The 50,028-nt window shown below is 56.6% G+C and carries 59 protein-coding genes and 4 tRNA genes (1 of these 63 cut by a window edge); 9 read left to right on the top strand and 54 right to left on the bottom strand.

The features are described 5' to 3' along the window. Positions 1-292, top strand: partial view of a cardiolipin synthase ClsB gene (gene clsB, locus M0814_RS24380; RefSeq protein WP_103483875.1) — the 3' portion only. Its footprint begins 983 nt before the window's first position; 292 of the gene's 1,275 nt are visible here — the last part of the coding sequence; the start codon falls outside the window, past its left edge; the stop codon is at positions 290-292. After that, entirely contained in the window at positions 289-1,263 is a 975-nt protein-coding gene (locus tag M0814_RS24385; RefSeq protein WP_003228693.1) for a lysylphosphatidylglycerol synthase domain-containing protein, read from the top strand. The genes clsB and M0814_RS24385 overlap by 4 nt, the downstream gene beginning before the upstream one ends. A 115-nt stretch (positions 1,264-1,378) precedes the next feature. Here the strand turns inward: M0814_RS24385 and M0814_RS24390 are convergent, their stop codons facing one another. Both M0814_RS24390 and M0814_RS24395 read right to left on the bottom strand, forming a co-directional pair. Next, a complete protein-coding gene (locus M0814_RS24390; protein WP_103483876.1) occupies positions 1,379-2,137 on the bottom strand; it encodes an alpha/beta fold hydrolase in 759 nt (252 codons plus the stop codon). After that, the gene (locus M0814_RS24395; RefSeq protein WP_103483877.1) at positions 2,127-3,236 is read right to left on the bottom strand and encodes a DUF3182 family protein; all 1,110 of its coding nucleotides are present in this window, start codon (positions 3,234-3,236) and stop codon (positions 2,127-2,129) included. Before M0814_RS24395 ends, M0814_RS24390 begins: the two co-directional genes overlap by 11 nt. A gap of 482 nt (positions 3,237-3,718) precedes the next feature. On the opposite strand from M0814_RS24395, the gene M0814_RS24400 reads away from it, so the two are divergent. The 6 genes from M0814_RS24400 (at position 3,719) to M0814_RS24425 (ending at position 8,181) form a co-directional block, all read left to right on the top strand. Further along, the gene (locus M0814_RS24400) at positions 3,719-4,300 is read left to right on the top strand and encodes a YjfI family protein (protein ID WP_247868529.1); all 582 of its coding nucleotides are present in this window, start codon (positions 3,719-3,721) and stop codon (positions 4,298-4,300) included. Between the two features lie 17 nt (positions 4,301-4,317). Next, a complete protein-coding gene (locus M0814_RS24405; protein ID WP_103483879.1) occupies positions 4,318-5,016 on the top strand; it encodes a PspA/IM30 family protein in 699 nt (232 codons plus the stop codon). A 209-nt stretch (positions 5,017-5,225) separates the two neighbouring features. Continuing rightward, positions 5,226-5,876, top strand: a complete 651-nt coding sequence (locus tag M0814_RS24410; protein WP_103483880.1) for a DUF2491 family protein — start codon at positions 5,226-5,228, stop codon at positions 5,874-5,876. 15 nt (positions 5,877-5,891) lie between these two features. After that, on the top strand, positions 5,892-6,317 hold the full coding sequence (locus tag M0814_RS24415) for a DUF350 domain-containing protein (RefSeq protein WP_003228704.1): 426 nt from the start codon (positions 5,892-5,894) through the stop codon (positions 6,315-6,317). Between the two features lie 17 nt (positions 6,318-6,334). Then, positions 6,335-7,021: a DUF1190 domain-containing protein gene (locus tag M0814_RS24420; RefSeq protein ID WP_103483881.1), complete on the top strand. Its 687-nt coding sequence runs from the start codon at positions 6,335-6,337 to the stop codon at positions 7,019-7,021. 2 nt (positions 7,022-7,023) lie between these two features. Continuing rightward, a complete protein-coding gene (locus M0814_RS24425) occupies positions 7,024-8,181 on the top strand; it encodes a glutathionylspermidine synthase family protein (RefSeq protein WP_103483882.1) in 1,158 nt (385 codons plus the stop codon). A gap of 199 nt (positions 8,182-8,380) precedes the next feature. On the opposite strand, the gene M0814_RS24430 is transcribed toward M0814_RS24425, so the two are convergent. Both M0814_RS24430 and M0814_RS24435 read right to left on the bottom strand, forming a co-directional pair. After that, positions 8,381-8,899 carry a single-stranded DNA-binding protein gene (locus M0814_RS24430; RefSeq protein WP_003228709.1) on the bottom strand — a complete coding sequence of 173 codons (519 nt, stop codon included), beginning with the start codon at positions 8,897-8,899 and terminating at the stop codon, positions 8,381-8,383. Positions 8,900-8,908: 9 nt separating this feature from the next. Next, positions 8,909-10,306, bottom strand: a complete 1,398-nt coding sequence (locus M0814_RS24435; RefSeq protein ID WP_003228711.1) for an MFS transporter — start codon at positions 10,304-10,306, stop codon at positions 8,909-8,911. Positions 10,307-10,497: 191 nt separating this feature from the next. Here M0814_RS24435 and uvrA point away from each other — a divergent pair, with 191 nt between their 5' ends. After that, the gene (uvrA, locus tag M0814_RS24440) at positions 10,498-13,332 is read left to right on the top strand and encodes an excinuclease ABC subunit UvrA (protein ID WP_003228713.1); all 2,835 of its coding nucleotides are present in this window, start codon (positions 10,498-10,500) and stop codon (positions 13,330-13,332) included. A 62-nt stretch (positions 13,333-13,394) separates the two neighbouring features. Here the strand turns inward: uvrA and bfr are convergent, their stop codons facing one another. The 50 genes from bfr to birA form a co-directional block, all read right to left on the bottom strand. Then, complete coding sequence (gene bfr / locus M0814_RS24445; protein ID WP_003228714.1) at positions 13,395-13,859, bottom strand: bacterioferritin; 465 nt, start codon at positions 13,857-13,859, stop codon at positions 13,395-13,397. A gap of 150 nt (positions 13,860-14,009) precedes the next feature. Then, positions 14,010-15,464 (bottom strand): catalase, encoded by a 1,455-nt coding sequence (locus M0814_RS24450; protein WP_103483883.1) that lies wholly within the window; start codon positions 15,462-15,464, stop codon positions 14,010-14,012. A gap of 240 nt (positions 15,465-15,704) precedes the next feature. Beyond that, positions 15,705-16,091: a 50S ribosomal protein L17 gene (gene rplQ, locus M0814_RS24455; protein WP_003176402.1), complete on the bottom strand. Its 387-nt coding sequence runs from the start codon at positions 16,089-16,091 to the stop codon at positions 15,705-15,707. Between the two features lie 42 nt (positions 16,092-16,133). Next, positions 16,134-17,135: a DNA-directed RNA polymerase subunit alpha gene (gene rpoA / locus M0814_RS24460; protein ID WP_003186012.1), complete on the bottom strand. Its 1,002-nt coding sequence runs from the start codon at positions 17,133-17,135 to the stop codon at positions 16,134-16,136. A 22-nt stretch (positions 17,136-17,157) separates the two neighbouring features. Then, positions 17,158-17,778, bottom strand: coding sequence for a 30S ribosomal protein S4 (gene rpsD, locus M0814_RS24465; protein WP_003176404.1), 621 nt, complete (start codon positions 17,776-17,778; stop codon positions 17,158-17,160). Between the two features lie 18 nt (positions 17,779-17,796). Further along, positions 17,797-18,186: a 30S ribosomal protein S11 gene (gene rpsK, locus M0814_RS24470; protein ID WP_002555466.1), complete on the bottom strand. Its 390-nt coding sequence runs from the start codon at positions 18,184-18,186 to the stop codon at positions 17,797-17,799. Between the two features lie 30 nt (positions 18,187-18,216). Then, positions 18,217-18,573, bottom strand: coding sequence for a 30S ribosomal protein S13 (gene rpsM, locus M0814_RS24475; protein WP_008374135.1), 357 nt, complete (start codon positions 18,571-18,573; stop codon positions 18,217-18,219). Positions 18,574-18,703: 130 nt separating this feature from the next. Continuing rightward, positions 18,704-18,820 carry a 50S ribosomal protein L36 gene (rpmJ, locus tag M0814_RS24480; RefSeq protein WP_002555468.1) on the bottom strand — a complete coding sequence of 39 codons (117 nt, stop codon included), beginning with the start codon at positions 18,818-18,820 and terminating at the stop codon, positions 18,704-18,706. 27 nt (positions 18,821-18,847) lie between these two features. Then, positions 18,848-20,176 carry a preprotein translocase subunit SecY gene (gene secY, locus M0814_RS24485; protein ID WP_003228718.1) on the bottom strand — a complete coding sequence of 443 codons (1,329 nt, stop codon included), beginning with the start codon at positions 20,174-20,176 and terminating at the stop codon, positions 18,848-18,850. Then, on the bottom strand, positions 20,177-20,614 hold the full coding sequence (rplO, locus tag M0814_RS24490; RefSeq protein WP_003228720.1) for a 50S ribosomal protein L15: 438 nt from the start codon (positions 20,612-20,614) through the stop codon (positions 20,177-20,179). Positions 20,615-20,617: 3 nt separating this feature from the next. Continuing rightward, the gene (gene rpmD, locus M0814_RS24495; RefSeq protein WP_003176408.1) at positions 20,618-20,794 is read right to left on the bottom strand and encodes a 50S ribosomal protein L30; all 177 of its coding nucleotides are present in this window, start codon (positions 20,792-20,794) and stop codon (positions 20,618-20,620) included. Between the two features lie 2 nt (positions 20,795-20,796). Further along, positions 20,797-21,297 (bottom strand): 30S ribosomal protein S5, encoded by a 501-nt coding sequence (gene rpsE, locus M0814_RS24500; protein ID WP_003176409.1) that lies wholly within the window; start codon positions 21,295-21,297, stop codon positions 20,797-20,799. A gap of 3 nt (positions 21,298-21,300) precedes the next feature. After that, a complete protein-coding gene (rplR, locus tag M0814_RS24505; RefSeq protein ID WP_003186037.1) occupies positions 21,301-21,651 on the bottom strand; it encodes a 50S ribosomal protein L18 in 351 nt (116 codons plus the stop codon). Between the two features lie 10 nt (positions 21,652-21,661). Continuing rightward, complete coding sequence (gene rplF / locus M0814_RS24510) at positions 21,662-22,195, bottom strand: 50S ribosomal protein L6 (RefSeq protein WP_003228722.1); 534 nt, start codon at positions 22,193-22,195, stop codon at positions 21,662-21,664. A gap of 12 nt (positions 22,196-22,207) precedes the next feature. After that, the gene (rpsH, locus tag M0814_RS24515; RefSeq protein WP_003228724.1) at positions 22,208-22,600 is read right to left on the bottom strand and encodes a 30S ribosomal protein S8; all 393 of its coding nucleotides are present in this window, start codon (positions 22,598-22,600) and stop codon (positions 22,208-22,210) included. A gap of 209 nt (positions 22,601-22,809) precedes the next feature. Further along, positions 22,810-23,115 (bottom strand): 30S ribosomal protein S14, encoded by a 306-nt coding sequence (gene rpsN / locus M0814_RS24520; RefSeq protein ID WP_003228726.1) that lies wholly within the window; start codon positions 23,113-23,115, stop codon positions 22,810-22,812. 13 nt (positions 23,116-23,128) lie between these two features. Beyond that, positions 23,129-23,668 carry a 50S ribosomal protein L5 gene (gene rplE, locus M0814_RS24525; RefSeq protein ID WP_003210069.1) on the bottom strand — a complete coding sequence of 180 codons (540 nt, stop codon included), beginning with the start codon at positions 23,666-23,668 and terminating at the stop codon, positions 23,129-23,131. 20 nt (positions 23,669-23,688) lie between these two features. Beyond that, a complete protein-coding gene (gene rplX, locus M0814_RS24530) occupies positions 23,689-24,003 on the bottom strand; it encodes a 50S ribosomal protein L24 (RefSeq protein ID WP_003186046.1) in 315 nt (104 codons plus the stop codon). A gap of 11 nt (positions 24,004-24,014) precedes the next feature. Next, positions 24,015-24,383, bottom strand: a complete 369-nt coding sequence (gene rplN / locus M0814_RS24535) for a 50S ribosomal protein L14 (protein WP_002555479.1) — start codon at positions 24,381-24,383, stop codon at positions 24,015-24,017. Positions 24,384-24,406: 23 nt separating this feature from the next. Further along, on the bottom strand, positions 24,407-24,673 hold the full coding sequence (gene rpsQ, locus M0814_RS24540; RefSeq protein ID WP_003194644.1) for a 30S ribosomal protein S17: 267 nt from the start codon (positions 24,671-24,673) through the stop codon (positions 24,407-24,409). Between the two features lie 2 nt (positions 24,674-24,675). Beyond that, positions 24,676-24,867: a 50S ribosomal protein L29 gene (gene rpmC / locus M0814_RS24545; protein WP_002555481.1), complete on the bottom strand. Its 192-nt coding sequence runs from the start codon at positions 24,865-24,867 to the stop codon at positions 24,676-24,678. Beyond that, complete coding sequence (rplP, locus tag M0814_RS24550) at positions 24,867-25,280, bottom strand: 50S ribosomal protein L16 (protein ID WP_003228729.1); 414 nt, start codon at positions 25,278-25,280, stop codon at positions 24,867-24,869. Before rplP ends, rpmC begins: the two co-directional genes overlap by 1 nt. Positions 25,281-25,292: 12 nt before the next feature. After that, complete coding sequence (gene rpsC, locus M0814_RS24555) at positions 25,293-25,979, bottom strand: 30S ribosomal protein S3 (protein ID WP_003176422.1); 687 nt, start codon at positions 25,977-25,979, stop codon at positions 25,293-25,295. Between the two features lie 13 nt (positions 25,980-25,992). Continuing rightward, on the bottom strand, positions 25,993-26,325 hold the full coding sequence (gene rplV, locus M0814_RS24560; RefSeq protein WP_003103908.1) for a 50S ribosomal protein L22: 333 nt from the start codon (positions 26,323-26,325) through the stop codon (positions 25,993-25,995). An 11-nt stretch (positions 26,326-26,336) separates the two neighbouring features. After that, complete coding sequence (gene rpsS / locus M0814_RS24565; RefSeq protein WP_003228731.1) at positions 26,337-26,612, bottom strand: 30S ribosomal protein S19; 276 nt, start codon at positions 26,610-26,612, stop codon at positions 26,337-26,339. A gap of 16 nt (positions 26,613-26,628) precedes the next feature. Continuing rightward, a complete protein-coding gene (rplB, locus tag M0814_RS24570; protein WP_003228734.1) occupies positions 26,629-27,453 on the bottom strand; it encodes a 50S ribosomal protein L2 in 825 nt (274 codons plus the stop codon). A 14-nt stretch (positions 27,454-27,467) separates the two neighbouring features. Further along, positions 27,468-27,767: a 50S ribosomal protein L23 gene (rplW, locus tag M0814_RS24575; RefSeq protein ID WP_002555488.1), complete on the bottom strand. Its 300-nt coding sequence runs from the start codon at positions 27,765-27,767 to the stop codon at positions 27,468-27,470. Then, a complete protein-coding gene (gene rplD, locus M0814_RS24580) occupies positions 27,764-28,366 on the bottom strand; it encodes a 50S ribosomal protein L4 (RefSeq protein ID WP_003228735.1) in 603 nt (200 codons plus the stop codon). The genes rplW and rplD overlap by 4 nt, the downstream gene beginning before the upstream one ends. Before the next feature lie 12 nt (positions 28,367-28,378). Continuing rightward, positions 28,379-29,014: a 50S ribosomal protein L3 gene (gene rplC, locus M0814_RS24585; protein ID WP_003228738.1), complete on the bottom strand. Its 636-nt coding sequence runs from the start codon at positions 29,012-29,014 to the stop codon at positions 28,379-28,381. Between the two features lie 80 nt (positions 29,015-29,094). Then, the gene (gene rpsJ, locus M0814_RS24590; protein ID WP_003186070.1) at positions 29,095-29,406 is read right to left on the bottom strand and encodes a 30S ribosomal protein S10; all 312 of its coding nucleotides are present in this window, start codon (positions 29,404-29,406) and stop codon (positions 29,095-29,097) included. A 157-nt stretch (positions 29,407-29,563) separates the two neighbouring features. Continuing rightward, entirely contained in the window at positions 29,564-30,757 is a 1,194-nt protein-coding gene (gene tuf, locus M0814_RS24595) for an elongation factor Tu (RefSeq protein ID WP_024164425.1), read from the bottom strand. Between the two features lie 31 nt (positions 30,758-30,788). Continuing rightward, positions 30,789-32,894: an elongation factor G gene (gene fusA / locus M0814_RS24600; protein WP_003228743.1), complete on the bottom strand. Its 2,106-nt coding sequence runs from the start codon at positions 32,892-32,894 to the stop codon at positions 30,789-30,791. Between the two features lie 30 nt (positions 32,895-32,924). Next, a complete protein-coding gene (rpsG, locus tag M0814_RS24605; RefSeq protein ID WP_003228745.1) occupies positions 32,925-33,398 on the bottom strand; it encodes a 30S ribosomal protein S7 in 474 nt (157 codons plus the stop codon). Positions 33,399-33,505: 107 nt separating this feature from the next. Then, complete coding sequence (rpsL, locus tag M0814_RS24610; protein ID WP_003186084.1) at positions 33,506-33,877, bottom strand: 30S ribosomal protein S12; 372 nt, start codon at positions 33,875-33,877, stop codon at positions 33,506-33,508. Positions 33,878-34,092: 215 nt separating this feature from the next. Then, complete coding sequence (gene rpoC, locus M0814_RS24615; RefSeq protein WP_003228747.1) at positions 34,093-38,292, bottom strand: DNA-directed RNA polymerase subunit beta'; 4,200 nt, start codon at positions 38,290-38,292, stop codon at positions 34,093-34,095. A gap of 63 nt (positions 38,293-38,355) precedes the next feature. Then, complete coding sequence (gene rpoB, locus M0814_RS24620; protein ID WP_003228748.1) at positions 38,356-42,429, bottom strand: DNA-directed RNA polymerase subunit beta; 4,074 nt, start codon at positions 42,427-42,429, stop codon at positions 38,356-38,358. A gap of 221 nt (positions 42,430-42,650) precedes the next feature. Next, on the bottom strand, positions 42,651-43,016 hold the full coding sequence (rplL, locus tag M0814_RS24625) for a 50S ribosomal protein L7/L12 (protein ID WP_003228750.1): 366 nt from the start codon (positions 43,014-43,016) through the stop codon (positions 42,651-42,653). A gap of 74 nt (positions 43,017-43,090) precedes the next feature. After that, on the bottom strand, positions 43,091-43,591 hold the full coding sequence (rplJ, locus tag M0814_RS24630; RefSeq protein ID WP_003228752.1) for a 50S ribosomal protein L10: 501 nt from the start codon (positions 43,589-43,591) through the stop codon (positions 43,091-43,093). 198 nt (positions 43,592-43,789) lie between these two features. Continuing rightward, positions 43,790-44,485 (bottom strand): 50S ribosomal protein L1, encoded by a 696-nt coding sequence (gene rplA, locus M0814_RS24635; RefSeq protein ID WP_003228754.1) that lies wholly within the window; start codon positions 44,483-44,485, stop codon positions 43,790-43,792. Further along, positions 44,485-44,916 (bottom strand): 50S ribosomal protein L11, encoded by a 432-nt coding sequence (gene rplK, locus M0814_RS24640; protein WP_003228756.1) that lies wholly within the window; start codon positions 44,914-44,916, stop codon positions 44,485-44,487. Before rplK ends, rplA begins: the two co-directional genes overlap by 1 nt. Before the next feature lie 117 nt (positions 44,917-45,033). Continuing rightward, positions 45,034-45,567 carry a transcription termination/antitermination protein NusG gene (gene nusG / locus M0814_RS24645; RefSeq protein ID WP_025113545.1) on the bottom strand — a complete coding sequence of 178 codons (534 nt, stop codon included), beginning with the start codon at positions 45,565-45,567 and terminating at the stop codon, positions 45,034-45,036. A 9-nt stretch (positions 45,568-45,576) separates the two neighbouring features. Beyond that, on the bottom strand, positions 45,577-45,945 hold the full coding sequence (gene secE, locus M0814_RS24650) for a preprotein translocase subunit SecE (protein ID WP_003228759.1): 369 nt from the start codon (positions 45,943-45,945) through the stop codon (positions 45,577-45,579). A gap of 45 nt (positions 45,946-45,990) precedes the next feature. After that, positions 45,991-46,066, bottom strand: a tRNA-Trp gene (locus M0814_RS24655). Between the two features lie 53 nt (positions 46,067-46,119). Continuing rightward, a complete protein-coding gene (gene tuf / locus M0814_RS24660) occupies positions 46,120-47,313 on the bottom strand; it encodes an elongation factor Tu (RefSeq protein ID WP_024164425.1) in 1,194 nt (397 codons plus the stop codon). 84 nt (positions 47,314-47,397) lie between these two features. Next, positions 47,398-47,473 (bottom strand) — tRNA-Thr (locus tag M0814_RS24665). Between the two features lie 26 nt (positions 47,474-47,499). After that, a tRNA-Gly gene (locus tag M0814_RS24670) sits at positions 47,500-47,573 on the bottom strand. A gap of 24 nt (positions 47,574-47,597) precedes the next feature. Beyond that, positions 47,598-47,682, bottom strand: a tRNA-Tyr gene (locus M0814_RS24675). A 142-nt stretch (positions 47,683-47,824) separates the two neighbouring features. Further along, positions 47,825-48,262 carry a hypothetical protein gene (locus M0814_RS24680; protein ID WP_003228761.1) on the bottom strand — a complete coding sequence of 146 codons (438 nt, stop codon included), beginning with the start codon at positions 48,260-48,262 and terminating at the stop codon, positions 47,825-47,827. 7 nt (positions 48,263-48,269) lie between these two features. Beyond that, a complete protein-coding gene (locus M0814_RS24685) occupies positions 48,270-49,019 on the bottom strand; it encodes a pantothenate kinase (RefSeq protein WP_003228764.1) in 750 nt (249 codons plus the stop codon). Then, entirely contained in the window at positions 49,009-49,962 is a 954-nt protein-coding gene (gene birA, locus M0814_RS24690; RefSeq protein ID WP_103486691.1) for a bifunctional biotin--[acetyl-CoA-carboxylase] ligase/biotin operon repressor BirA, read from the bottom strand. Before birA ends, M0814_RS24685 begins: the two co-directional genes overlap by 11 nt. Positions 49,963-50,028: the final 66 nt, after the last annotated feature.

Here is a 50,028-nt window from a genome sequence, read left to right on the forward strand (position 1 = left end):
ATGGAGCACGGTCGGCTCGAGCAATCTCGACCCGCTGAGCCTGTCGCTCAACCTCGAAGCCAACGTGCTGATCCGCGACCGCGCGTTCAATCAGCATTTGTTCCAGCGCCTCGAAGACCTGAGCCAGAACCACTGCAAGGCCATGGACGCCGACATGGCCCCACGCGGGCGGATCTGGCACATGACCGTGGGATTTCTGGTGTTTCACTTCCTGCGGCATTTCCCGTCGATGGCCGGTTGGTTGCCGGCGCACAAACCGCGGCTCAAGCCGTTTCGGGGAGATATCCCATGAGCCATTCCCATGCGCAATCGGCGCCTGCCGTGCATTCTCGCTGGAGTCGCTGGAAACGCCCGCTGACCCTGCTGTTCTTCCTCGCGCTGATCGTGTTGCTGACGATGTTCGCCAGCCGCATCGAATGGGCGGAAGTCCTGCAAACCCTGGCTGACTTCAAGGTCCGCACGCTGATCATCGCCGCCAGCCTGACCCTGCTGAGCTTTCTCACCTACGCCAGTTTCGACCTGATCGGCCGCACCTACATCCGCCAGGACCTGACCTGGAAGCAGATCCTGCCGGTGGGGATCATCAGCTATGCGTTCAACCTCAATCTCAGTGCCTGGGTCGGCGGGATCGCCATGCGCTATCGGCTGTATTCGCGCCTGGGTGTGAGCAAAGGCAACATCGCCAAAATCCTCGGCCTGAGCCTGGCGACCAACTGGTTCGGCTACATGACGATTGCCGGCGCGGTGTTCAGCAGCGGTCTGGTGAGTATGCCGCCGGGCTGGAAAATCAGCAGCGATGCGTTGCAGGGCATCGGCGTGCTGTTACTGCTGCTGAGTGCCGGTTACCTCGCCGCGTGCCAGTTCTCGAAGCGCCGCGAGTGGTCGATTCGCGGGGTGGAAATCAACCTGCCGTCACTGCGCATGGCCGTGCTGCAGTTGCTGCTCGGCGCATTGAACTGGTCGCTGATGGCGGCGGTGATTTTCACTCTGCTGCCGAGCAAACTGGATTATCCGTTGGTGCTCGGCGTATTGCTGATCAGTGCGATAGCCGGGGTCATCACGCACATTCCGGCGGGACTCGGGGTGCTGGAAGCGGTGTTCGTCGCGCTGCTGCAGCACGAAGCTTCGCGGGGCAGTCTGGTGGCGGGGTTGCTGGCGTATCGGGCGATTTATTTTCTGCTGCCGTTGCTGATTACGGTGGTGATGTATTTGCTGGTGGAAGCCAAGGCCAAGGCGTTGCGGATCGAGAAGAAACCGTCCTGATTTTGTGGCTATGGCTGATGGCCCCTTCGCGAGCAGGCTCACTCCTACAGGGGGAGCGCATTTCAAATTGTAGGAGTGAGCCTGCTCGCGATGGCGTCCGAAAGGGCACCAAAGATCATGTGGACTGGATGATGCTCAACCGCTCACCGACCACCATCTCGGTAATCCAGTCCACCAGAATCGAGGTATAGGCCTGCTGCGAAACCGGCTCGCTCAAGGCATGGTCGGCGCCGTCGATAATCCGGTGCGTCAGCGAATGCGTCTGCTGACAGGCCGCGCGGTAACTCATGATCGTCGCGTGGGGCACGTAGTCATCGGTTTCCGATTCCACCAGCAACACATCCCCGGTGAATTGCGAACAGGCGTGCAGCGCACGATTACTGTCAGCACGGACCAACGTCGCCCGATAGTCGCGCAGGTCAGCCTTGTCCAGATCACGCTTGGGCGTGTGCCATTGCTCGTCGCGATACAGCGCCGGCACTCGCAGCGCCAGCCAGCGCACCGGGCGCAATGAGGTGAGGATCGAAGCCAGGTAACCGCCATAACTGGTGCCAACCACCGCAATCGCCGAGGTATCGAGCGCCGGATGCGCCAGCAGGCGGTCGTAGGCTGCGAGCAGGTCACGCAGGTTGTCTTCGCGCGTGACCCGGGTCAGCGGAATGCCAGTGCCGCCGGTGTGGCCGCGCAGGTCGAAGGTCAGGCAGACACAGCCAAGCCCGGCGATGCCCTTCGCGCGCTCCAGATCGCGCTCCTGGCTACCGCCCCAACCGTGAACAAACAACACGCCGGGGACTTTCGATTTGGGACTGAGAAACGTCCCGCTCATCTGCTCGTCATCAATGTCGATCTGAATGCTTTCGCTTCTAGCCGTCATAGGATTTGACCGTTACGTATTTGAGAAGGAAGTCGCTGTTCTCCGCCGGCCCGCGATAGATTTCGATGGCGTCGGCCGGCAGGGTCTGATCGTTGTAGGTCTCCACCGTCGACACGCGGATCGCCGGCATATCTGGATCGTTGACAAAGCTTTGCAGCGCGGCCAGTTCAGCGCTGCTGGCACCGCCCATGCGCCAGGACTGTTCGAGTACCCCGCTACGAGGTTTGCCATCGTGGTCCAGGCCCTGGGCGACGTCATAGTTGCGCCGTGAGGCATAGAAACCCGGGTAGGCCTCGTCTGCCGCCCGGTCAAAAATCTGCGCCTGCTCGATGGCCAGGCGCACATCGTCCGGCAAGTCCAGCGCCAGCAGATCGGCGTAACCGCCCTGCACGACCAGCAGATTCGAACCGCCGTAGACGTCTTCACCCTGCGTATCCTTGGTCAAGTATTGATCACCGCAGTAGCTCAGCACTTTGTCGCCGATGAATGACTGGCCGACGCTGTGGGTGAAGACCTTGCTCAAGTCCTGTTCCAGCACCACGCCATCGCGGAACAGCTCGCCGACCTCCGCTCGGGCGAGCACTTCATCGAATGCGTCGAGGCTGTTGATAACTTCCTGGCCGCGACCGGCGCAGGCGTGAATCGGCTTCAGACGGATCGGCCCGCTGTACAGCAGATGCTCGGCAGCGGGTCGCGCATCTTCCACGGCAAACACGGTCAAGCCATCGAGCACCACGTCGCGCACACGCTCGGAGAACAGCGGCGCCCAGCCTCGCGGGGCGTAGGCCAGATGACTGCGCAGGCCGTGGCTGATGGCTTTGGTGCAGATGAAATCGTGTTCGACGAATCCGCCCCACAAGTCCTGTGCGCCTTTGATGCCCAGTGCCTGCGCCTGTCTGGCGCCGACAATGGTTTGCGTGGGTAGCCAGTACAGATCGCGACCGCGGTGTTTTTCCGGGTCGTAGCTGCCAGCAAATTTGAGCCCGAGAATTTGCGCCAGCCAACGGGCCAGCGCCTTGTTGGTCTGCACTTCGTGTTGTGGCGCGCCAGCGCGCACCGAGTGTGCGACGACGATTTTTCTGCCTGGCGTCGGGGTCATGCGTCCCCCTTGCAGCGGTTCGGTGAATGTAGCGGTGAAGGGTGCAGAGATCAGGCCAAAGACCGGCCTGTGGAAAACTCTGGCCGATCAAAGGCTTGCTAAAACGGTGATGGCACCACGCCCGTTTCAATCTGCACGAAACAGCGCAAATTCGCGGCAATTTGCACGACCGCTGCTTGCACAGAACCCTGCAGGATTGAGCCTGCTCGCGATAGCGTTGGAACAGTCACCTGATTTCCGGCTGACAGATTGCAATCGCGAGCAGGCTCACTCCTACATTAGATATTCGCCGCTTTTTCGCCTGTCATAAAAATCTCACGCGTGAGCCATTGATGGCACTTTGAATTGCTTGTAGTGTGGCTCACGCGTGAGATGTTCATAACGGAGTCATTGCCATGAAAAGCCGCTCCCCCACTGTTGCGTCAGAGAGCCCACAGGGAGAGCGCTCGAAACCGTCCGCGAAAAAGCCGTCGAGCTTCTACATGAAGCAGATGCGTGCGGGCCTGGCTGCCGCCGGTTATGTGAAACACGAAACTTGGGTACTTCCGGAAAACCGAAGCTTGCTCAAGCAGATGGAGCAACAGCTACGCCAACCGATTCTGGCTGGCTCATTCATGTCGGAGAATTACATGAGCGCAGGCAACAACTGGAACATCGATAGCCTCTTCAACGCCCTCAAGGCACTGGACGAGGTGGCTTCGCACGAGATCATGCTGTCTCTGATCCAGAGCTCCGAACCCAGCATCAAGCTGGAAATGAACGAATTCGGCGGTCTGCCGATTCACATCGCCGTGGCCGGCCAGCAGATCATCGTCGACACCGTGCTGGTGGACATCGACTCGATCACTGACGTGCGCGCCTTCAACGACGCCGTGTTGCGCAGCCGGGAAATGTTCCCGCTGTCGTCGATCGGTATCGAGTCGATGCCTAACGGCCAGACCGTTTACAACATGTTTGGCGCCCTCAGCGCCGACTCGAGCCTGACCAACGTCGTCACCGAGGTGAAAACCCTGGTCGACAACGTGCAGCGCGCGAGCGAAGCCTTCGAACACTTCTTCAAGTAATCAACAGGGAATATCCAATGACTCAGTCCATCTGGAGCAAGTTGTTCACCGCGCTGCGCGGTGGCGCCAATGAAGTCGGCGAAGCGATCGTCGACCAACAGGCTCTGCGCATCCTCGACCAGGAAATCCGCGACGCCGACACCGCGCTGTCCAACGCCCGCCGCGAGCTGGTCACCATCATGGCCAAGCACAAGCTGGCCGCCGACCGCGTGAGCGAGTACGACGCGAAGATCAAGGATCTGGAAGCCAAGGCTGTTTCCGCGCTGAACGCCGGCCGCGAAGACCTGGCGATGGAAGTGGCCGAAGCGATTTCGACCCTGACCAACGACCTGACCGCCGAGAAAGCCCAGAGCGACGAGTTCGGCACCTACGCCGAAAACATGCGCAAGGACATCAGCAAGGCCGAGTCGCGAATCAAGAGCCTGCGCCAGCAGGTGGACATGGCCAAGGCCCGTGAAAGCGTGCAGAAGGCGCAGGTCAGCGCATCCATCGCCAGCGGTGGCGCCAACGGCAAACTGGAAACCGCGGTCGGCACCCTGAACCGTCTGCAGGCCAAGCAACAGCAACGCGCCGCCGAGCTGAGCGCCGCCGATGAGCTGGCTGACGCTTCGACCGGCAACGACCTGGAACGCAAACTGCGCGACGCCGGCATCACGCCGAACGAAGGCAGCGCCAATGCGATTCTTGAACGTCTGAAGCAGAAGTCCACGCAGTAACAACGCGATAAAAAACCTGTGGGAGCGGGCTTGCTCGCGAATACGCTGTGTCAGTGAACAATTTGCTAGCTGACACACCGTATTCGCGAGCAAGCCCGCTCCCACATGGTTTGTGCTGTGCAAATGACTCTGCTCGTTCGTCGCCCGGCCCGGTACACTAGCGGCGCTTTTTACGACGAACACCTCCACCCGCCTCAAGGAATGTACCCATGGGATGGTTCAAAGATTTGCTGGGCACCAGCAACTGGCAGTCCGCTGCGCCAACGCCAGCCGTTGCCAGTGGCCCACTCGGGATGGCGCAAGGCAAGGCTGTCAGATTCGATTCGACCCTCGCCCTGCTGCTCGACGGCTCGACGTCAGTGCGAGTGCCATTCGATCAGGCAATCTGGAGCGCCGGCTGGGTCGACCTCGGCCAATCCAACAAACTGCACCGCTATTACATGAATGACGAGGATTTCTGGCTACAGATCCACGTCACCGGTGACGACCAGATCGAGTCGGTCACCCTGTTCAACTACCTCAGTTACGTGACCGTCAACAGTGACGCCGAACTGCAGCGCCTGGCCGGCCCCGCAAGCCCGATCGGCCTGCCGACTTACACCCACGACGGCGTCCAGTACAGCCGCGAATGGGGCACCGAGCAGGGCCAGACCGAACTGGTGCCGCTGACCGAACACGTGATCAACCCGGATGAGTCCTACACCATCGAGCACCACTCGATGCTCTACGCCCGCGAGACCGGCCTGACCGATCGCCGCGAGCTACTGCTGTTCTCCGTCGAACAGGACGAGGAAGGCACTGTCAGCCTGAGCACCTCGCTGGGCATTTCGCTGTACACGACTGATTTGAGCACCATTTAAAAAAGGAAGTTTTCCATGCTGGAAGTGCTGGCCGTTTCCCTGAACAAGACCGCGCTGGTCGGTTTCGTCGTCTACCTGCTCGGCGCCGTGCTGTTGTTCATGCTGTTTCAGTTCGTCTACACCCGCATCACGCCACACAAAGAGTTCGAGCTGATTCGCTCTGGCAACATCGCCGCCGCCATTGCCCTCGCGGGGGCGATCATCGGTTTCGCGATTCCGGCCAGCAATGTGATCGCGTTTTCGGTCAACGTCCTCGATTTCGTGCTGTGGGCAGTGATTGCGGCCGTGGTGCAACTGCTGGCCTTCCTCGCCACAGGGCTGGTGCTCAAAGGCACGTCCCAGCGCATCGCCAACGGTGAAATCGCTTCCGGCATCTACGTGGCCGCGGTGGCCATCAGCGTCGGCATGCTCAACGCCGCGTGCATGACCCCGTCCAACTGATCGGCAGGAAGCCTTCGATGAAACGCAGCAAGTACGTTCAACTGTCTCTCGCCGCTTCGGTGGCGCTGGCGATTTCCGGCGAGGTTGCCGCGCAGGATCAGCAACGCTTTCAAACTGTAGAGGAGTGCGTCGGCGCCGAAGTGGCCGCCGATGTCTGCTCGAACGCCTATGTCGCGGCATTGACCGAGCACCGACGCATTGCACCGGCCTACGACGACAAAGCCAAGTGCGATGCGGATTTTGCGGCCGACTGGTGCCAGAAGAATTCCAACGGTCGCTTCGTGCCGAAGCTCGGCGGTTTCAAGGTGCCACAGAGCGGTGAGGCGCCGCAGGACCTGAATGCGATTGCCAATGCGCAGATGCCTGCCGGTGAAGCCGCCGCTGCGCAGAATGCGCAAAGCACTTCCCACTCTTCCGGTTCCGGTGGCGCAGGTAACGGCTGGCTCACAGGCTGGTTGATCGGCAATGCGATGAGCAATAACGCCAACCGCACGGTCTATCGCGACCGCGATACCCGCCAGACCTACAACACCTCGGCGCAGTACCGCAAAATCGAATCGGCGCCGGCAACTCGCACCGACACCCGCTACGACAACTCCCGAAGCAAACCGGTCAACGTCGCTTCGTCGACGTCCCGCGGCGGTTTCGGCAGCCAGTCTTCCGCCCGCAGCGGTTGGGGCGGCTGGGGCAGTTCGAGCAGCTGACCATGAAGAAGATCCACTGCGCCGAGCGCCCCGACTGGAAACAGACGGCCGAAAGCCTCGGCTTTCTGTTCCACACCATCGATGACGAACCGTACTGGGACGAAAGCGCCTACTACCAGTTCACGCTCGCGCAGATTGAAAACGATCTGGAGGATCCGACCACCGAACTGCACGAGATGTGCATGGACCTGGTCGATCGCGTGGTGCATAGCGAAGAGTTGCTGGATCGCCTGAGCATCCCGGCGCCGTACTACGACATGATCCGCACGTCCTGGCTGGAAGGTCATCCGCATCTGTACGGGCGCATGGACTTTTCATACAGCGGCAACGGCCCGGCGAAGCTGCTGGAGCTCAACTACGACACGCCGACCAGCCTCTATGAGGCGGCGGCGTTTCAGTGGGGCTGGCTGGAACAGTGCATCGAGCGCGGGATGCTGCCGCGTCACGCCGACCAGTTCAACAGCATCGATACCAAGTTGCATCAGGCCTTCGCCGAATTGCAGCTCAAGCGGCCGTTCTACTTTGCCTCGATGAAAGACTCGGTCGAAGACAAGGGCACCACCGATTACCTGCGCCTGATCGCGGAAAAAGTCGGCATCGAATCCCGGCATATCGACATCGAAGACATCGGTCTGACCGCCGAGGGACGCTTCGTCGATCTGCAAGATCGCTGGATCCCGCACCTGTTCAAACTGCACGCCTGGGAATTCATCTTCCACGAGCCGTTCGGTGCTGCAATTGCCGAGAGCGATACGCAGTTCTTTGAGCCGGCGTGGAAATCGATCCTGTCGAACAAAGGCGCACTGCCTTTGCTGTGGGAGCTGCACAAGGGGCATCCGAATCTGCTTGCGGCGCACCTTGATACGAATCCGACCCGTGCGGTGCCCAAGGGCTGGGTACGCAAACCGTACTTCTCCCGCGAAGGTGCCAACATCGAACTGCAAACGGCGGAAGGTCTGATCGTCAAAGAGGACGGGCCCTACACCGATGCGCCGTTCATCCTGCAGGAATTTGCCCCTTTGCCGAAGTTCGACGACAGCTACACGCTGATCGGCTCGTGGGTAATCGGTGATCAGGCAGCGGGGATTGGTGTGCGCGAAGACAACAGTCTGATCACCAAGGATTCGAGCCGGTTTCTGCCGCATCTGATCCTCGACTGAGGCATACATCCGCACCTGTGGGAGCGGGCTTGCTCGCGAAAGCGGACTGCCATTCAACAAATGCTTTGACTGACCCGACGCCTTCGCGAGCAAGCCCGCTCCCACAGGAGATCAGCGCTAATCGCGGACCTTGCGCCACAAAAAAGGCCCGTCGTGTTGAACGACGGGCCTTTTTATTCAGCGCGGATGCAGCATCGAATCAGAACGGAATGTCGTCATCGAAGCTGTCGAAATCCGGAGCCGGTTGTGGTGCAGCCTGCTGTGGAGCCGGGGCTGAACGCTGTTGCGGAGCCGACTGCTGCGGGCGTGGAGCCTGTTGACGTGGCGCCTGCTGCTGGTAGTTGTTGCCACCGCCTTGTTGATCGCCCTGTTGAGGACGGCCGCCGAGCAGTTGCATGGTGCCTTGCATGTCGACCACGATTTCGGTGGTGTAACGCTTGATACCGTCTTTTTCCCACTCGCGGGTCTGCAGCTTGCCTTCGATGTAAACCTGCGAACCTTTACGCAGGTATTCGCCGGCGATTTCGGCAACCTTGCCGAACATCGAAACACGGTGCCACTCGGTCTTTTCGACCTTCTGACCGGTTTGCTTGTCGGTCCATTGTTCGCTGGTTGCCAGACTCAGGTTGGTCACGGCGTTACCGTTAGGCAGGTAGCGAACTTCGGGATCCTGGCCGCAAGTGCCGACCAATATGACTTTGTTAACCCCACGGGCCATAACGTTCTCCTAGGCTTCGCAAGCAGCCTCGGCCGGGTTGTTCACCAGGCGTTCGAGGGTGTCGCGATCCACTAATTCTTTGTCCAGTTTGATGTAAACAGCCGCTTCATCAGCAACTATCACTGCATCTGTTACCCCTACGAGGGCCTTGAGGCGCTCGACCAGTCCCGCTTCGCGGATCGCCTCGGGCGACAACGGCAAGCGCAGGCTCGTCACGTAGGGAGGTTCGCGCATGGTAACAGCAAAGGCCAGCCAGATGGCAGCCAGACCGGCACATCCAAGGAACACAACCGACAGACCGCCATGCTGAAACAGCCAGCCGCCGAGTATCCCGCCGAGTGCCGAACCGAGGAACTGGCTGGTGGAATACACGCCCATGGCCGTGCCCTTCCCGCCTGCCGGTGAAACCTTGCTGATCAGCGACGGCAACGAAGCTTCCAGCAGATTGAACGCGGTGAAGAACACCACCGTGCCGATCACCAGGGCCCGCAAGCTGTCACCGAACTGCCAGAAGAATAGCTCAGTGAGCATCAACGTCAGGACGGCGCCGAGCAAAATTCGTTTCATTTTGCGTTTCTTCTCGCCGTAGATGATGAACGGGATCATGGCGAAGAAAGAAATCAACAGCGCGGTCAGGTAAACCCACCAGTGCTGCTCCTTGGGCAAACCGGCCTTTTCCACCAGCGCCAGCGGCAGCGCGACGAAGCTCGACATCAGCATCGCGTGCAATACAAAAATGCCCAAGTCCAGACGCAGCAGATCGGGATGTTTGAGCGTCGGCATCAAGGCCTGACGCGCCACGCCGGATTCACGATGGCTCAGCGGCCCGGTGGATTTCGGCACCATGAACATCACGATGACGATCCCGAACAGGGCCATGCCGCCCGTCGCGAGGAACAGCCCGGACAGGCCGAATGCACGGGTCAGCAGCGGCCCGACCACCATGGCCACGGCGAACGACAGGCCGATGGTCATGCCGATCATCGCCATGGCTTTGGTGCGGTGTTGTTCGCGGGTCAGGTCGGAGAGCAGGGCCATCACCGCGGCAGAAATCGCCCCGGCGCCCTGCAGGATACGTCCGGCAATCACGCCCCAGATCGAATCGGCCTGGGCCGCCAGCACACTGCCCAAGGCGAACACCACCAGCCCGAGGAAAATCACCGGACGCCGGCCGATGCGGTCGGAAATGATCCCGAAGGGAATCTGGAAAATCGCCTGGGTCAGGCCGTAAGCGCCAATCGCCAGCCCGATCAGGGCCGGGGTCGCTCCCGCCAGGTCCATGCCGTAGGTCGCCAGTACCGGCAACACCATGAACATGCCAAGCATACGGAAGGCGAACACCAGGGCCAGACCGCTCGCTGCGCGGGTCTCGCTGCCACTCATGCGTTCGCTGTGGGGATCGTGCATGGAAAAACCTCGTGTGAACCGGCGGCGATTCTACCAGTCCCATCGAAAGACGGGGTATATCGCGACGCTATGACGCGTATAGATGAAACTCTCTTCATGCAAGGTAAAAAACCCTTCGTTTGATAGTGTGCATCCATCCAGTATTTGCCCGTATACTCCTACGTTTTCGACGCCCGCCGAGCGAGGCCACTTTGGACAAGATCCTGATACGTGGGGCCCGTACCCACAACCTGAAGAACATCGACCTGACCCTGCCACGGGACAAGCTGATCGTCATCACCGGCCTGTCCGGATCCGGCAAGTCGTCCCTGGCCTTCGACACGCTATACGCCGAAGGTCAGCGCCGCTATGTCGAATCCCTGTCGGCCTACGCCCGACAGTTCCTGTCGATGATGGAAAAGCCCGATGTCGACACCATTGAAGGTTTGTCGCCGGCCATCTCCATCGAACAGAAGTCGACCTCGCACAACCCGCGCTCCACGGTCGGCACCATCACCGAAATCTACGACTACCTGCGTCTGCTCTATGCACGCGTAGGTACGCCGCGCTGCCCCGATCACGACATTCCGCTGGAAGCGCAGACCGTCAGCCAGATGGTCGACCTGGTGCTGGCCCAGCCGGAAGGCAGCAAACTGATGTTGCTGGCCCCGGTGATCCGCGAGCGCAAGGGCGAACACTTGTCGGTGTTCGAAGAACTGCGCGCCCAAGGCTTCGTCCGCGCCCGGGTCAACGGCCGGATCTGCGAGCTCGACGAATTGCCGAAACTGGACAAGCAGAAGAAGCACTCGATCGATGTGATCGTCGACCGTTTCAAGGTCCGCGCCGACCTGCAGCAGCGTCTGGCCGAATCGTTCGAAACCGCACTGAAGCTGGCGGACGGCATTGCCCTAGTGGCGCCGATGGACGATGAGCCGGGCGAAGAGATGATCTTCTCCGCGCGCTTCGCCTGTCCGATCTGCGGGCATGCCATCAGCGAGCTGGAGCCGAAGCTGTTCTCCTTCAACAACCCGGCCGGCGCCTGCCCGACCTGCGATGGTCTGGGCGTGAAGCAGTTCTTCGACATCAAGCGCCTGGTCAATGGTGAACTGACTCTCGCCGAGGGCGCGATTCGCGGTTGGGACAGGCGCAACGTCTATTACTTCCAGATGCTCGGCTCGCTGGCTTCGCATTACAAGTTCAGCCTGGAGAAGCCGTTCAACGAGCTGACCGCCGAACAGCAGAAACACATTCTGCATGGTAGCGGCTCACAGAATGTCGACTTCAAATATCTGAACGATCGCGGCGACATCGTCAAACGTTCGCACCCGTTCGAAGGCATCGTGCCGAACCTTGAGCGTCGCTACCGCGAAACCGAATCGGCCAGCGTGCGTGAAGAACTGGCCAAGTTCCTCAGCACCCAGGCCTGCCCGGATTGCCGCGGCACTCGTCTGCGCCGTGAAGCGCGGCACGTGTGGGTTGGCGAGAAAACCCTGCCGGCAGTGACCAACCTGCCGATTGGCGATGCCTGCGAATACTTCGGCGAGCTGAAGATGACCGGCCGTCGCGGCGAAATCGCCGACAAGATCCTCAAGGAAATCCGCGAGCGTCTGCAGTTCCTGGTCAACGTCGGCCTCGACTATCTGTCGCTGGATCGCAGTGCCGACACCCTGTCCGGTGGCGAGGCGCAGCGCATTCGTCTGGCGAGCCAGATCGGCGCCGGCCTGGTCGGGGTGCTGTACATCCTCGACGAACCGTCCATTGGTCTGCACCAGCGCGATAACGACCGTTTGCTCGGCACCCTCAAGCACCTGCGCGACATCGGCAACACGGTGATCGTGGTCGAGCACGACGAAGACGCGATTCGTCTGGCTGACTATGTGGTGGATATCGGCCCGGGCGCCGGGGTGCACGGCGGGCAGATCGTGGCTGAAGGTACGCCGGCCGAAGTCATGGCGCACCCGGATTCCCTGACCGGTAAATACCTGTCGGGGCGGGTGAAGATCGAAGTGCCGGCCAAACGCACGCCGCGTAACAAGAAGCTGACGCTGTCGCTCAAGGGCGCGCGCGGCAACAACCTGCGCAATGTCGACCTGGAAATCCCGATCGGTCTGCTGACCTGCGTGACCGGCGTTTCCGGCTCGGGCAAATCGACGCTGATCAACAACACGCTGTTCCCATTGAGCGCTACTGCACTTAATGGTGCGACCACGCTGGAAGCGGCCGCGCACGACAGCATCAAAGGCCTGGAACATCTCGACAAAGTCGTCGACATTGACCAAAGCCCGATCGGCCGTACGCCGCGCTCCAATCCGGCCACCTACACCGGGCTGTTCACGCCGATCCGCGAACTGTTCGCCGGCGTGCCCGAGTCACGCTCCCGAGGTTACGGCCCGGGGCGTTTCTCGTTCAACGTCAAGGGCGGTCGCTGCGAGGCGTGCCAGGGCGACGGCCTGATCAAAGTAGAAATGCACTTCCTGCCGGACATCTATGTGCCCTGCGATGTGTGCAAGAGCAAGCGCTACAACCGCGAAACCCTTGAGATCAAATACAAGGGCAAGAGCATCCACGAAACCCTCGAGATGACCATCGAGGAAGCCCGGGAGTTCTTCGACGCGGTACCGGCGCTGGCGCGCAAGCTGCAGACGTTGATGGATGTGGGCCTGTCGTACATCAAACTCGGGCAGTCGGCGACCACGCTGTCCGGTGGTGAAGCGCAGCGGGTCAAGCTGTCACGCGAGCTGTCCAAGCGCGACACCGGCAAGACCCTGTACATCCTTGATGAGCCGACCACCGGTCTGCACTTCGCGGATATCCAGCAATTGCTCGACGTGCTGCATCGCCTGCGCGACCACGGCAATACCGTGGTGGTGATCGAACACAACCTGGACGTCATCAAGACTGCCGACTGGTTGGTGGACCTAGGGCCGGAGGGCGGCTCCAAGGGTGGGCAGATCATCGCCACCGGCACGCCTGAGGAAGTGGCCGAGATGAAGCAGTCTCACACAGGTCATTACCTCAAGCCGTTATTGATTCGCGACCGGGCTTAAAAGCCAGGAACGAAAAAGCCCCTGTCACTTCAACAGTGACAGGGGCTTTTTTGTGTCTGCAATCAGGTGTGGGATTGCAGGTAATTCTCGAGACCGATGAGTTTGATCAGGCCCAACTGCTTTTCCAGCCAGTAGGTGTGATCTTCTTCGGTGTCGTTGAGCTGAACACGCAGAATCTCGCGACTGACGTAATCCTTGTGCTGCTCGCACAGTTCAATGCCTTTGCACAGTGCGGCGCGAACTTTGTATTCAAGACGCAGATCGGCTTCAAGCATTTCCGGGACAGTGGTACCGACGTCGAGATCGTCCGGGCGCATGCGCGGGGTGCCTTCGAGCATCAGGATCCGGCGCATCAATGCGTCTGCGTGACCTGCTTCTTCTTCCATCTCGTGGTTGATTCGTTCGTAGAGCTTGGTGAAACCCCAGTCCTCATACATCCGCGAGTGCACAAAATATTGGTCACGCGCGGCCAGTTCGCCGGTCAGCAACGTGTTGAGGTAATCGATAACGTCTGGGTGGCCTTGCATCGCCCTACATCTCCCTGCTTGAAAGTCTGTAGTTTGAACCAAGCTGACCGGAAGGTCACCCCGTATCGCGCAATAAAAGCGAAGATATTCTGAGAAAATCAGCCTAAATAACGCAAAAACCGCCCTAATGAGGGCGGTTCTGCTTCTCGTTTAGACTTCGTTAAGCTGTACGTTGAGCAGCTTTGCGACTGCTTCTCCATACGCCGGGTCAGCTTTGAAGAAATGTTGCAGCTGACGGTCAACCACATCAGGCGAAACACCGCTCATGGCGCCGGCAATATTGCTGACCAGCAAGGCCTTCTGCTCGTCATTCATCAGGCGGAACAGCGCACCGGCGTGGCTGTAGTAGTCCGTATCTTCGCGATGATCGTAACGATCAGCAGCACCGCTCAAGGCCAGCGCGGGTTCGGCGTAGTGCGGGGCTTGTTTCGGTGATTCGATGTAGCTGTTCGGTTCGTAGTTAGGCGCTGCACCACCGTTGCTGCCGAACGCCATCGAACCGTCGCGCTGATAAGTGTTCACCGGGCTGCGCGGCGCGTTTACCGGCAATTGTTGATGATTGGTACCCACGCGGTAACGGTGCGCATCGGCGTAAGCGAACACGCGTCCTTGCAGCATGCGATCCGGCGACAGACCGACACCGGGCACCATGTTGCTAGGGCCAAATGCAGCTTGCTCAACCTCGGCGAAGTAGTTCAGCGGATTGCGGTTCAGCTCCAGCTCACCGACCTCGATCAGCGGGAATTCCTTCTGCGACCAGGTCTTGGTCACGTCGAACGGGTTCTCGTAATGCGCCGCAGCCTGAGCTTCGGTCATGATCTGAATGCACACACGCCATTTCGGAAAGTCGCCACGCTCGATGGCTTCGAACAGGTCACGCTGCGCGTAATCCGGATCGGTACCGGCCAGACGAGCAGCTTCAGCCGGCGCGAGATTCTTGATCCCTTGCTGGGTCTTGTAGTGCCATTTCACCCAGTGACGCTCGCCTCTTGCGTTGATCAGGCTGTAGGTGTGGCTGCCAAAACCGTGCATATGACGGTAGCCGTCGGGGATGCCGCGATCCGAGAACAGGATGGTCACCTGGTGCAGCGCTTCAGGCGAATGCGACCAGAAGTCCCACATCATTTGCGCGCTTTTCAGGTTGCTCTGCGGCAGACGCTTCTGGGTGTGGATAAAGTCGGGAAACTTCAGCGGGTCACGAATGAAGAACACCGGAGTATTGTTGCCAACGATGTCCCAGTTGCCTTCCTCGGTGTAAAACTTCAGGGCAAAACCGCGCGGATCACGCTCGGTGTCAGCCGAACCACGCTCACCGCCAACGGTAGAGAAACGCAGGAATGTCGGGGTTTGTTTGCCTACAGATTCGAACAGCTTGGCGCTGGTGTACTCGGTAATGTCGCGGGTAACAGTAAAAGTACCGTAAGCACCCGAGCCTTTGGCGTGTACGCGGCGCTCAGGAATATTTTCACGGTTGAAATGGGCAAGCTTCTCGATCAGGTGAAAATCGTCGAGCAGCAACGGGCCACGAGGGCCGGCGGAGCGAGAATTCTGGTTATCAGCGACAGGTGCGCCACTGGCGGTCGTAAGCGTTTTGATCTGGCTCATACGGTCTTCTTCCTCTGTCAGTCTTGAAACTGCCGGCTAATCGGCTTGCTGGGAAGTATTGATCATCGATGTAACACCTACAAATTCATTAGCTTGTGGTCATCGATAGATAATTACTAATTAAGTTTCCCAATACATAGTGACAACAGAACAATGTCAGAAGCTTGTACGAACAGCGCATTTTCTTGCGGACACAAAAAACCGGGCACTAGGCCCGGTTTTTCGTTTCAGACTGACGTCTTACTCGGCGGATACAGCTTCGCCAGCAGTAGCACGATCAACCAACTCGACGTACGCCATAGGCGCGTTGTCGCCAGCGCGGAAACCGCACTTGAGGATGCGCAGGTAGCCACCCTCACGGGTAGCGTAACGCTTGCCCAGGTCGTTGAAGAGCTTACCAACGATAGCTTTCGAACGAGTACGGTCGAAAGCCAGACGGCGGTTAGCCAGGCTGTCTGTCTTGGCCAGAGTGATCAGCGGCTCGGCAACGCGGCGCAGTTCTTTGGCTTTTGGCAGAGTAGTCTTGATCAGCTCGTGCTCGAACAACGACACCGCCATGTTTTGGAACATGGCCTTGCGGTGCGAGCTGGTGCGGCTCAGGTGACGCCCACTTTTACGATGACGCATGGTTCATTCCTTACCAAACACTACGTTCGGTGATTACGACGATCAGGCAGTCGCCTTGTCGTCCTTCTTAAGACTTGCAGGCGGCCAGTTGTCGAGGCGCATGCCGAGGGACAGACCGCGGGAGGCCAGAACGTCCTTGATTTCAGTCAAGGATTTCTTGCCCAGGTTCGGAGTCTTCAACAGCTCTACTTCGGTACGCTGAATCAGGTCACCGATGTAGTAGATGTTTTCCGCCTTAAGGCAGTTAGCCGAACGTACAGTCAGTTCCAGATCGTCAACCGGGCGAAGCAGGATCGGATCGATCTCGTCTTCCTGCTCGACAACCACTGGCTCACTGTCACCTTTGAGGTCGACGAACGCAGCCAACTGCTGTTGCAGGATGGTTGCAGCGCGGCGGATAGCCTCTTCAGGATCCAGAGTACCGTTGGTTTCCAGATCAATAACCAGCTTGTCCAGGTTGGTACGCTGCTCGACACGGGCGTTTTCCACCACGTATGCGATACGGCGAACCGGGCTGAACGAAGAGTCAAGCTGCAAGCGACCAATGCTGCGGCTTTCATCTTCATCGCTCTGACGCGAGTCGGCTGGTTCATAACCACGACCACGAGCTACGGTGAGCTTCATGTTCAGGGCGCCGTTAGACGCCAGGTTAGCGATTACGTGATCGGGGTTAACGATCTCGACATCATGATCCAGCTGAATATCGGCAGCGGTAACCACCCCCGAACCCTTCTTCGACAAGGTCAGCGTAACTTCGTCACGACCGTGCAGCTTGATGGCCAGACCTTTAAGGTTCAACAGGATTTCAATTACGTCTTCCTGTACACCTTCGATGGCGCTGTACTCGTGGAGCACACCGTCAATCTCGGCCTCGACTACTGCGCAGCCGGGCATTGAGGACAACAGGATGCGGCGCAGCGCGTTGCCCAGGGTGTGGCCAAAACCACGCTCGAGAGGCTCGAGAGTGATCTTGGCGCGGGTTGGACTGACAACCTGCACATCAATGTGGCGGGGTGTCAGGAACTCATTTACCGAAATCTGCATGGATGCACCTATTTTCTAGCCCTTACTTGGAGTAGAGCTCGACAATCAGGCTTTCGTTGATGTCGGCGGACAGATCACTGCGAGCAGGAACGTTCTTGAAAACGCCCGACTTCTTCTCAGTGTCTACTTCTACCCATTCTACGCGGCCACGTTGGGCACACAGATCGAGAGCTTGGACAATGCGAAGTTGGTTTTTTGCTTTCTCGCGAACTGCGACCACGTCACCAGCACGAACCTGATACGACGGAACGTTTACGGTCTGACCGTTAACGCTGATCGACTTGTGCGATACCAGCTGACGGGATTCGGCACGAGTCGAACCAAAGCCCATACGGTATACAACGTTGTCCAGACGGCATTCGAGCAGTTGCAGCAGGTTTTCACCGGTTGCACCTTTCTTGCCAGCAGCTTCTTTGTAGTAGCCGCTGAACTGACGCTCGAGAACGCCGTAAATACGACGGACCTTCTGCTTTTCACGCAGTTGGGTGCCGTAGTCGGACTGGCGACCGCGGCGTTGGCCGTGGATACCAGGTGCTGCTTCAATGTTGCACTTCGATTCGATCGCGCGCACGCCGCTCTTCAAGAAGAGATCGGTGCCTTCGCGACGAGCGAGTTTGCATTTTGGACCAATGTAACGAGCCATTCTTTACAATCTCCTGGATTACACGCGGCGCTTCTTCGGCGGACGGCACCCGTTGTGCGGGATTGGCGTCACGTCGGTGATGCTGGCGATCTTGTAGCCACAGCCGTTCAAAGCGCGGACTGCGGATTCACGACCTGGACCTGGACCCTTGACGTTAACGTCGAGGTTTTTCAGGCCGTATTCCAGCGCAGCTTGACCAGCACGCTCAGCAGCTACTTGAGCAGCGAACGGGGTGGACTTGCGGGAACCGCGGAAACCCGAACCACCGGAGGTAGCCCAGGAAAGAGCGTTACCTTGACGGTCGGTAATGGTCACGATGGTGTTGTTAAAAGAAGCATGGATGTGGGCGATGCCATCAACCACTGTCTTTTTAACTTTTTTACGAGGACGAGCAGCAGGTTTTGCCATGATTAAATTCCTGTCGATTCGCTGGGGCGATTACTTGCGGATCGGCTTACGCGGACCTTTACGGGTACGCGCGTTGGTCTTGGTACGCTGACCGCGTACTGGAAGACCGCGACGATGACGCAGACCGCGATAGCAACCGAGGTCCATCAAGCGCTTGATTTTCATGTTGATTTCGCGACGCAGGTCACCTTCAGTGGTGAACTTCGCCACTTCGCCACGCAGCTGTTCAATTTGCTCGTCGCTCAGATCTTTGATCTTTGCTGCTGGGTTTACCCCAGTGTCTGCACAGATTTTCTGCGCAGTAGTGCGACCAACACCATAGATGTAGGTCAGCGAGATAACAGTATGCTTGTTATCTGGAATGTTAACGCCTGCAATACGGGCCATTCAGTGGGACTCCAATTGACAGCTACCTACGCCCCGGAAGCCAAGAAATAGGGCGCGAGATAATATCGCTGTAATAACAAATAATCAACCCGGCAGCGCACTAGCTGCCGGGCTTGAAGCACAATCACACTCAGCCTTGGCGCTGTTTGTGACGCGGTTCCGCGCTGCAAATTACTCGAACAACACCTTCGCGGCGAATAATCTTGCAGTTACGGCACAGCTTTTTCACCGATGCACGAACTTTCATCACCAACTCCTCGAACCTTATGGGTACTCAGCGCAACATGCCGCTGCCGTAACCCTTCAGGTTGGCTTTCTTCATCAGGGATTCGTACTGGTGCGAAACGAGGTGCGATTGTACTTGGGACATGAAGTCCATCACAACCACGACCACGATCAGCAACGAGGTCCCGCCAAGGTAGAACGGAACGTTTGCTGCAACCACCAGGAACTGGGGCAACAGGCACACGGCCGTCATGTAAAGAGCACCGAACATGGTCAAGCGAGTCAGTACGCCATCAATGTAGCGCGCAGACTGCTCACCTGGACGGATGCCCGGAATAAAGGCACCGGACTTCTTCAGGTTTTCCGCTACGTCTTTCGGATTGAACATCAACGCCGTATAGAAGAAGCAGAAGAAAATAATCCCTGCACTAAACAGCAGAATATTCAACGGCTGACCAGGAGCGATCGACTGCGAGATGTCCTGCAACCAGCCCATACCTTCAGACTGACCAAACCAGGCACCCAACGAAGCCGGGAACAGCAAAATGCTGCTCGCGAAAATAGCCGGAATAACGCCGGCCATGTTCACCTTCAGCGGCAAGTGGCTTGTCTGCGCAGCAAAAACCTTGCGGCCCTGCTGACGCTTGGCGTAGTGAACAGCGATACGACGCTGACCACGCTCAATGAACACCACGAAACCGATAATCGCTACTGCCAGCAAACCGATGGCAACCAAGGCGAAGATATTGATATCACCCTGACGCGCAGACTCGAAAGACTGCCCGATTGCTCTCGGAAGACCGGCGACGATACCCGAAAAAATCAACATCGAGATACCGTTGCCTACACCACGCTCAGTAATCTGCTCACCCAGCCACATCATGAACATCGCACCAGCCACAAAAGTGGATACCGCGACGAAATGGAAGCCAAAGTCACCAGTGAACGCAACGCCCTGCCCCGCCAGACCAATGGACATGCCAATAGCCTGAACGAGAGCGAGGACGACGGTGCCGTAGCGGGTGTACTGGCTGATCTTGCGACGGCCAGCTTCACCTTCCTTCTTCAACTGCTCCAGCTGCGGGCTGACGGCTGTCATCAGTTGCATGATGATCGATGCCGAAATGTACGGCATGATCCCCAGTGCAAAGATGCTCATCCGTTCCAGCGCGCCGCCGGAGAACATGTTGAACAAGCTAAGAATGGTCCCCTCATTCTGTCGAAACAGGTCTGCGAGTCGGTCAGGGTTGATACCTGGAACCGGGATGTGTGCGCCTATTCGGTAGACGATAATCGCCAGGAACAGAAAACGCAGACGAGCCCAGAGTTCAGACATACCGCCTTTGCCGAGCGCAGAGAGAGCACCTTGCTTAGCCATTTATTCCTCGAACTTGCCGCCAGCTGCTTCGATAGCCGCACGCGCACCTTTGGTGGCGCCGATTCCCTTGCCGATAGTGACAGCGCGAGTCACTTCACCGGACAGCATGATTTTCACACGCTGTACGTTGACGTTGATCACGTTGGCATCTTTCAGGGACTGCACGGTGACGATGTCGCCTTCCACTTTAGCCAGCTCGGACAGACGCACTTCTGCGCGGTCCATGGCTTTCAGGGAAACGAAACCGAACTTCGGCAGGCGACGATGCAGCGGCTGTTGACCGCCTTCAAAGCCTGGAGCAATGGTGCCACCGGAGCGGGAGGTCTGACCTTTGTGGCCGCGGCCACCAGTCTTACCCAAACCGCTACCGATACCACGGCCCGGACGATGCTTTTCGCGACGGGAACCCGGCGCTGGACTCAGATCATTGAGTTTCATCGATTAACCCTCGACACGCAGCATGTAGTAGGCCTTGTTGATCATCCCGCGATTCTCGGGAGTATCCTGGACTTCTACAGTGTGACCGATGCGACGCAGACCCAGACCCTTAACGCACAGTTTGTGGTTAGGGATGCGGCCGGTCATGCTTTTGATCAGCGTTACTTTAACGGTAGCCATGATCAGAAGATCTCCTTGACAGTCAAGCCACGCTTGGCAGCGATGGACTCAGGAGATTGCATGGCTTTCAGACCCTTGAAAGTGGCGTGAACCACGTTTACCGGGTTAGTCGAGCCGTAGCACTTGGCCAGAACGTTCTGAACGCCAGCAACTTCGAGGACAGCACGCATAGCGCCGCCAGCGATGATACCGGTACCTTCAGAAGCAGGCTGCATGTACACCTTCGAAGCGCCGTGAGCGGACTTCATTGCGTACTGCAGGGTAGTGCCGTTCAGGTCAACTTGGATCATGTTGCGGCGAGCAGCTTCCATTGCCTTCTGGATCGCAGCAGGCACTTCACGCGACTTGCCACGGCCGAAGCCAACACGCCCTTTACCATCACCAACCACGGTCAACGCGGTGAAAGTGAAGATACGGCCGCCTTTAACGGTTTTGGCTACGCGGTTAACTTGAACCAGCTTCTCGATGTAGCCTTCGTCGCGCTTTTGGTCGTTATTTGACATAACTTAGAACTCCAGCCCAGCTTCACGAGCAGCATCAGCCAGCGCTTTAACGCGGCCGTGGTACTTGAAGCCAGAGCGGTCGAAAGCCACCTGCGAGACGCCAGCGGCCTTAGCACGCGTAGCGACCAGCTGGCCAACCTTAGTGGCCGCGTCGATGTTGCCAGTGGCGCCATCACGCAGTTCTTTATCCAAAGTCGAGGCGCTTGCCAGGACTTTGTTGCCGTCGGCCGAAATGACCTGGGCGTAGATGTGCTGCGAAGAGCGGAACACGCAGAGACGCACGACTTCGAGTTCGTGCATTTTCAGGCGTGCTTTGCGAGCGCGACGCAGTCGAGTAACTTTTTTGTCGGTCATTTGCTATGCCCTACTTCTTCTTGGCTTCTTTACGACGGACGACTTCGTCCGCGTAGCGCACACCTTTGCCTTTGTACGGCTCTGGTGGACGGAAGTCGCGGATCTCGGCGGCCACTTGACCTACCAGCTGCTTGTCGATGCCCTTGATCAGGATATCGGTCTGGCTAGGAGTCTCAGCGGTGATGCCTTCCGGCAGTTCGTAATCCACTGGGTGCGAGAAGCCAAGAGCCAGGTTCAGCACCTGACCTTTTGCTTGCGCCTTGTAACCAACACCGACCAGCTGGAGCTTGCGCTCGAAGCCTTGGCTTACGCCTTGGACCATGTTGTTTACCAACGCACGCGTGGTACCGGCCATTGCGCGAGTCTGTTGATCGCCATTGCGAGCAGCGAAACGCAGCTCACCAGCTTCTTCAACGATCTCAACGGACGAATGGATGTTCAGTTCAAGAGTACCCTTGGCACCCTTCACCGAAAGCTGTTGGCCTGCGAATTTTACTTCGACACCGGCTGGCAGCTTAACGGGGTTCTTAGCGACGCGAGACATGCTTATCCCCCCTTAGAACACAGTGCAAAGAACTTCGCCGCCGACACCGGCAGCGCGCGCAGCACGATCAGTCATCACACCCTTGTTGGTGGAGACGATAGACACACCGAGACCGCCACGTACTTTAGGCAGATCTTCGACGGACTTGTACTGACGCAGGCCTGGACGGCTAACGCGCTTGACTTCTTCGATAACCGGACGGCCTTCGAAATATTTCAGCTCGATAGACAGCAGTGGTTTGGTTTCGCTGCTGATCTGATAACCCGCGATGTAACCTTCGTCCTTCAGGACTTTAGCTACAGCCACCTTCAACGTGGAAGAAGGCATGCTTACGACGGACTTTTCAGCCATCTGGGCATTACGGATTCGAGTTAGCATGTCCGCTAACGGGTCCTGCATACTCATGGGCTAGACGCTCCTAATACAGAAAAATTAGCCTTGCGGCTACTACTTGTCGCCGAGAAACTCCGGGCATGAAAAACACGGGCTCAGGCGAGCCGGTCATTCTAGACACACCCCAGAAATGAATCAAGCCCCAAAAGGGGCTTGATTCAGATTCAAGGCCACCGATGGTCAGGTTCTTGCGACCCCGACCATCAAGGCTTTGACAGCGATTACCAGCTGGCTTTAACCAGACCTGGAACGTCACCACGCATTGCCGCTTCACGCAGTTTGTTACGGCCCAGGCCGAACTTGCGGTAAACGCCGTGCGGACGACCAGTCAGGCGGCAACGGTTACGCATGCGCGAAGCGCTTGCGTCACGTGGTTGCTTCTGCAGAGCTACGGTAGCTTCCCAACGCGCTTCTGGACTTGCGTTCAGATCGACGATGATAGCTTTCAGCGCTGCACGCTTGGTGGCGTACTTGGCAACAGTGAGCTGACGCTTCAGCTCACGGTTTTTCATGCTCTTCTTGGCCATTTTCCTACTCCAATCAGTTGCGGAACGGGAATTTGAAAGCACGCAGCAGAGCGCGGCCTTCATCATCGTTCTTGGCAGTGGTGGTCAGGGTAATGTCCAGACCGCGGAGAGCATCGATCTTGTCGTAGTCGATTTCCGGGAAAATGATCTGCTCTTTCACGCCCATGCTGTAGTTGCCACGACCATCGAAGGACTTGGCATTCAGGCCGCGGAAGTCGCGAACCCGAGGCAGGGAGATCGACAGCAGACGATCCAGGAACTCGTACATACGCTCACGGCGCAGAGTCACCTTGACGCCGATCGGCCATCCTTCACGGACTTTAAAGCCAGCGATGGATTTACGAGCGTAGGTCACAACGACTTTTTGGCCGGTGATCTTTTCCAGGTCAGCAACAGCGTGTTCGATGACTTTTTTGTCGCCGATCGCTTCGCCCAGACCCATGTTCAGGGTGATTTTGGTAACGCGCGGAACTTCCATCACGTTCGAAAGCTTAAGTTCTTCCTTAAGTTTCGGAGCGATTTCCTTCCGGTAAATCTCTTTTAGTCGTGCCATGGTCTTCTACCTAGCAGTGTTCAAGCATCAACCGCTTTTTGGGTCGACTTGAAGACACGAATTTTCTTACCGTCTTCTACTTTGAAACCAACGCGGTCAGCCTTGTTGGTTTCGCCGTTGAAGATGGCGACGTTGGAAGCGTGCAGTGGCGCTTCTTTCTCGACGATACCGCCCTGTACGCCCGACATCGGGTTAGGCTTGGTATGACGCTTGACCAGGTTCAGACCACCAACAACCAGACGGTTGTCAGCAAGAACCTTCAGCACCTTACCGCGCTTACCTTTGTCTTTGCCGGCGATCACGATGATCTCGTCGTCACGACGAATCTTTTGCATGTCGGATCTCCTTACAGCACTTCTGGGGCGAGCGAGACGATCTTCATGAACTTCTCAGTACGAAGTTCACGGGTCACTGGCCCAAAGATACGGGTGCCGATCGGCTCTTGCTTGTTGTTCAGAAGAACAGCAGCGTTGCCATCAAAGCGGATAATGGAGCCATCAGCACGACGTACGCCGTGACGAGTGCGGACTACAACAGCAGTCATCACTTGGCCTTTTTTCACCTTACCGCGAGGAATTGCTTCCTTCACGGTAACTTTGATGATGTCACCGATACCAGCGTAACGACGATGGGAGCCACCCAGCACCTTGATGCACATAACGCGGCGAGCGCCGCTGTTATCGGCCACATCGAGCATGGATTGAGTCTGAATCATATAATTTCTCCGACCCCTAGCCCTTAGACTTCCACAGCGCGTTCGAGAACATCAACCAGCGCCCAAGACTTGGTCTTGGCCATCGGACGAGTTTCACGAATAGTGACTTTGTCGCCGATGTGGCACTGATTGGTTTCGTCGTGCGCGTGCAGCTTAGTCGAACGCTTAACGTATTTACCGTAGATCGGGTGCTTAACGCGACGCTCGATCAGAACGGTGATGGTTTTGTCCATCTTGTCGCTGACAACACGGCCAGTCAGCGTACGGACAGTTTTTTCGGCTTCAGCCATGATCACTTACCTGCCTGCTGGTTGAGCACAGTCTTCACGCGAGCGATGTCACGCTTAACTTGCGAGAGCAGATGAGACTGCCCCAACTGGCCAGTTGCTTTCTGCATGCGCAGATTGAACTGGTCGCGCAGCAAGCCGAGCAGTTGCTCGTTCAGCTGCTGTGCGGATTTTTCACGAAGTTCATTCGCTTTCATCACATCACCGTCCGTTTAACAAAGGAGGTGGCGAGCGGCAGCTTTGCAGCAGCCAGGGCGAAAGCCTCACGCGCCAGCTCTTCAGAAACACCCTCGATCTCATACAGGACTTTACCCGGCTGAATCTGGGCAACCCAGTACTCCACGTTACCCTTACCTTTACCCATACGAACCTCGAGAGGTTTTTTGGAGATCGGCTTGTCCGGGAATACACGGATCCAGATCTTGCCGCCACGTTTTACGTGACGGGTCAGAGCACGACGCGCTGACTCGATCTGACGAGCGGTGAGACGACCACGAGCAACAGACTTCAGCGCGAACTCGCCGAAGCTGACTTTGCTACCGCGCAGTGCCAGACCACGGTTGTGGCCGGTCATCTGCTTGCGGAACTTCGTACGCTTTGGTTGCAACATTTGGCGTACCCCTTACTTAGCAGCTTTTTTACGAGGCGCTGGTGCTTGTGGCTTCAGCTCTTCTTGGCGACCACCAATTACTTCGCCTTTGAAGATCCAAACCTTTACACCGATCACACCATAAGTGGTGTGAGCTTCGTAGTTGGCATAGTCGATGTCGGCACGCAGGGTGTGCAGTGGCACACGACCTTCGCGATACCATTCAGTACGTGCGATTTCAGCACCGCCGAGACGACCGCTCACTTGGATTTTGATGCCTTTGGCACCAATGCGCATGGCGTTCTGTACTGCGCGCTTCATAGCGCGACGGAACATTACGCGACGCTCCAGCTGCTGAGCTACGCTCTGCGCAACCAGCATACCGTCGAGTTCCGGCTTGCGGATCTCTTCGATATTGATGTGCACAGGCACACCCATTTGCTTGGTCAGGTCCTGACGCAGTTTCTCAACATCTTCACCTTTCTTCCCGATAACGATACCTGGACGAGCGGTGTGGATGGTGATACGTGCAGTTTGGGCCGGACGATGGATATCGATACGGCTTACGGACGCGCTTTTTAGTTTGTCTTGGAGATACTCACGCACCTTCAGATCAGCGAACAAGTAGTCCGCATAAGTCCGACCGTCTGCGTACCAGACGGAGGTGTGCTCCTTGACGATTCCCAGGCGAATGCCAATGGGATGTACTTTCTGACCCATCTCTTCGACTCCGTTACTTGTCAGCAACCTTGACAGTGATATGGCAAGACCGCTTGACGATGCGATCAGCACGGCCTTTGGCACGTGGCATGATGCGCTTCAGCGAACGCCCTTCGTTGACGAAAACGGTGCTGACCTTCAGGTCATCAACGTCTGCGCCTTCGTTATGCTCGGCGTTGGCTACGGCCGACTCCAGCACTTTTTTCATGATCTCGGCGGCTTTCTTACTGCTGAAAGCCAACAGGTTGAGCGCTTCGCCCACCTTCTTCCCGCGGATCTGGTCGGCGACCAAGCGGGCTTTCTGGGCGGAGATTCGAGCGCCCGACAACTTAGCGGCTACTTCCATTTCCTTACCCCTTAACGCTTGGCTTTCTTGTCAGCCACGTGCCCACGATAAGTGCGGGTACCGGCGAACTCGCCCAGTTTATGGCCAACCATGTCTTCGTTCACGAGAACTGGGACGTGCTGACGGCCGTTGTGTACTGCGATGGTCAGACCGACCATTTGTGGCAGGATCATCGAACGACGCGACCAGGTTTTAATTGGTTTGCGATCGTTCTTTTCCGCCGCCACTTCGATCTTCTTCAGTAGGTGAAGATCAATAAAAGGACCTTTTTTCAGAGAACGTGGCACTGTCGTATCCCTCTATTTACTTGCGACGACGGACGATCATTTTGTCGGTACGCTTATTACCACGAGTCTTCGCGCCCTTAGTCGGGAAGCCCCATGGCGATACCGGATGACGACCACCAGAGGTACGACCTTCACCACCACCATGTGGGTGGTCAACCGGGTTCATGGCAACACCACGAACGGTTGGGCGAACGCCACGCCAGCGTTTGGCACCAGCTTTACCCAGCGAACGCAGGCTGTGCTCGGAGTTCGAGACTTCGCCCAGGGTCGCACGGCATTCAGCCAGGACTTTACGCATTTCACCGGAACGCAGACGCAGGGTAACGTACACGCCTTCACGAGCGATCAACTGAGCCGAAGCACCAGCGGAACGAGCGATCTGTGCGCCTTTACCTGGCTTCAGTTCGATGCCGTGTACGGTAGAACCGACTGGAATGTTGCGCAGTTGCAGAGCGTTGCCTGGCTTGATTGGAGCCAGAGCGCCTGCGATCAGCTGGTCGCCAGCACTCACGCCTTTAGGGGCGATGATGTAGCGGCGCTCGCCGTCTGCGTAGCAGAGCAGTGCGATGTGAGCAGTACGGTTTGGATCGTATTCGATACGCTCGACAGTGGCGACGATGCCATCTTTGTCGTTGCGACGGAAATCGACCATACGGTAATGCTGCTTATGACCACCACCGATGTGACGAGTGGTAATACGGCCATTGTTGTTACGACCACCAGTCTTCGATTTTTTCTCGAGCAGCGGTGCGTGAGGAGCGCCTTTATGCAGCTCCTGGTTGACCACCTTGACCACAAAACGGCGGCCAGGGGAAGTCGGTTTGCATTTAACGATTGCCATGATGCACCCCTTCCTTACTCAGCACTGCTGCTGAAATCGAGATCTTGGCCTGGCTGAAGGGAGATAACTGCCTTCTTCCAGTCATTACGCTTGCCCAGACCGCGAGCAGTGCGCTTGCTCTTACCCAGAACGTTCAGGGTAGTGACGCGCTCTACTTTCACGCTGAACAGGCTTTCGACGGCCTTCTTGATTTCCAGCTTGGTTGCATCAGTAGCAACCTTGAAAACGAACTGGCCTTTCTTGTCTGCCAGAACCGTAGCCTTCTCGGAAACGTGCGGGCCAAGCAGAACTTTAAATACGCGTTCCTGGTTCATCCCAGCAGCTCCTCGAATTTCTTCACGGCCGACACGGTGATCAACACCTTGTCGTATGCGATCAGACTAACTGGATCGGAACCTTGCACGTCACGTACATCTACGTGTGGCAGGTTACGAGCAGCCAGGTACAGGTTCTGATCAACAGCGTCCGACACGATGAGAACATCGGTCAGGCTCATGTTGTTCAGCTTGCCCAGCAGATCTTTGGTTTTCGGAGTTTCAACAGCGAAATCCTGAACCACGACCAGACGATCAGTACGCACCAGCTCAGCAAGGATGGAACGCATTGCTGCGCGATACATCTTCTTGTTCAGCTTCTGGGAGTGATCCTGTGGACGAGCTGCGAAAGTGGTACCGCCGCCACGCCAGATTGGGCTACGGATAGTACCGGCACGAGCACGGCCAGTACCTTTCTGACGCCATGGGCGCTTGCCGCCACCACGAACGTCGGAACGGGTCTTTTGCTGCTTGCTACCTTGACGGCCGCCGGCCATGTAGGCCACGACTGCTTGGTGAACCAGCGTCTCGTTGAATTCGCCGCCAAATGTCAGTTCGGAAACTTCGATCGCTTGAGCGTCATTTACATTTAATTGCATGTCAGCTTCCCCTTAACCGCGAGCCTTGGCTGCTGGACGTACAACCAGGTTGCCGCCAGTAGCGCCAGGAACAGCGCCCTTGACCAACAACAGATTGCGTTCAGCGTCCACGCGCACTACTTCCAGGGACTGCACGGTCACGCGCTCAGCGCCCATATGACCGGACATTTTTTTGCCCTTGAATACACGACCAGGAGTCTGGCACTGGCCGATAGAGCCTGGGACGCGGTGGGATACGGAGTTACCGTGGGTGTTATCTTGCCCGCGGAAATTCCAACGCTTGATCGTACCCTGGAAGCCTTTACCTTTGGACTGACCGGTTACATCAACCAGTTGACCAGCGGCGAAGATTTCAGCGTTGATCAGATCGCCAGCCTGGTACTCGCCTTCTTCAAGACGGAATTCCATGGTAGTGCGACCAGCGGCAACGTTCGCTTTAGCGAAGTGGCCAGCCTGAGCTGCTGTTACACGCGAAGCACGACGCTCGCCGACAGTGACTTGCACTGCACGATAGCCATCGGTCTCTTCAGTTTTGAACTGGGTGACGCGATTCGGCTCGATCTCAATGACCGTGACCGGAATGGAGACACCTTCTTCGGTGAAAATACGGGTCATACCGCATTTACGACCGACTACACCAATAGTCATGTTGTAAACCTCATGAGTGTACGGGGCTTTCACCCGCTATGGCCGCCCATTTCAGAGCGTTACACGACCAAGACCGAGTCTTAGCCGAGGCTGATCTGCACTTCCACACCGGCCGCAAGATCAAGCTTCATAAGAGCATCAACGGTTTTATCCGTTGGCTGGACGATGTCCAGAACGCGCTTATGAGTGCGGATTTCGTACTGGTCACGCGCGTCTTTGTTGACGTGCGGGGAAACCAGAACGGTGAACCGCTCTTTACGGGTAGGCAGTGGAATTGGACCACGCACTTGAGCACCAGTACGTTTCGCGGTTTCCACGATTTCCTGGGTTGATTGGTCGATCAGGCGATGGTCAAAAGCCTTCAACCTGATACGGATTTGCTGATTTTGCATTGGATTTCAGACTCCGGCTGCTATTCCCACCGGGCGCAATACGCCCGTTAAAAGGAGGCGCAATTCTATAGACGCCCCAGATAGGTGTCAACCCAATAAAAAGCCCCCGCTGAGCGGGGGCTTTTTCAATTCATCAAGCAGACTCTATAAAAGAGAATTACTCGATGATTTTGGCTACGACGCCAGCGCCGACGGTACGACCGCCTTCACGGATAGCGAAACGCAGACCGTCTTCCATCGCGATGGTTTTGATCAGGGTAACAGTCATCTGAATGTTGTCACCTGGCATTACCATTTCAACGCCTTCTGGCAGCTCGCAGTTACCAGTCACGTCAGTAGTACGGAAGTAGAACTGTGGACGGTAGCCTTTGAAGAACGGAGTGTGACGACCGCCTTCTTCCTTGCTCAGAACGTAAACTTCTGCGGTGAACTTGGTGTGCGGCTTAACCGAACCTGGCTTGACCAGAACCTGACCACGCTCAACGTCGTCACGCTTGGTACCACGCAGCAGAACGCCGCAGTTCTCGCCAGCACGACCTTCGTCGAGCAGTTTGCGGAACATTTCAACACCGGTGCAGGTGGTGGTGGTGGTGTCGCGCAGACCAACGATTTCCAGTGCATCTTGAACGCGAACGATACCGCGCTCGATACGACCAGTCACAACAGTACCACGACCCGAGATCGAGAATACGTCTTCGATTGGCATCAGGAATGGCTTGTCGATCATACGAACTGGTTCTGGGATGTAGCTGTCCAGAGTCTCAACCAGTTTCTTGACGGCAGTGGTGCCCATCTCGTTGTCGTCTTTGCCTTCCAGCGCCATACGAGCCGAACCGATGATGATTGGAGTGTCATCGCCCGGGAAGTCGTAGGTGGACAGCAGGTCGCGAACTTCCATCTCAACCAGTTCCAGCAGCTCAGCGTCGTCTACCAGGTCAGCCTTGTTCAGGAAAACCACGATGTACGGAACGCCTACCTGACGGGACAGCAGGATGTGCTCACGGGTTTGTGGCATCGGACCATCAGCGGCCGAGCAAACCAGGATAGCGCCGTCCATTTGAGCAGCACCGGTGATCATGTTCTTCACATAGTCAGCGTGACCTGGGCAGTCAACGTGAGCGTAGTGACGGATCAGCGAGTTGTACTCAACGTGTGCGGTGTTGATGGTGATACCGCGAGCTTTTTCTTCTGGAGCGCTGTCGATCTTGTCGAATTCAACTACGGCCGAACCGAAAACTTCGGAGCAGACGCGAGTCAGAGCAGCGGTCAGAGTGGTTTTACCGTGGTCAACGTGACCGATGGTGCCAACGTTGACGTGCGGTAGGGAACGATCAAATTTTTCTTTAGCCACGACAATTAACTCCTAGCCTAAAGGGGCTGAATCAGCCTTGTTTTTTGGTTACGGATTCGACGATGTGCGACGGAGCCGTATCGTATTTTTTGAATTCCATAGAGTAGCTTGCGCGACCCTGAGACATGGAACGAACGTCGGTCGCATAACCGAACATCTCACCCAGTGGAACCTCGGCACGGATAACCTTGCCGGACACTGTGTCTTCCATACCCTGGATCATGCCGCGACGACGGTTAAGGTCGCCCATTACATCACCCATATAGTCTTCAGGCGTAACAACCTCTACCGCCATGATCGGCTCGAGCAACTCACCACCACCCTTCTGGGCCAGTTGCTTGGTCGCCATGGAAGCAGCCACCTTGAACGCCATCTCGTTGGAGTCGACGTCGTGGTAAGAACCATCGAACACGGTAGCCTTCAGGCCGATCAGCGGATAGCCGGCAACAACGCCGTTCTTCATCTGCTCTTCGATACCCTTCTGGATAGCCGGGATGTATTCCTTAGGAACCACACCACCTACTACTTCGTTCACGAATTGCAGACCTTCCTGACCTTCGTCAGCAGGAGCAAAACGGATCCAGCAGTGGCCGAACTGGCCACGACCGCCGGACTGGCGAACGAACTTGCCTTCGATTTCGCAGTTCTTCGTGATGCGCTCACGGTACGAAACTTGAGGCTTGCCGATGTTGGCTTCGACGTTGAACTCACGGCGCATCCGGTCAACCAGGATGTCCAGGTGCAGCTCGCCCATGCCGGAGATGATCGTCTGACCAGTCTCTTCATCAGTCTTAACGCGGAAAGACGGGTCTTCCTGAGCCAGTTTGCCCAGAGCGATACCCATTTTTTCCTGGTCATCCTTGGTCTTAGGCTCTACGGCAACCGAAATAACCGGCTCCGGGAAGTCCATACGAACCAGGATGATTGGCTTGTCAGCGTTGCAGAGGGTTTCACCAGTGGTGACGTCCTTCATGCCGATCAGGGCCGCGATGTCGCCAGCGCGTACTTCCTTGATCTCTTCACGGGCGTTTGCGTGCATTTGCACCATACGACCCACGCGCTCTTTTTTACCCTTAACCGAGTTAATTACGCCGTCGCCGGAGTTCAACACGCCCGAGTAAACGCGGACGAAGGTCAAGGTACCCACGAATGGGTCGGTAGCGATTTTGAACGCCAGTGCCGCGAACGGCTCGTCGTCACTTGCGTGACGCTCCATTTCCTCTTCCTCGTTATCAGGGTTGGAACCCTTGATCGCAGGAATGTCGGTTGGAGCAGGCAGGAAGTCGATAACGGCGTCGAGAACCAGGGGAACACCCTTGTTCTTGAACGACGAACCGCACACAGCCAGAACGATTTCGCCAGCGATAGTGCGCTGACGCAGAGCAGCCTTGATCTCTTCGATCGACAGCTCTTCGCCTTCCAGGTACTTGTTCATCAGCTCTTCGCTGGCTTCGGCCGCAGCCTCAACCATGTTGCTGCGCCATTCGGTGGCGAGCTCGAGCATGTCCGCAGGGATTTCCTTGCGAACAGGAACCATACCCTTGTCAGAGTCGTTCCAGTAAACAGCCTGCATGTTGATCAGGTCGATCTGGCCCTGGAAGTTATCTTCCGAACCGATAGCCAGCTGAATCGGCACCGGAGTGTGACCCAGACGCTGTTTGATCTGACCGATCACGCGCAGGAAGTTGGCACCAGCTCGGTCCATCTTGTTTACGTAAACAAGACGTGGAACACCGTATTTGTTGGCTTGACGCCATACGGTTTCCGACTGAGGCTCAACACCCGAAGTACCGCAGAATACAACGACAGCGCCGTCGAGTACGCGCAGGGAACGCTCAACTTCAATGGTGAAGTCTACGTGGCCTGGGGTATCGATAACGTTGAAGCGGTGCTCATGCGCATACTGCTTCTCGGAACCTTTCCAGAAGGCGGTGATAGCAGCAGAAGTAATGGTAATACCACGCTCCTGCTCCTGCACCATCCAGTCTGTGGTCGCGGCGCCGTCATGCACCTCGCCCATTTTGTGACTTTTGCCGGTGTAAAAAAGGACGCGCTCGGTGGTGGTGGTTTTACCAGCATCCACGTGAGCGACGATACCGATGTTACGGTAGCGACTAATCGGAGTAGTACGAGCCATAAAGCCCTCGCAAAATTAGTGAAGCTAAAATTAGAAGCGGTAGTGCGAGAAAGCTTTGTTGGCTTCGGCCATACGGTGCACGTCTTCACGCTTCTTAACAGCAGCACCTTTACCTTCAGCAGCATCCAGCAGTTCGCCAGCCAAGCGCAGAGCCATAGACTTCTCGCCACGCTTACGGGCGAAGTCTACCAACCAGCGCATTGCCAGAGCGTTACGGCGGGAAGGACGAACCTCGACCGGAACCTGGTAAGTAGCACCACCAACGCGGCGCGACTTCACTTCGACCAGCGGAGCGATGGCGTCGAGTGCTTTTTCGAAGAGTTCCAGGGGATCGGTGCCGGCCTTACGAGCCTTCACGGTTTCCAGGGCACCATAAACGATACGCTCGGCAACGGCTTTCTTGCCGCTTTCCATAACGTGGTTCATGAATTTGGCGAGGATCTGGCTTCCGTATTTCGGATCGTCCAGAATCTCACGCTTTGCTGCTACGCGACGTCTTGGCATGATAAGCCCTCAAGCGGTCTTCAGGTTAGTTCGGGACAGATCCAGTGGATGCAAGCCCGACCTTACTCTTATCGACTCAATAAAATGAAAATCTGCAAAACGGCCGATTACTTCGGACGCTTGGTACCGTACTTCGAACGACCCTGGTTACGGCCTTTAACGCCGGAAGTATCCAAGGAGCCGCGAACGGTGTGGTAACGAACACCTGGCAAGTCTTTTACACGACCGCCGCGGATCAGTACCACGCTGTGCTCTTGCAGGTTGTGGCCTTCACCACCGATGTACGAGGAAACCTCGAAACCGTTGGTCAGACGCACACGGCATACTTTACGCAGTGCCGAGTTAGGTTTTTTCGGCGTAGTGGTGTACACACGGGTGCACACGCCACGACGTTGCGGGCAGTTCTGCAGCGCAGGCACGTCGGATTTCTCGACGATACGCTTACGCGGCTGACGTACCAGCTGGTTGATAGTTGCCATCTACTAGCTCCACTGTTGTCTTGCGACGCTATTGTCTTGCAAGAAAAGCAAAATGGCAGGAACGGATTCCCGCCAAATTTAGGGGATCAAGAGTCTAAAGAGGATCTTGTCCCCAGTCAAGGCAAGGCCCCGACCTCCCCGCCTGTCGAACCTTGACAATTTGTCTCGATTCGACGAACGGAGCGATCAGGGCCTCAGCTTATTTACCGCAGAACTCAGTTACCGCTCGAGTTCAGCGCTTCGGTCAGTGCAGCTTCCACTTCACTGGCGCTTACGCGCAACGGCTTGTCTGCATCACGGCGACGCTTGCGCTCGCTGTGATAAGCCAGACCGGTACCGGCCGGGATCAGACGACCCACAACCACGTTTTCTTTCAGGCCGCGCAGGTAATCGCGCTTGCCGGTGACTGCCGCTTCGGTCAGTACGCGAGTGGTTTCCTGGAAGGAAGCCGCCGAGATGAACGATTCGGTGGACAACGACGCCTTGGTGATACCCAGCAGAACGCGGGTGAACTTGGAGACAAACTTGTCTTCCGCGCTCAGACGCTCGTTCTCTACCAGAACGTGAGTCAGTTCCATCTGGTCGCCCTTGATGAAGCTGGAATCGCCGGACTCGGAGATCTCAACTTTACGCAGCATCTGACGCAGGATGGTCTCGATGTGCTTGTCGTTGATCTTCACGCCTTGCAGACGGTAAACGTCCTGGATCTCGTTCACGATGTACTTGGCCAGCGCGCTCACACCCAGCAGACGCAGGATGTCGTGCGGATCGCTTGGACCGTCGGAGATAACTTCGCCGCGGTTTACCTGTTCGCCTTCGAACACGTTCAGGTGACGCCACTTCGGAATCAGCTCTTCGTACGGATCGCTACCGTCGTTCGGGGTAATGACCAGACGGCGCTTGCCCTTGGTCTCTTTACCGAACGCGATGGTGCCGCTGACTTCAGCCAGAATCGACGCTTCTTTCGGACGACGGGCTTCGAACAAGTCGGCAACACGCGGCAGACCACCGGTGATGTCGCGAGTCTTCGAAGTTTCTTGCGGGATACGAGCGATAACATCACCGATCGCAATCTTCGCACCGTCAGCAACACCGACCAGGGCGTTGGCTGGCAGGAAGTACTGAGCGATAACGTCAGTGCCTGGCAGCAACAGATCCTTGCCGTTGTCGTCGACCATCTTCACTGCAGGACGAATTTCCTTGCCGGCAGCTGGACGATCTTTCGCGTCGAGTACTTCAATGTTGGTCATACCGGTCAATTCGTCAGTCTGACGCTTGATCGTGATGCCTTCTTCCATGCCCACGTAGGTCACGGTACCTTTCATTTCGGTAACGATCGGGTGAGTGTGCGGATCCCACTTGGCCACGATTGCGCCAGCGTCGACCTTGTCACCTTCTTTAACCGAAATCACGGCACCGTACGGCAGCTTGTAACGCTCGCGCTCACGACCGAAGTCATCAGCGATTGCCAGCTCACCGGAACGGGACACAGCAACCAGGTGGCCATCCACACGCTCAACGTGTTTCAGGTTGTGCAGACGGACGGTACCGCCATTCTTCACCTGAACGCTGTCGGCTGCGGAAGTACGGCTTGCCGCACCACCGATGTGGAACGTACGCATCGTCAGCTGGGTACCCGGCTCACCGATGGACTGGGCAGCGATAACGCCGACCGCTTCACCGATATTCACCTGGTGACCACGCGCCAGATCACGGCCGTAGCACTTGGCGCAAATGCCATAGCGGGTTTCGCAGCTGATCGGCGAACGCACGATCACTTCGTCGATGCTGTTCAGCTCGATGAACTCGACCCACTTCTCGTCTACCAGGGTACCGGCAGGAACGATGACGTCCTCGGTGCCTGGCTTGAATACGTCACGGGCAATGACACGACCCAATACGCGCTCACCCAACGGCTCTACAACGTCACCGCCTTCAATGTGCGGAGTCATCAGCAGACCGTGTTCGGTGCCGCAATCGATCTCGGTGACAACCAGATCCTGCGCCACGTCTACCAGACGACGAGTCAGGTAACCGGAGTTCGCGGTTTTCAACGCGGTATCCGCCAGACCTTTACGAGCACCGTGAGTCGAGATGAAGTACTGGAGTACGCTCAGACCTTCACGGAAGTTCGCAGTAATCGGCGTTTCAATGATGGAACCGTCCGGCTTGGCCATCAGACCACGCATACCGGCCAGCTGACGAATCTGTGCTGCGGAACCCCGCGCACCCGAGTCGGCCATCATGTACATCGAGTTGAAGGACTCTTGGTCGACTTCATTGCCGTGACGGTCGATGACTTTCTCTTTCGAGAGGTTGGCCATCATCGCCTTGGAAACTTCGTCGTTCGCCTTCGACCAAAGGTCGATCACTTTGTTGTACTTCTCGCCCTGGGTTACCAGGCCGGAGGCGTACTGGCTCTCGATCTCTTTCACTTCGTCGGTGGCTGCACCGATGATGCGGGCTTTTTCGTCCGGGATAACGAAGTCGTTAACACCGATGGAAACGCCGGAGATGGTCGAGTAAGCGAAACCGGTGTACATCAACTGGTCAGCGAAAATCACGGTCTCTTTCAGACCAACCACGCGGTAGCACTGGTTGATCAGCTTGGAGATCGCCTTTTTCTTCATCGGCAGGTTGACGACGTCGTACGACAGACCTTTTGGCACAACCTGGAACAGCAGCGCACGGCCGACGGTAGTGTCGACGATACGGGTACCGCTCACGCTGTTGCCGTCACGGTCGTTGACGGTTTCGTTGATACGAACCTTGACCTTGGCGTGCAGTGCGGCTTCGCCGGCACGGAACACACGGTCAACTTCCTGCAGATCCGCGAATACTCGACCTTCGCCCTTGGCGTTGATCGCTTCACGAGTCATGTAGTACAGACCCAATACAACGTCCTGCGACGGAACGATGATTGGCTCACCGTTGGCTGGCGACAGAATGTTGTTGGTCGACATCATCAACGCACGCGCTTCGAGCTGGGCTTCCAGCGTCAGCGGTACGTGCACGGCCATTTGGTCGCCGTCGAAGTCGGCGTTGTACGCGGCGCAGACCAGAGGGTGCAGCTGGATAGCCTTACCTTCGATCAGTACCGGTTCAAACGCCTGGATACCCAGACGGTGAAGGGTCGGTGCACGGTTGAGAAGAACCGGGTGTTCGCGAATCACTTCAGCGAGAACGTCCCAAACCTCTGGCAGTTCGCGCTCGACCATTTTCTTGGCCGCTTTGATGGTGGTCGCGAGACCGCGCATTTCCAGCTTGCCGAAAATGAACGGTTTGAACAGCTCGAGAGCCATCTTCTTCGGCAGACCGCACTGGTGCAGACGCAGGGTCGGACCTACGGTAATTACCGAACGACCGGAGTAGTCAACACGCTTACCGAGCAAGTTCTGACGGAAACGACCTTGCTTACCCTTGATCATGTCAGCCAGGGATTTCAGAGGACGCTTGTTCGAACCGGTGATAGCGCGGCCACGACGACCGTTGTCGAGCAGTGCATCGACAGCTTCCTGCAACATACGCTTTTCGTTGCGCACGATGATGTCCGGAGCGGACAGATCCAGCAGGCGCTTCAAACGGTTGTTACGGTTGATCACTCGACGATACAGATCGTTGAGGTCGGAAGTCGCGAAGCGACCGCCATCCAGCGGGACCAGTGGACGCAGATCTGGCGGCAGAACCGGCAGAACGGTCAGCACCATCCACTCTGGCAGGTTGCCGGAACCCTGGAAGGCTTCCATCAACTTCAGACGCTTGGACAGCTTCTTGATCTTGGTTTCCGAGTTGGTTTGCGGAATCTCTTCGCGCAGACGGCCAATCTCGTGCTCCAGGTCGATAGCGTGCAGCAGTTCACGGACAGCTTCTGCACCCATGCGGGCGTCGAAGTCGTCACCGAACTCTTCCAGCGCTTCGAAGTACTGCTCATCGTTCAGCAGCTGACCCTTTTCAAGAGTGGTCATGCCCGGGTCGATAACGACATAGCTCTCGAAGTAGAGAACGCGTTCGATATCACGCAGGGTCATGTCCATCAGCAGGCCGATACGGGACGGCAGCGATTTCAGGAACCAGATGTGGGCAACCGGCGAAGCCAGTTCGATGTGCGCCATGCGCTCACGACGAACCTTGGCCAGTGCAACTTCAACGCCGCACTTCTCGCAGATCACACCACGGTGCTTCAAGCGCTTGTACTTACCGCACAGGCACTCGTAATCCTTTACCGGGCCAAAGATCTTGGCGCAGAACAGACCGTCACGCTCAGGTTTGAACGTACGGTAGTTGATGGTTTCCGGCTTTTTAACTTCACCGAACGACCACGAGCGGATCATCTCAGGCGAGGCCAATCCGATACGGATGGCGTCGAACTCTTCGACTTGACCCTGGTTTTTCAGCAAATTCAGTAGGTCTTTCAAGGCCTTTCCTCCTGGCGGAGCAGAGAGCGGGCAATCCTGCCCCGCTCTCGATCGCGTCACGTGTTATTCGGTTTCCAGATCGATATCGATGCCGAGGGAACGAATTTCCTTGATCAACACGTTGAAGGACTCGGGCATGCCCGGCTCCATACGGTGATCGCCATCCACGATGTTTTTGTACATCTTGGTACGGCCGTTCACATCGTCCGACTTCACTGTGAGCATTTCTTGCAGAGTATATGCAGCACCGTATGCTTCCAGTGCCCAGACCTCCATCTCCCCGAAACGCTGACCACCGAACTGTGCCTTACCACCCAGCGGCTGCTGAGTAACCAGGCTGTACGAACCGGTAGAACGCGCGTGCATCTTGTCGTCTACCAAGTGGTTCAGCTTCAGCATGTACATGTAGCCAACGGTAACTGGACGCTCGAACTTGTTGCCGGTACGGCCGTCAGTCAGTTGCATCTGGCCGCTTTCCGGCAGGTCTGCCAGTTTCAGCATGGCCTTGATTTCGCTTTCCTTGGCACCGTCGAACACTGGAGTGGCCATTGGAACGCCGCCACGCAGGTTCTTCGCCAGATCCAGGATTTCCTGATCGGAGAAGCTGTCCAGATCTTCGTTACGACCGCCGATCTGGTTGTAGATCTCGTCCAGGAAGGTGCGCAGTTCAGCGACTTTACGCTGCTCTTCGACCATCCGGTTGATCTTCTCGCCCAGACCTTTGGCCGCGAGGCCCAGGTGGGTTTCAAGGATCTGACCAACGTTCATACGCGAAGGTACGCCCAGCGGGTTGAGAACGACGTCGACCGGGGTGCCATTGGCATCGTGCGGCATGTCTTCAACCGGCATGATCACGGAGACCACACCTTTGTTACCGTGACGACCGGCCATCTTGTCGCCCGGCTGGATGCGACGACGGATTGCCAGGTAAACCTTGACGATTTTCAGCACGCCTGGAGCCAGGTCATCGCCCTGCTGCAGTTTGCGCTTCTTGTCTTCGAACTTGTCGTCCAGCAGACGGCGGCGATCAACGATGTAGGCCTGAGCCTTCTCGAGCTGCTCATTCAGAGCATCTTCAGCCATGCGCAGTTTGAACCACTGACCATGCTCAAGACCGTCGAGAACTTCGTCGGTGATGTCCTGACCTTTCTTCAGACCGGCGCCGCCTTCAGCCTTGTGGCCTACCAGAGCGGAGCGCAGACGTTCGAAGGTCGCGCCTTCAACGATACGGAACTCTTCGTTCAGATCCTTGCGGATCTCGTCCAGCTGGGACTTCTCGATCGACAGTGCACGAGCATCACGCTCAACGCCGTCGCGGGTGAAGACCTGTACGTCGATGACAGTACCTTTGGTACCGGTAGGTACACGCAGGGAGGTGTCTTTAACGTCGCTGGCTTTTTCACCGAAGATCGCACGCAGCAGTTTTTCTTCCGGAGTCAGTTGGGTCTCGCCTTTCGGAGTGACCTTACCTACCAGGATGTCGCCTGCGCCGACTTCAGCACCTACGTAAACGATACCGGCTTCGTCCAGCTTGTTCAGTGCAGCTTCACCCACGTTCGGGATGTCTGCAGTGATTTCCTCTGGGCCAAGCTTGGTGTCACGGGCCACACAGGTCAGTTCCTGAATGTGGATCGTGGTGAAGCGGTCTTCCTGAACCACACGCTCGGACAGGCAGATGGAGTCTTCGAAGTTGAAGCCGTTCCATGCCATGAACGCGATGCGCATGTTCTGACCCAGTGCCAGTTCACCCATGTCGGTGGACGGGCCGTCGGCCATGATGTCGCTACGCTGAACGCGATCGCCCTTTCTCACCAGCGGACGCTGGTTGATGCAGGTGTTCTGGTTCGAGCGGGTGTATTTGGTCAGGTTGTAGATGTCGACACCAGCTTCACCGGTTTCAACTTCGTCATCGGCAACACGAACCACGATACGGCTGGCATCAACAGAGTCGATCACGCCGCCACGACGAGCCACGACGCAAACGCCGGAGTCGCGAGCCACGTTACGCTCCATGCCGGTACCTACCAGCGGCTTGTCAGCGCGCAGGGTTGGTACAGCTTGACGCTGCATGTTCGAACCCATCAACGCACGGTTGGCGTCGTCGTGCTCGAGGAACGGAATCAGCGACGCTGCAACCGAAACTACCTGCTTCGGCGATACGTCCATCAGGGTGACGTCTTCCGGCGCCTTGACGGTGAATTCGTTCAGGTGACGTACGGCTACCAGCTCGTCGATCAGGACTTTCTGGTCGTTCATGGTCGCCGAAGCCTGCGCGATCACGTGATCGGCTTCTTCAATGGCGGACAGGAACACGATCTCGTCAGTGACCACACCCTCTTTCACCACGCGGTACGGGCTTTCCAGGAAGCCGTACTGGTTGGTGCGGGCATAAGCAGCCAGGGAGTTGATCAGACCGATGTTCGGACCTTCCGGCGTTTCAATCGGGCATACACGACCGTAGTGAGTCGGGTGTACGTCACGGACTTCAAAGCCTGCGCGCTCACGAGTCAGACCGCCAGGGCCGAGTGCAGAGACACGACGCTTGTGGGTGATCTCGGACAGCGGGTTGTTCTGGTCCATGAACTGCGAGAGCTGGCTGGAACCGAAGAACTCTTTCACCGCCGCAGCCACTGGCTTGGCGTTGATCAGGTCTTGCGGCATCAGGCCTTCGCTTTCAGCCATCGACAGACGCTCTTTGACCGCACGCTCAACACGTACCAGGCCAACGCGGAACTGGTTCTCGGCCATTTCGCCTACGCAGCGAACACGACGGTTACCCAAGTGGTCGATGTCATCGACGATGCCTTTACCGTTACGGATGTCGACCAGAGTCTTCAGTACCGCGACGATGTCTTCCTTGCACAGCACGCCCGAACCTTCGATCTCGGTACGACCGATACGACGGTTGAACTTCATCCGGCCGACCGCAGACAGGTCATAGCGCTCAGGGCTGAAGAACAGGTTGTTGAACAGGGTTTCGGCAGCGTCTTTGGTTGGCGGCTCGCCTGGACGCATCATGCGATAGATCTCGACCAGCGCTTCCAATTGGTTGCTGGTGGAGTCGATCTTCAGCGTGTCGGAGACGAACGGACCGCAGTCGATGTCGTTGGTGTACAGAGTTTCGATACGAACGACGCCGGCCTTGGCGATTTTCGCCAGGACTTCAGTCGACAGTTCGGTGTTGCACTCTGCCAGGATTTCGCCGGTGGCCGGATGCACGATGACCTTGGCGGTGGTGCGACCCAGGACGTAGTCCAGAGGCACGTCCAGCTCTTTGATCCCGGCTTTTTCCAGCTGGTTGATGTGGCGGGCAGTAATACGACGGCCCTGCTCGACAATAACCTTGCCTTTATCGTCCTGGATATCGAGGACAGCCACTTCACCGCGCAGACGCTGAGGCACCAGTTCCAGGCTCAGGCCTTCGCCTTTAACGTGGAATACGTTGGTGGTGTAGAACGCGTCGAGCACTTCTTCGGTGGTGTAGCCGAGCGCGCGCAGCAGTACCGAAGCCGGCAGCTTGCGACGACGGTCGATACGCACGAACACGCAGTCTTTCGGGTCGAACTCAAAGTCCAGCCACGAACCGCGGTAAGGGATGATGCGCGCGGAGTAAAGCAGTTTACCGGAGCTGTGCGTCTTGCCGCGGTCGTGGTCGAAGAACACGCCCGGGGAACGGTGCAGCTGGGAAACGATAACACGCTCGGTACCATTGATTACGAAGGTACCGTTCTCAGTCATCAATGGGATTTCGCCCATGTAGACTTCTTGCTCTTTGATGTCCTTGATCGCTTTGTTCGACGATTCTTTGTCGAAAATGATCAGGCGCACTTTTACCCGCAAAGGTACGGCGAAAGTTACACCGCGCAATACGCATTCTTTGACATCAAATGCCGGTTCGCCCAGGCGATAACCGACGTACTCCAGCGCAGCATTGCCGGAGTAGCTGATGATCGGGAAAACGGATTTGAAGGCCGCATGCAGGCCCACGTCGCGGAACTGATCTTTAGTCGCTCCCGCTTGCAAGAATTCACGATACGAATCCAGCTGGATGGCCAGGAGGTACGGCACATCCATGACGTCCGGCAACTTGCTAAAGTCCTTGCGGATACGTTTTTTCTCAGTATATGAGTAAGCCATCAGCGTTCCCCAGCTTGGTCACCTGCTTGTTTGGCCCCTCCCGACGGGAGCAGCCAGAAAATCGTGCAAACCCCATGGTTTGCGCCACCGCATCGGGTGGTTACAGCACCTTTATCAGCACCGACCCAGTCGGCTGCCAATAACGGAAAAAGGCCGGTGGCAAGAGCCACCAGCCATCAGCCTGTCGCTTGACGCTCGGGCTGGAGGAGCAAAGTCGATACTTATTTCAGTTCGACTTTAGCGCCTGCTTCTTCCAGCTTCTTCTTAGCGTCTTCAGCAGCTTCTTTCGAAACGCCTTCAGCTACAACCTGAGGAGCGCCGTCTACTTTCTCTTTGGCTTCTTTCAGGCCCAGACCAGTCAGTTCACGAACTGCCTTGATCACGTTAACCTTCTTCTCGCCAGCTTCCAGCAGAACAACGTTGAACTCGGTTTGCTCTTCAACAACAGCGGCAGCAGCAGCTGGACCAGCCGAAGCGGCAGCAGCGGTAACGCCGAAGGTTTCTTCCATCGCTTTGATCAGCTCAACGATTTCCACTACGGATTTCTGGCCGATTGCTTCGATGATTTGTTCGTTAGTCAGAGACATGACTCAATTCCTGAATTGGGGGACGGCCTACGCGACCATCGAAATAAACAAAAAACGCGAGAAGTTGACGAGCCTTAGGCTGCAGCAGCTTCTTTCTGGTCGCGAATTGCCGCCAGAGTACGAGCCAATTTGCTGGTAGCGCCTTGAATCACGCTCATCAGCTGAGAAATTGCTTCGTCACGGGTCGGCAGAGTTGCCAGTACGTCGATCTGATTAGCTGCGAGGAACTTGCCCTCGAACGCAGCTGCCTTGATCTCGAACTTGTCCTGACCCTTGGCAAACTCTTTGAAGATACGGGCAGCAGCGCCCGGATGTTCGTTCGAGAATGCAATCAGGGTCGGGCCGGTGAACACGTCGTTGAGAACACTGTATTCAGTGTCAGCAACAGCGCGCTTGAGCAGGGTGTTACGTACAACACGTACGTAAACGCCAGCTTCACGAGCCTCTTTACGGAGTCCGGTCATTGCGCCTACTGTTACGCCACGTGCATCAACCACGACAGCGGACAGAGCGACTTTGGCAGCCTCGTTGACTTCAGCGACGATGGCCTTCTTGTCTTCGAGATTAATTGCCACGGGTTTAACTCCTGCTTGTTACCGTTTCACTCGATCGAAACCGAATGTCGTTTTGGTGTCTGATTCGGTAAGGAACCGGGAGCACCATCTGCGTAGGCTTGTGGTTTAAGGCTTGCGCCGCCTACGGTCTTGGATAGCCCCCGCCAGGCAGGGACCCCAATCTTTCAATTGGCGCGAATAATCGCACCAACCTTTGTCTTACGCGTCCAGCGAGCTCTGGTCGATAACCAGACCTGGGCCCATAGTGGTGCTCAGGGTGACGCGCTTGACGTAAATACCTTTCGAGGAAGCCGGCTTGATACGCTTCAGATCAGCGATCAGGGCTTCAACGTTTTCCTTCAGCTTGACGGCATCGAAGCCGATCTTGCCAACGGAGGTGTGGATGATGCCGTTTTTGTCGGTGCGATAACGAACCTGACCAGCCTTGGCGTTTTTAACCGCGGTGGCTACGTCTGGAGTTACGGTGCCGACTTTCGGGTTAGGCATCAGGCCACGTGGACCGAGGATCTGACCCAGTTGACCTACAACGCGCATGGCATCCGGGGATGCGATCACTACGTCATAGTTCAGGTCGCCGCCTTTCATTTCGGCAGCCAGGTCGTCCATACCTACACGGTCAGCGCCGGCAGCCAGAGCGGCCTCAGCAGCTGGACCCTGGGTGAACACAGCAACGCGAACGGTCTTGCCAGTGCCGTGTGGCAGCACAGTAGCGCTACGAACAACCTGGTCGGATTTACGCGGGTCTACACCCAGGTTTACAGCAACGTCGAACGACTCGCTGAACTTGACAGTCGACAGCTCAGCCAGCAGAGCAGCAGCGTCTACAATGTTGTAGGCCTTGCCTGCTTCGATTTTGCCGGCGATAGCCTTTTGACGCTTGGTCAGCTTAGCCATTACACACCCTCCACGTTAAGGCCCATGCTACGAGCAGAACCGGCGATAGTACGCACGGCTGCATCCATATCAGCTGCAGTCAGATCCGCGTTTTTGGTTTTCGCGATTTCTTCCAGCTGAGCACGGGTAACAGTGCCAACCTTAACGGTGTTCGGACGAGCGGAACCGCTGGTCAGACCGGCCGCCTTCTTCAGCAGAACCGAAGCAGGGGTGGATTTGGTTTCGAAAGTGAAGCTACGGTCGCTGTAGACAGTGATGATCACTGGAGTCGGCAGACCTGCTTCAAGACCCTGAGTACGGGCGTTGAAAGCCTTGCAGAATTCCATGATGTTCACGCCGTGCTGACCCAGAGCAGGACCAACAGGTGGGCTTGGGTTAGCCTGAGCGGCCTTCACTTGCAGCTTGATGTAAGCGGTAATCTTCTTGGCCATGAGGCACTCCAATTACGGGTTCGAACGCCTCGAAAGGCTCCCCGGTTACTTGCGCGTTTATCCCAGTGACGACAAAACCCCACAGCCTAGGGCTGCGGGGTTGGGATGCTTGTTCAGCTAGACCTTTTCGACCTGACTGAACTCCAACTCTACCGGGGTAGAGCGACCGAAAATAAGCACTGCCACCTGGACACGGCTCTTTTCGTAGTTAACTTCTTCGACAGTGCCGTTAAAGTCAGCGAATGGCCCGTCAGTAACACGAACCACCTCACCTGGCTCAAACAGAGTCTTCGGCTTCGGCTTATCGCTACCATCGGCCACGCGACGCAGAATGGCTTCCGCCTCTTTGTCGGTGATTGGAGCGGGCTTGTCGGCGGTACCGCCAATGAAGCCCATCACCCGAGGAGTATCCTTGACCAAGTGCCAAGTACCCTCGTTCATATCCATCTGTACCAGCACATAACCTGGGAAGAACTTGCGTTCGCTTTTGCGCTTCTGGCCATTACGCATTTCAACCACTTCTTCAGTGGGAACCAGAATTTCGCCGAAGCCATCTTCCATGCCTGCCAGCTTTACGCGCTCAATCAGCGAGCGCATGACATGCTTCTCGTAACCCGAGTAAGCATGCACAACGTACCAACGCTTAGCCACGGGACACCCTTAGCCGACAATCAAGGAAACAAGCCAGCCGAGCAGGGAGTCAACACCCCACAACAGCAACGCCATAACGATAACCACAGCAACAACGATCAACGTTGTCTGCGTGGTTTCCTGGCGAGTTGGCCATACGACTTTACGAATCTCGGTGCGAGCTTCCTTAACCAGTACAAAGAACGACTTGCCCTTTGCGGTCTGCAGGCCTACAAAGGCAGCTACAGCAGCAATTACGAGCAAAGCGAGTACACGGTACAGGATCGGCGAAGCAGCGTAATACTGATTGCCAACAACGCCAACAATCACCAAAGCAACTACTACAAGCCACTTGAGCAGATCGAAGCGAGAGCCTTGAGCTTCAGCCTTAGGAGTCATCTATGAAGATCCTGTGAAAAGAAAGCCAGACACACCGAGTGAATCTGGCAGGTCAGGAGGGAATCGAACCCCCAACCTACGGTTTTGGAGACCGTCGCTCTGCCAATTGAGCTACTGACCTAAAACAAAATCAGGCCGACCATTATGCCGGCCCGAAAAATACATTACAACCGCTTATTCGATGATTTTAGCTACGACGCCAGCGCCGACGGTACGACCGCCTTCACGGATAGCGAAACGCAGACCGTCTTCCATCGCGATGGTTTTGATCAGGGTAACAGTCATCTGAATGTTGTCACCTGGCATTACCATTTCAACGCCTTCTGGCAGCTCGCAGTTACCAGTCACGTCAGTAGTACGGAAGTAGAACTGTGGACGGTAGCCTTTGAAGAACGGAGTGTGACGACCGCCTTCTTCCTTGCTCAGAACGTAAACTTCTGCGGTGAACTTGGTGTGCGGCTTAACCGAACCTGGCTTGACCAGAACCTGACCACGCTCAACGTCGTCACGCTTGGTACCACGCAGCAGAACGCCGCAGTTCTCGCCAGCACGACCTTCGTCGAGCAGTTTGCGGAACATTTCAACACCGGTGCAGGTGGTGGTGGTGGTGTCGCGCAGACCAACGATTTCCAGTGCATCTTGAACGCGAACGATACCGCGCTCGATACGACCAGTCACAACAGTACCACGACCCGAGATCGAGAATACGTCTTCGATTGGCATCAGGAATGGCTTGTCGATCATACGAACTGGTTCTGGGATGTAGCTGTCCAGAGTCTCAACCAGTTTCTTGACGGCAGTGGTGCCCATCTCGTTGTCGTCTTTGCCTTCCAGCGCCATACGAGCCGAACCGATGATGATTGGAGTGTCATCGCCCGGGAAGTCGTAGGTGGACAGCAGGTCGCGAACTTCCATCTCAACCAGTTCCAGCAGCTCAGCGTCGTCTACCAGGTCAGCCTTGTTCAGGAAAACCACGATGTACGGAACGCCTACCTGACGGGACAGCAGGATGTGCTCACGGGTTTGTGGCATCGGACCATCAGCGGCCGAGCAAACCAAGATAGCGCCGTCCATTTGAGCAGCACCGGTGATCATGTTCTTCACATAGTCAGCGTGACCTGGGCAGTCAACGTGAGCGTAGTGACGGATCAGCGAGTTGTACTCAACGTGTGCGGTGTTGATGGTGATACCGCGAGCTTTTTCTTCTGGAGCGCTGTCGATCTTGTCGAATTCAACTACGGCCGAACCGAAAACTTCGGAGCAGACGCGAGTCAGAGCAGCGGTCAGAGTGGTTTTACCGTGGTCAACGTGACCAATGGTCCCTACGTTGACGTGGGGCAGGGAACGATCAAATTTTTCCTTAGCCATCGATAACACCCTCAACAGAAGAATTAGACGAACGATATCTACCATTAAAACAAAGGCAGATATTTTCATATCTGCCTTGTTATATGGAGCTCTTGAGCGGATTTGAACCGCTGACCTCACCCTTACCAAGGGTGTGCTCTACCAACTGAGCTACAAGAGCGTAACACTTTGCACAACCTGCAAACTTGGAGCGGGTAGCGGGAATCGAACCCGCATCATCAGCTTGGAAGGCTGAGGTTCTACCACTAAACTATACCCGCGGAGCTTGCAGCTCACGCTAAAAATGGTGGAGGGGGAAGGATTCGAACCTTCGAAGTCGTAGACGTCAGATTTACAGTCTGATCCCTTTGGCCGCTCGGGAACCCCTCCTAAGCGAGCCGGCATTCTATACTATGCCGACCTTCTGTCAAGCATTTTCTCATTAAAAACCTGAGGTTAGCTGCGTTGACACTGCTCCGCTTTGACAACCTGTTTAGGTGTTCGCTGTGGAGCGGGCGCCATTCTATGCAAACTATTCCAGCGGTGCAACCCCTTCACACAGCATTATTTTATGTTTTAACTCATTGAATTCCTTGGAAAGGTTCTGCAACTGCACATCCCCCAATAAACGCTGGCTTTCGGGCGCAATGCGCAACCAGTAACCAGGCTCAGGGAGATCCTTTTGCAATGGTTGAGCCTTCACATTCATGGCCACCAGCCGCTGCTGCAGTCCGGAAACGCCCTCCTCGCGACTCAAACCGCCCAAGAACAGACAATCCTGTCCGGCGCGGCGCGCGCCCGGCACTTCTCGGGAGTCACCACCAGCTTCGCTCAGCAAGCGAATGTCCTGCTGAGATCCACGGTACATGCTGAGAGGCGTGACATCTTTTGCACGCAAGGGCGCTTCCTGCTGATGCCAGACGTAGTAGAACACATTGAGTACAACAAGCAGCAGGAACAACCAACGCATACAAACCTCAAGATAAAGGACACGCCATGGCCAGCCCTACAAACACCAGGTCAGGGACAATTCGAGCATCAGGCACGACGTCCGCAACCAATCCAGCGTCGCCGCCTGTAATAAAGACGGTGAAGCCCTCCCCCCAATAGGATCGAGCCATTTCCATTTGGGTCAGGACAAATCCTCTCAACATCAAGGAGCATCCACGCTCCACCGCCTCGACAGTACTCCGCCCCGGGGCATGACTCGTCAAGGCTCGCTCAGCGGCCAAATCTCCGTAACGGATATTCCGGGTGTGAGTGCGCAACTGATTACGCATCAATGGCATTCCAGGGCAAATAAAACCGCCGAGATGCTCCCCTTCAGCATTAATAAAATCCGCCGTCACAGCAGTGCCGAAATCCAGAATCAGACAGGCGCCTGCAGCCAGGTGAAAACCACCAAGCATCGCCAACCAGCGATCCAGCCCCAGACGCTCATAGTCGTCATAGCCATTCCTGACACCAGACATTTCACTGGCCGACTTGGCACACACGACCGAAACGCCGAACGTCTGCTCAAGAGTCCGACTGAGCGCGGCCGTTTCTTCACCGGTTCTGACACTGACCAAGCGACATTTGCGCAGCAATAGGCCGTCAAATGCACGCAGGCTATCCACCAGCGCTTGATCCGAGTCGACCACGCCTTCCGCGAAAAGACCTCCAGCCGCAGTACTCAATACGCGCCACTTGATAAAGCTGTTCCCACAGTCGAGCTCAAGAATCATCACGCAACCTCAGGCTGAGCTCACCACCACTAAATACTTTTTCCACGCCATCCACCATCAAGCGCAACGCACCTTGACCATCAATGCCGAGCACTACACCTTCTATATGACTAACGCCGGCAATCAAAGAAACCGGTCGACCCTGCCACATATGCCCCTTCTCCCACTCCTCCTGGAGCGCCGAAAAGCCATCGGCCTGATGGCGCTGGATATAGCCGCGCAGTTGCTCGCTCAGTTCAGCCACCAAGACGTTGCGATCACAGCTTTTGCCTGTCTCCAGCCGTATCGATGTCCATTGCTGGTCAACCTCATCAGCAATCTGCATGTTTACATTGATGCCTATACCCAACACCACATGGCATACATCTGCTGGATCACCTACAAGCTCGAGGAGGATACCGGCGATTTTCTTGTTTCCAACCAGCACGTCGTTGGGCCACTTCAATCCAGCGCCCGACACGCCCAGCTTTCGCAGGGTATGCATAACCGCCAAACCGACCACCAGACTCAAGCCCTCAAGCTGGCGCATGCCACCTTCGATGCGCAGGACAAGGCTGTAATAGAGATTTTCAGCAAAGGGGCTTACCCACTTACGTCCCCTGCGGCCACGACCAGAAATCTGCCGTTCTGCCAATACCAGGAACGGCGCCACTCGACCTTGATTGATCGCGCGTAGCGCTTCTGCATTGGTGGAGTCAATGGAATCAAAGACTGTAATTGGCCAAACCGGTGCCAAGGCACCAATTTTGAGAGGATCGAGCAGCGTCAAGGGCGCAGCCAGCTGATAGCCTCTGCCCCGCACTTTGTTAATGGACAACCCGAGTTCAGCCTCAAGATGCTGGAGCTGCTTCCATACCGCACTCCGACTGATACCCAAGGCAAGCCCGAGAGCCTCGCCAGAATGGAATCGACCATCCTTCAAAAGATTCAACAACGTCAGCATGCAGGTCTCGCCTCACAATGAGGCCCGAATAATAGCCATGAGCCGGGCGATTGCATAGAAATCAAG

This window comes from Pseudomonas sp. MWU12-2020 (genome assembly GCF_023100605.1).
In the GTDB taxonomy this organism is placed as follows: Bacteria; Pseudomonadota; Gammaproteobacteria; order Pseudomonadales; family Pseudomonadaceae; genus Aquipseudomonas; species Aquipseudomonas fluorescens_H.

Excerpts from the sequence above, each read along its gene's own strand:
- rplQ (WP_003176402.1), bottom strand. The coding sequence starts at position 16,091 with ATGCGTCATCGTAAAAGTGGGCGTCACCTGAGCCGCACCAGCTCGCAC.
- rplW (WP_002555488.1), bottom strand. The coding sequence starts at position 27,767 with ATGAACCAGGAACGCGTATTTAAAGTTCTGCTTGGCCCGCACGTTTCC.
- rplR (WP_003186037.1), bottom strand. The coding sequence starts at position 21,651 with ATGACCGACAAAAAAGTTACTCGACTGCGTCGCGCTCGCAAAGCACGC.
- secY (WP_003228718.1), bottom strand. The coding sequence starts at position 20,176 with ATGGCTAAGCAAGGTGCTCTCTCTGCGCTCGGCAAAGGCGGTATGTCT.
- M0814_RS24385 (WP_003228693.1), top strand. The coding sequence starts at position 289 with ATGAGCCATTCCCATGCGCAATCGGCGCCTGCCGTGCATTCTCGCTGG.
- rpsM (WP_008374135.1), bottom strand. The coding sequence starts at position 18,573 with ATGGCCCGTATTGCAGGCGTTAACATTCCAGATAACAAGCATACTGTT.
- M0814_RS24400 (WP_247868529.1), top strand. The coding sequence starts at position 3,719 with ATGAAGCAGATGCGTGCGGGCCTGGCTGCCGCCGGTTATGTGAAACAC.
- rplE (WP_003210069.1), bottom strand. The coding sequence starts at position 23,668 with ATGGCACGACTAAAAGAGATTTACCGGAAGGAAATCGCTCCGAAACTT.
- rpsH (WP_003228724.1), bottom strand. The coding sequence starts at position 22,600 with ATGAGTATGCAGGACCCGTTAGCGGACATGCTAACTCGAATCCGTAAT.
- rplL (WP_003228750.1), bottom strand. The coding sequence starts at position 43,016 with ATGTCTCTGACTAACGAACAAATCATCGAAGCAATCGGCCAGAAATCC.
- rplN (WP_002555479.1), bottom strand. The coding sequence starts at position 24,383 with ATGATTCAGACTCAATCCATGCTCGATGTGGCCGATAACAGCGGCGCT.
- rplX (WP_003186046.1), bottom strand. The coding sequence starts at position 24,003 with ATGCAAAAGATTCGTCGTGACGACGAGATCATCGTGATCGCCGGCAAA.
- M0814_RS24680 (WP_003228761.1), bottom strand. The coding sequence starts at position 48,262 with ATGCGTTGGTTGTTCCTGCTGCTTGTTGTACTCAATGTGTTCTACTAC.
- rpsE (WP_003176409.1), bottom strand. The coding sequence starts at position 21,297 with ATGTCAAATAACGACCAAAAGCGCGACGAAGGCTACATCGAGAAGCTG.
- M0814_RS24415 (WP_003228704.1), top strand. The coding sequence starts at position 5,892 with ATGCTGGAAGTGCTGGCCGTTTCCCTGAACAAGACCGCGCTGGTCGGT.
- rplP (WP_003228729.1), bottom strand. The coding sequence starts at position 25,280 with ATGTTGCAACCAAAGCGTACGAAGTTCCGCAAGCAGATGACCGGCCAC.
- rpsG (WP_003228745.1), bottom strand. The coding sequence starts at position 33,398 with ATGCCAAGACGTCGCGTAGCAGCAAAGCGTGAGATTCTGGACGATCCG.
- rplB (WP_003228734.1), bottom strand. The coding sequence starts at position 27,453 with ATGGCAATCGTTAAATGCAAACCGACTTCCCCTGGCCGCCGTTTTGTG.
- M0814_RS24685 (WP_003228764.1), bottom strand. The coding sequence starts at position 49,019 with ATGATTCTTGAGCTCGACTGTGGGAACAGCTTTATCAAGTGGCGCGTA.
- M0814_RS24450 (WP_103483883.1), bottom strand. The coding sequence starts at position 15,464 with ATGAGCCAGATCAAAACGCTTACGACCGCCAGTGGCGCACCTGTCGCT.
- rplV (WP_003103908.1), bottom strand. The coding sequence starts at position 26,325 with ATGGAAGTAGCCGCTAAGTTGTCGGGCGCTCGAATCTCCGCCCAGAAA.
- rpsQ (WP_003194644.1), bottom strand. The coding sequence starts at position 24,673 with ATGGCTGAAGCCGAAAAAACTGTCCGTACGCTGACTGGCCGTGTTGTC.
- birA (WP_103486691.1), bottom strand. The coding sequence starts at position 49,962 with ATGCTGACGTTGTTGAATCTTTTGAAGGATGGTCGATTCCATTCTGGC.
- rplC (WP_003228738.1), bottom strand. The coding sequence starts at position 29,014 with ATGACTATTGGTGTAGTCGGTCGTAAATGCGGTATGACCCGTATTTTC.
- rplA (WP_003228754.1), bottom strand. The coding sequence starts at position 44,485 with ATGGCTAAGCTGACCAAGCGTCAAAAGGCTATCGCCGGCAAAATCGAA.
- rpsL (WP_003186084.1), bottom strand. The coding sequence starts at position 33,877 with ATGGCAACTATCAACCAGCTGGTACGTCAGCCGCGTAAGCGTATCGTC.
- rpsC (WP_003176422.1), bottom strand. The coding sequence starts at position 25,979 with ATGGGTCAGAAAGTACATCCCATTGGCATTCGCCTGGGAATCGTCAAG.
- M0814_RS24435 (WP_003228711.1), bottom strand. The coding sequence starts at position 10,306 with ATGCACGATCCCCACAGCGAACGCATGAGTGGCAGCGAGACCCGCGCA.
- M0814_RS24425 (WP_103483882.1), top strand. The coding sequence starts at position 7,024 with ATGAAGAAGATCCACTGCGCCGAGCGCCCCGACTGGAAACAGACGGCC.
- rpsN (WP_003228726.1), bottom strand. The coding sequence starts at position 23,115 with ATGGCCAAGAAGAGCATGAAAAACCGTGAGCTGAAGCGTCAGCTCACT.
- rplF (WP_003228722.1), bottom strand. The coding sequence starts at position 22,195 with ATGTCTCGCGTCGCTAAGAACCCCGTTAAGCTGCCAGCCGGTGTCGAA.
- rpmD (WP_003176408.1), bottom strand. The coding sequence starts at position 20,794 with ATGGCTACCGTTAAAGTAACGCTGATCAAAAGCATGACCGGCCGCATC.
- M0814_RS24430 (WP_003228709.1), bottom strand. The coding sequence starts at position 8,899 with ATGGCCCGTGGGGTTAACAAAGTCATATTGGTCGGCACTTGCGGCCAG.
- rpoA (WP_003186012.1), bottom strand. The coding sequence starts at position 17,135 with ATGCAGATTTCGGTAAATGAGTTCCTGACACCCCGCCACATTGATGTG.
- rplD (WP_003228735.1), bottom strand. The coding sequence starts at position 28,366 with ATGCAATTAAATGTAAATGACGCTCAAGCGATCGAAGTTTCCGAACTG.
- M0814_RS24410 (WP_103483880.1), top strand. The coding sequence starts at position 5,226 with ATGGGATGGTTCAAAGATTTGCTGGGCACCAGCAACTGGCAGTCCGCT.
- rplO (WP_003228720.1), bottom strand. The coding sequence starts at position 20,614 with ATGAAACTCAATGATCTGAGTCCAGCGCCGGGTTCCCGTCGCGAAAAG.
- rpmJ (WP_002555468.1), bottom strand. The coding sequence starts at position 18,820 with ATGAAAGTTCGTGCATCGGTGAAAAAGCTGTGCCGTAACTGCAAGATT.
- secE (WP_003228759.1), bottom strand. The coding sequence starts at position 45,945 with ATGACTCCTAAGGCTGAAGCTCAAGGCTCTCGCTTCGATCTGCTCAAG.
- M0814_RS24405 (WP_103483879.1), top strand. The coding sequence starts at position 4,318 with ATGACTCAGTCCATCTGGAGCAAGTTGTTCACCGCGCTGCGCGGTGGC.
- M0814_RS24390 (WP_103483876.1), bottom strand. The coding sequence starts at position 2,137 with ATGACGGCTAGAAGCGAAAGCATTCAGATCGACATTGATGACGAGCAG.
- rpoB (WP_003228748.1), bottom strand. The coding sequence starts at position 42,429 with ATGGCTTACTCATATACTGAGAAAAAACGTATCCGCAAGGACTTTAGC.
- rplK (WP_003228756.1), bottom strand. The coding sequence starts at position 44,916 with ATGGCCAAGAAGATTACCGCTTACATCAAGCTGCAAGTGAAGGCCGCT.
- rpmC (WP_002555481.1), bottom strand. The coding sequence starts at position 24,867 with ATGAAAGCGAATGAACTTCGTGAAAAATCCGCACAGCAGCTGAACGAG.
- rpsD (WP_003176404.1), bottom strand. The coding sequence starts at position 17,778 with ATGGCTCGTTACATTGGTCCAAAATGCAAACTCGCTCGTCGCGAAGGC.
- rpsK (WP_002555466.1), bottom strand. The coding sequence starts at position 18,186 with ATGGCAAAACCTGCTGCTCGTCCTCGTAAAAAAGTTAAAAAGACAGTG.
- tuf (WP_024164425.1), bottom strand. The coding sequence starts at position 47,313 with ATGGCTAAGGAAAAATTTGATCGTTCCCTGCCCCACGTCAACGTAGGG.
- fusA (WP_003228743.1), bottom strand. The coding sequence starts at position 32,894 with ATGGCTCGTACTACTCCGATTAGTCGCTACCGTAACATCGGTATCGTC.
- M0814_RS24420 (WP_103483881.1), top strand. The coding sequence starts at position 6,335 with ATGAAACGCAGCAAGTACGTTCAACTGTCTCTCGCCGCTTCGGTGGCG.
- M0814_RS24395 (WP_103483877.1), bottom strand. The coding sequence starts at position 3,236 with ATGACCCCGACGCCAGGCAGAAAAATCGTCGTCGCACACTCGGTGCGC.
- bfr (WP_003228714.1), bottom strand. The coding sequence starts at position 13,859 with ATGCAAGGCCACCCAGACGTTATCGATTACCTCAACACGTTGCTGACC.
- rpsJ (WP_003186070.1), bottom strand. The coding sequence starts at position 29,406 with ATGCAAAATCAGCAAATCCGTATCAGGTTGAAGGCTTTTGACCATCGC.